Genomic DNA, 57,671 nt, shown 5'->3' on the forward strand with positions numbered 1-57,671 from the left:
CGCGCGAAAAGACAGGCGTGCCGTTGGCTTTCATGACCTATATTAACCCGATCTATAGCTATGGGAGCGAACGGTTCGTGGAGCGGTGCGCGGAGCTTGGCGTGGATGCGCTGATCGTACCAGATCTGCCGTTTGAAGAAAAAGGGGAGCTACAGCCGTATTGCACGGAATATGGAGTGGATCTTGTTTCGCTGATCGCTCCCACTTCAAAGGAACGTATCAGGACCATTGCACGCGAAGCGGAGGGATTTCTGTATTGCGTATCGTCGCTGGGAGTGACGGGAGTGCGCACGGCTATTGCAGCGGACGTGGGGGAAATGATTTCCCTTGTGAGGGAGGTTTCGGACATTCCCTGCGCAATCGGCTTTGGCATCGCTACGCCGCAGCAGGCGGAGGAGATGGCGCGGAAGGCGGACGGGGCGATCGTGGGGAGCGCGATCATGAAGATCGTCGCCCGGTATGGGGCGGACTGCGTTCCGCATGTAACGGCGTATGCGCAGGAGATGGCGCGGGCCGTACACGAGGCAGGGTAAGAAACAAAAAGGCCGCCTTCTGTGCGGCCTTTTTTGGTGCCGGAAGCAATTTTATTGCAGTGGCAGGATTTCGTAGCCCTGCCCGCGCAGGATATCGATCAGGTCGGGAAGGATTGCCGTATTGTCCGTGGAAACTGCATGGAGCAGCACGAGTTCGCCGGGATGGATGTTTTCGGCGACCTTTGCCAGGGCAGCCTCCCGGCCCATCTGGTCGTCCGGTTCGTAATCGTAATAGGCAAAGCTCCAAAACGCGCTCTTATAACCGAGCGCCTGCGTGAGCGCGAGCGTCTGCTGTGAATATTCGCCCATGGGCGGTCGGAAGACCGTCATTTCGACGCCGTAGGTGTCACGCATGAAGGTATGCAGCGTTACGATCTCGCCGCGCGCCTCTTCGAGCGTGAGATCAGGCATGGAAAGATGACGAACACTGTGGTTGCCGATTACATGGCCTTCATCAATCATCCGCTGAACAAGCGCAGGATTATCGCGCACATAGGAATAGGTGACAAAGAAGGTAGCCTTCTGGTCCTTTTCTTTCAGCACGTCGAGGATTGCCGCCGTATTGCCGTTTTCATATCCTTCGTCAAACGTAAGGTAAAATTTCTGTTCCTCGGGCATGATGAACAGGGCGCTGTATTTTCCATAGGTTTCCTGCGCGGACAGAGCGCCGACAGGACGGTTCAGGTCGTCCTTTTCAAGGCCCTGCCCCCAGCCGTCCTTTGTTCCGTCGAGCGCGGAAATCGCTTCATAATCGATGAGAATCTCCTCGATCGGCGTTTTTGTCGGTGCGGGCGTGGGCGTTGTGGACGGAGCCGGCACGGGGGAAGGAGAGGGACTCGGACTCGGCGCGGAAGACGGCGCCGTCGTGGATGCAACGGCCGGGGACGGCGTATTTGCGGAGGTGTTCGCGGTGGAGGCCCTGGAGCAGCCCGTGAAAACAATGCCGCTTATCATAAGAAGGCACGATACTGTAAAAAGAAAACGCTTCATATATGAGCTCCTGTTTGTGTCATTTCTCCAACCAGTATACCACAGGCGGGAACGCGGCCCAAGGGAACGGGAGAATAGTTCACAAAAATGATGCAAAACAGGAATGCGAAAAATGATATATTTTCTCGATGAAAATATATTGCGCATATCGGGGAATACAGCAGATAAAAGGAAAAAACGGGAATTAAACCGGAAAATAAAAATATATTTTCAGGCTAAAAATAATGATTGACAATCCGGGAAAAGCATATTATGATAAATATAAAGTTAAACTAGAGTTTGACAGTTGTAAAAAACCTATACGTTATTAACCACTCATTCTGAGTGGCTTTTTTTATTTCCAGCCACTTTTTTCGTTCCCTATACCGCCTTTTTGGGGCCGGTTAATAACGTATCCTTTTTTAATCAATGGCGATTATAACTAAATAGGGAAACCCCGCAGGGGGAAATGCAGTAAGGATAACAGTTACTGGAATTGAGGACGGACCGTATGCTGAACATTAGTAATCCAGAGCTATCCGAGAAGGATAGGAATCAGCTGCAAATACTAGATGAATTGATTTCCGGGGAAAAGGTTTCGGCCTCCGATATCGTTTCCAAGATAGGGATCAGCGCAGCGACCATAAGCAGGGTTTTTCGGAATCTGAAGGAAAAAGAGCTTATCAAATATCTGGGGAAAGAGAAAAAGGAAAAGGGAAGAAGCCCGGAATTATTCAGTATCAACGATAAATACGGATATATGATCCACTATTATATGACGGCTACCGATATTTACGGCTATCTGATCGACATCACGGGCCATCCGGAAGGAAAAAGCCACACGGGGTACAACCCGCAGGGAACGCTGGAAGAACTGCTGGAGATTATTGACCGGATCAGAAACGAACTGACAAGCGCGAACGGCCAGCGTGCCGGGAGGCTTTTGGCCGCGGGGTTTTCGGTTCCCGGGGTTGTCAACCAGAAGGCCAGAATGGTGCATAAAATACCGGATGTATACTTATTGAGCGACACAAGGTTCTTCGATTATGCGGAAAGAGTCCTGGGGGTCCCGGTCATTGTGAACAACGTATCGTGGCTGGCCACGGTGGGGGAAAAAACGTCGGTCTATCCTTTTGTTGAAGACCTCGCCTATATTACGATCACGGAATCTACCGGTATCGGCATGGGAATCGTGATCGGGAACAAGCTGGTAAAGGGCGGACGAAACTATGCCGGCGAAGTCGGGCAGACCTATTTTGACAGCAGGCGTACTTTTGAGGATTACCTGAACGGGAAAGGGCAGCTTGAATCGGAAGCAAGCCTACAGACACTGTATCACCGCATAGAAGAAAAGCTGCGTGGCGGCGGCTGCGGGATACTCGGAAAAATGATGGAGGAAGAGAACGGCAGACCCCTGTCGCCTGAAATACTGGAAAGAGCCGCCGTGTCAGGAGACGAAGACGTCAAGGAGATTATGGGACAAACGCTCAAAGCATGGGCCGCGATCCTGATTAATATAGACCTGATGATAAATCCGGAGTTGATTGTTGTCGGGGGCAGAATCTCGACGGAAAATCAATATATCCTGACTTCGCTCAACGATATGTTTTCGCGCCTTGGGATGTTCAGACCGGACATCAGGCTGAGCGTCCACGGCGAAAATGCCCAGCTGATCGGCGGGATACAGGCATTGAAGGAATATGTTTTTAATCATATTATCGCAAAGGAAGTAATTGGCTGAGGACGGGAGGCGTTTAAAATTAAAGGCTGGCAAACAGAGGCCCAGGACTAACGGCAGATTTCCGATCGATCCATTTTAAGAGAAGTGGCGGAAAAGAACAGTGAGTCCAAAGCCATTTCACCAGGAAACATTTAAAAACTGAATCTATATTTCATGTTCTCAAAAATCACAGTGATAACAGGAGGTTTATTTCATGATGAATTTTTTCGATCTTAAAGGAGAGGTGGCCTTTGTTACAGGGGCCAGTAAGGGCCTTGGGAAAATGTTCGCGAACACGCTTGCCGGAGCCGGCGCAAAGGTATGCCTGCTTTCGTTTGAAGAGGAGGATCTGCTGCGTACGGAGCGGGAAATGAAGGACGCGGGCTATGACGTGATGAGCTGCTATGCGGACATCACGGATGAGCAGGAGGTTGAAAAAGCGGTCGCGGCATGCGTCGAAAGATATGGCACGATCGATATCCTTGTGAACAACGCGGGAATCGGCCGGCTCAACAAAGCGCCGCAGGACACGACTCTCAGGGAATGGCAAAAGGTAATCGACATCAACGTAAACGGAAGCTTTATCTGCGCGAAGGCGGCCGGCAAGGTGATGCTTGAAAAGCAGAAGGGCAAAATCATTAATATGTCGTCCATATCGGGCAAGGTTATCAACAAGGGCGTTCACGGCGGATCGTACGACGTATCCAAGCAGGCGGTCGACGGGCTGACAAGGGCGCTTGCGACGGAATGGGCAAAATACAACATCAATGTAAACGCCATTGCCCCGGGATATTTCATGACGGACCCGAATAAGGAATTCTTTGCTGCGGACCCCGGGTTTTACGACCTCGCGCTCAGCCTGATCCCGGCGGGGCACATGGCGCAGCCGGAGGACCTGGCGGGAACGCTGCTTTATCTGGCGTCGCACGCATCCGATTACGTACACGGGACGATCATCCAGGTGGACGGCGGTTACATGGCCTGGTAAAAACGGAGCAGGTAACAGAATGTGAAATGAGAGGTGAAGACAGTGGCAAATACGTTGTTGCAGTTAAACGACATCACGAAGGAATTCCCGGGCGTGCTGGCATTAAGCAAGGTGCAGCTTGACATCAGGGAGGGCGAGGTCCTTGCCCTGGTGGGGGAAAACGGCGCGGGAAAATCGACATTAATCAAAATATTGACCGGAGCGCTTGACGGCTGGTCGGGAGAAATTTTGTGGAAGGGAAAACCGCTTGACGTCCATCATCCGTGGGAAGCACAGCAGGCGGGAATCTCCACCATCTATCAGGAGCTTACGCTCTGTCCGGCGCTGTCTGTCGCGGAAAATGTTTTTTTGGGGCGTGAACCGCGCAGGGCGAACGGACTGATCGACTGGGCCAAAATGAACAGGATGACCAGGGAAACGCTTGCGCGGCTGAAGGTAGACGTACCACCGACGGCGCAGGTGGCCTCGCTTACGGTCGCAAACCAACAGCTGATCGAAATTGCGCGGGCCCTTACGATGAACGCCCAGCTGATTATTATGGACGAGCCGACCTCCTCGCTTTCGGAGCATGAGGTAGCGACCTTGATGGGGATCATAAAGGACCTGCGGGCGGAAGGAGTCTCGATCCTGTATATCTCCCACAAATTTGAAGAAATATTTGAGGTATCGGACCGGATCAGCGTTCTGCGGGACGGCGAATATATCGGTACGATGGATACGAAGGACGCGGAGCTTGACGAGGTACTTTCGATGATGGTGGGACGGACCGTCAATATCCGTTTCCAAAAACGGACGAACGAAATCGGCGAAGTTGTGTTCTCGGTCAACAACCTTACGGCTGCGGGGGTGTTTGAAAATATTAGCTTTGACCTGCGGCAGGGCGAAATACTCGGGATATCGGGGCTTGTGGGCGCAGGCCGCACGGAAATGGCGCGGGCGATCTTCGGTATCGACCGTGTCGATTCGGGGGAGATGACGGTCTACGGCAGCCCGTGCAGGATTCCCCGCTCGCCGAAGGAGGCGCTTAAGCTGGGGATCGGTTTCCTGCCGGAGGACCGCAAAGACCAGGGGCTGGTACTGATGATGTCGATCCAGTCCAACGTGACGATGCCTTCCCTTGCAAAAAACAAACAGAATTTTACCATCAAGTTCAAGCAGGAGGAAAAATTGGTGGACGGCTATGTGGAAAAGCTTTCGATTAAGACCCCGTCGATTGAGCAGCTTGCACAGAACCTGTCGGGCGGCAATCAGCAGAAGGTCGTTATTGCCAAGTGGCTGGCCAGCCAGTCCAAAATATTGATCTTTGACGAGCCAACGCGCGGGATCGACGTGGGCGCAAAGGCCGAAATTTACGAGCTGATGAACGAGCTGGTCGCCCAGGGATACAGCATCATCATGATCTCGTCAGAGCTTCCCGAGGTAATGGGAATGAGCGACCGGGTCATGATTATGCACGAAGGCAAGGTTGCGGGGATCTTCAGCAAGGACGAAATAACGCCGGAATCGGTTATGGGCTATGCGACGGGCATGAGCAGCTGAGAACCGCGGAGAGTTAAACAGGAGGTATTGATATTGTGAAAAATGAAATGACAGTTGAAACAAAAAAACGGCATAAGAAATCATTCCTGAGCACTTTGCTGGGCATCCCCGAGGTAACGATCGTTCTGTTCATCGTCATTGTAGCCGTCTTTATCGGTGTCCAGTCGAGCACGTTCTTTACGGGCACCAATATGTTGAACATCACCAAGCAGATCGCGGTGAACGGAATCATGTCGGTGGGAATGATGCTCGCCATTATCGCAAAGGGCGTAGACCTTTCGATCGGCTCGATGCTTGCCCTTGTATGTGCGGTGGCAGGATCGTTTATCGGTATCGGCGCACCGGCGTGGGCCGTCCTGCTGATCTGCCTTGCGCTCGGCGCGGCCTGCGGTTTCCTGAACGGTTTTTTGATCGTAAAGCTGCGGGTAATGCCGATCATCGTCACACTGGGTACGATGAACATTTTCCGGGGGATCGCCTACGTATATTCCGGCGGGAAATGGACGACGAACCTGCCCAAGGACTTCCTTGTGATGGGAAACGATTTCGCGCCGGCGGTCATCCTTGCGGCGGTCATCATCCTCTTCGCGATCATTATGAAGTATACGAGGTTCGGCCGGTATGTCTATGCGATCGGCAGCAATGAGGATTCGGCACGCCTTGCCGGGATCCGCGTCGATAAAACGAAAGAAATGATCTATATGTGTTCGGGACTGCTGACCGGCCTTGCAGCGATGATCTTCATCGGACGCACGGGCGCGATCCAGCCGAGCGCAGGCGTGGGCTATGAAATGGACGCGATTGGCGCGGTTGTGCTTGGCGGCGTCAGCTTCCTCGGCGGGAAGGGTTCCGTATTGGGCACGCTGCTTGGGGCAATCCTTATGGGACTGCTGATGAACGGCATGACGCTGCTTAAAATATCGGCCAATTACCAGGGCCTTATCACCGGGGTGGTTATCATACTGGCCTTGCTGCTCGATACGGCAAGAACATTATATAAGGAAAGGAGAAGACAGTAATGCAGAAGCTGAATTCTCAGAAATCGAACGTTTTCTCGAAATTTGGATATGAAATCGCCCTGCTGATCTTTTTGGCCGCATGGTTCGTTATCATGGGGATCGCAAACCAGAGCTTCCTTACCGCAAACAATATCGTTACGGTAATTACCCGCATCAGTGAAGTGGCGATCGTCGCGGTGGGCATGACGATCGTAATCATCGCCGGCGGATTCGACCTTTCGGTGGGAACCGTAATGGCGATCGTTCCCGCGGTTATGGGGCTTTGCTACGGCATGGGAATGAATTTCGCGCTTGCGATTATTCTGGCAGTCGTTATTGCGGCGGTGATCGGCCTGCTGAACGGCGTATTGATCGCCAAGGCGCGTTTCCAGCCTATCATCGGTACGCTTGCGACTATGACGGCGCTCCGCAGTATTATATATGTCATCACGGACGGCCGCCCAGTCAGCAGCTTCCCGGAGGGATACGAGGGACTTGCGCACGGGAGCCTCGCCGGAATTCCGATCCCGATCATTTTGATGGTTGTGGTGGCGGTAGCGTTCGCGTGGGTCATGACGTCCACAAAGTTCGGGCGTTTCGTGTATGCCACGGGCGGAAATCCAAAAGCAGCAAATATTTCCGGGATCAATACGGACCGGATAACGATTATGGTCTATGTGCTGAGCGCGCTTCTTTCCGCGCTTGCGGGCATCATCTTTTCTTCTCGCCTTATTTCGGCGTCCCCGGATGCGGGCACAAACACAGCGTTTGACGTGGTAACGGCAGCCCTGCTCGGCGGGACAAGCATCGCGGGCGGCAAGGGGAATATTCCCGGGACCATTATCGGGGTCCTGATACTGAATTTTATTATCAATGGGTTCAATCTTCTTGGAATCAATGCCTACTGGCAAATGATATTCATGGGCTGCGTACTGCTTGTTGCAGTCGGTTATGATTCAAGACGCCGCAGCGGAGGATCCAAAACAAAGAAACACAAAGCGGCGGCAAACGTATAAAAAAGGCAGGCCTGGGGGGGAGGTGGTACGCGAAAACGACGGTTTAACTGGAAAGGACCGCATATGCGGCCGAAGAATGAAAGATGTAAAAATATGGTACAAATAAGGAGAAAAAAATGAAAAAATACAAATTATTGGTAGCATTTGTAGTTGTGGCGATCATGGTTATGTCCGTAATCGGATGTTCCGCTGAGGCCCCGGCAGAGAGCCCGGCCCCGGCCGAAAGCACGGCGGCGGAGAGCGCGGCCCCGGCGGAAAGCTCTGGAGCAGAAGCCCCGCAGGCAGCCGACGGAGAGCCTTATAAAATCGGCATCGTTGTAAAGCAGATGGGTGCGCCTTACTTTGACTATGCGGCGGAAGGCGCTAAAAAAGCGGCCGCCGAGATGGGTGCTGAGATCATCTCCTATACCGGACCTTCTTCTGAGGACGTGAACCAGGAAATCACATTTATCGAAGACCTGATTACTCAGGGCGCCGATGCAATCCTTGTTTCCACGGCGGACAGCACGGCGATCATTCCGACGATCAATAAGGCGATGGAAGCGGGCGTCGCGGTATTTACTTTTGATATCGACGCTCCCGACAGCGAAAGGCTGTTCTGCGTAACGGCAGGCAACGCACAGGAAAGCGGCGCGGCGATCGGCGAGAGTCTTGCAAAGCAGATTGACGGCAAAGGGCAGGTTGCGCTCCTGACGGGCGGCCTTGGCTCGGAAACGCTGAACCAGAGGCTGGATGCGATCAAAGAAGTGCTGGCCGGTTACCCGGATATCGAAATCGTGGCAACGGAAGCCTGCGACGATAACTTTGAGAAATGCGTATCCCAGGCGGAGAACCTGATCCAGACCTATCCAGACCTTAAGGCGTTCGCGGGCGTATCGTCCGTAAATCCGCCGGCGGCGGCAATGGCGATCCAGTCCGCAGGAAAAACGGGTGAGATCATCTCGCTTGGAATAGGCCTTCCGTCCCAGTGCGCGGAATATGTGGATGCGGGGATTATCCCGGAGCTGACGCTGTGGGATCCCGGCGTGATGGGCTATGACGCGGTTGCGGCGGCTGTCAATTACCTCAAGGACGGAAGCCTTCCGCAGGACGGACAGGATTACGGTGAATACGGCGGCAAGCTGATCGTGGCCGAAGGTGAAACAGTCGGCTATATCCCGAGCATTATCTTCACCAAGGATAACGTACACGATTACGAATTCTAAACCCGAAGCTATGAGCAACATGCCGGAGCCATGCCGCCGGGGAGGAGCCCGGCGGCATGGGCCGGCGAATGGCACGAATCCAGAATGGAAGGGAAGAAAGATATGAAAGAACTGAGAATGGGCATCGTCGGCGCAGGAATCTGGGGAGAAACGCACGCCAGCATCTATAACGAACACCCCTTTGCGCAAACGGTTGCGATCTGTGACAAAGACAAGGCAAAGGCGGAAGCCTTGGCCGCGAAATTCGGCGTAGGGGAAGTTTATACGGACTACAGGGAAATGGCGGAAAAATCAAGCTGTGACGCAATTGCGATTGTCACCCCTGATTTTCTGCATGCCGATATTGCCATTGCGTGCGCGAACGCGAAAAAGGACTTGCTGATTGAAAAGCCGCTGGCTACCACGCGCGAGGACGTGATGAACATGATGGAAGCGTTTGAGAGAAATCACGTCCGCGCGATGGTAGACCTCCACAATAGGTGGAACCCCACCGTGAATACGGCAAAGCAATCGATCGACGCGGGGAACCTCGGCACGCCATACAGCGCCTACGGCCGTCTCAACGACATCAAGTGGGTTGCAACAGACATGCTGTCGTGGGCCGCGAAGTCCTCGATCCTGTGGTTTCTCGGGAGCCATTGCCTCGATACGCTCCGCTGGCTCATGGGCAGTGAGGTGGAACGCGTTTATGCCGTCTCCCGCGAAGGCGTACTGAAGAAGCTCGGGGTGGACGTACCGGATATGTATCTTACGACAATCGAATTCAAAAACGGTGGGATTGCACAGATGGAAAACGGGTGGATCACACCGAACGCGAACACCTGTATCAATGACATCAAGTTCACGGTGCTGGGTACGGACGGTATGATTAACATCGACTGCTCCAGCCACAACATGATTCAGGAAGTGACGGACAAAAAAGTAACGACGCCTGATATTATCGTAAGAAACCGTGTAGACGGAAAAGTAAAAGGATTTGCCTATGAAAGCATCCGTTCTTTCGTGGACCGCCTGATCGACGGGAAACCGTTCCTCGTGAGCACGGAAGATGCGGCCAATACCTCGCTGGCGCTTCTGGCGGTGCTGGAGTCCGCAGAGAAGAGGGAACCGGTGACAGTGAAATATTAAGACCCATGTCGTTTTCTTCTTTCGGGCGGAGGATACCGGTCGTTTCCTCCGCTCCGGGGAAGCGAAGCCGGGGTATACCGGCACAAGCGGGATGTGAATATTTTTCGGACCCGCGGCGGCAGGACGGAATACGGGAGATATTCCGGCCGGAAGCAGCGGTGAAACGCAAAAGCTGCCGGAAAGGCAGGGCGCTGACGCAGGCCCGGCGCGCCCCGGGTATATGACCGCCGGAGAATGAAAGACACCGGACCCGCGCGTGCGGGCGTTCGGATCAAATATATGCAAACAATAAAAATCAGAGGTGGAAATCATGGATCTATTATCGACAATCAAAAATTCCAACATGGAATATTTTTTTCCCAAGGGCTGGGATCTCAGGAAAATAGACGGGTGCTGCGCGCACAGGCCGGAAGAAATCTTTGAAAAGCAGGAATTCTGGAACGACGGCTTTAAACCTGTGATGTGCGAGAACAATACGACCTTTGGTATGATGATGGGGCATGAAATCGCCCTTACCATCAAGCGGGCAAAGGACGCAGGGGAAAAACTCGCCCTGATCCTGCCGGTGGGACCGATGGGAATGTATGAATGGGCAGTGTATTTCCTGCGGGAATGGAATGTGGACTGCGGACACGTATATGGCTTTAATATGGACGAATGGAGCGACGAAACGGGGACGACGCTCGATAAAAACAACAACGGCTCCTTCCAGCATGCTATGGAACAAAGCTTTTACGGACCGCTCGGGGAATTGACCGTACCGGAAAACCAACGCAATTTCGCGACCCGGGAGAACCTTCCGGCCTATGGGGAAAAGATCGCGGCGCTGAAAAAAGAAGGCGCCAAGCTCGTTACCGTATTTGGGATCGGCAGGGTGTTCCATATTGCTTTCTGGGAACCGCATTTCGCGGGGGAATACGATTCCATCGGGGACTGGAAAAAGCAGACGCACAGGCTGGGGGCGCACCTGCATCCGCTTACTATTGAACAAAATGCGCTGCACAGCTTTAAGAGCAGAACCACGCAGGTTCCGGCTTTTGCCAACACGATTGGTCCCGGCCTATTCCTGCAGTCCGATAAAATTATCGGCGGCTGCGACGGATGCTACGACAGGGGGATGATGTGGCAGGGAATGTCGCTTTGGGTGGCGCTGCGCTACGGACCTGATATGTGGGTGCCTGCAAGCTTCATGCCCACGCTGCCCGGGAAACTGTTCTTTATTAGGGAGCTGGCTGGTCCGCTGGAAGCGGAATGCAACTGAGCAGGGTGAAGAAACAATAAGGAGACAGGCGCCATGAAAAATAAATTTGACCTGAGCGGGAAGACCGCGGTTGTTACCGGAGCCGGGCAGGGGCTGGGGAAAGCGTTCGCGAAATCCCTCGCCGAGGCGGGCGCGGAGGTGTTCCTCATGGCCCGCAACCTCGGCCGCCTGAAAGAAACGGCCCGGGCGATCGGCGAGGGGTGCGGCGGCAGGACCCATGCCTGCGCGCTTGATATTACGGATGAGGAGAGCGTGAAGGCGGCGTGCCGGATGGTGACGGACACGGCGGGAAGGATCGATATCCTGGTCAACAATGCGGCTGTCGGGCGGAGCAGCAAACGGCTGGAAGAGGAAACCCTCGGGGAATGGAACAGTATCCTGGGGACAAACCTGACGGGAACGTTCCTGATGATGAAGCATGTGGGCAGGATCATGATTGCCCAGAAGAGCGGGAAGATCATCAACCTCGGTTCCATGACGGGACATGTTGCCATGCGCAACCCGACGATCGGGGCCTACGATGTATCTAAGGCGGGAATCGAATGCCTGACGCGGTTGATGGCAGGCGTATGGTCGGAATACAATATTACGGTCAACGCAATCTGCCCGGGCTATTATATGACGGACATCAATAAAGACTATGTGCACGAGCATCCGGATTTTTATGAGGATTCCCTGAAGCAGATTCCGCTCAAAAAATGGGGAGAGCCGGATGATATCGGCGATATTGCCGTGTTTATGGCATCTTCCGCATCCGACTATATGACGGGGGCGGTCCTCGTGACGGACGGCGGATATACGGTTTGGTGAAAGGAGAAAGCGCTGTGAAATTATCTGGAAAAATTGCGGCAGTAACAGGAGGAGGCGGCGGAATCGGCCGTGCGGCGGCGGAGACTTTCGCGCGGGAAGGCGCGGCCGTACTGATCCTGGAAAAAGACGAAAAGATGGGCAGGGAAACAGAAGAAAAAATAGCCGCGGACGGCGGCAGGGCGGAGTTTTTTGCACTCGATATTTCGGACTGGCAGAAGGTGCAGGATGTGTTTGGAGAAATTGGAGAAAAGTACGGTGGGATCGACGTTCTGTACAACAACGCCTCCGTATTCTGGGGAACAAAGGACGCCGCGCTCGATGTGCTTGACGTGGCTGTTTTTGAACAGATCATCCGTATCAACCTGTTTGGGATGATGTATTGCTCGAAAGCGGCGATCCCGCTGCTGAAAAAACGCGGCGGCGGAAGCATCATCAATACATCGTCGAGCTGCGGACTGATCGGCATCCCGAACTGCGACGCATACAGCGCGTCCAAAGGGGCGACGATTTCTCTTACGCGGTCTATGGCGGTGGAATTCGGCCCGGAAAAAATACGTACGAACTGTATTGCGCCGGCAGCGATCCACACGCCGATGATTTATGAAAGCGACCTCAACAAGCCGACCTTTGACGAACAAAAGTTCCTGACGCAGGGAACGCCCATTAGGAGGTGGGGAACGGCGCAGGACATTGCCAATATTGCCCTGTTCCTGGCAAGCGATGACGCGAGTTATATGAACGGCGCGGTGCTTGTCGCCGACGGAGGTATCACGGTTTCGTAAACCTCATATAGATATTGGAAGGATATGCGCGGGGCTTTTAGCGGGAGCCCCGCATGCGTATCCAAAGCAGGCGGAGAAGCGATGAAAAAAATAACGATCGAAGACAAACGGAACGGAATCCTGGGGGAGGCGCTCCCGGATTACGGAGGGATGCTCACAAGGCTTCGCTATCATGGAAAAGAGATTATTTTCTTTGATGAAGCCGTACTTCATCAATCCAATATCCTTGCGGGCGGCTGCCCGGTGCTTTTTCCTTTCCCGAGCAGGACCGCGGGAGATAGTTACCGGCTTGGCGAAAAAACCTATTCTATGCCTTTCCACGGGCTTGTCAAATCGGCGCAGTTCGGCGTACAGGAAACGGCGGAAAACAGTGTGACGCTTTATATTACCAATCATGAAGCGTCAATGCGGGAGAATTTTCCTTTCGATTTCCGGCTGGAGCTTACCTATAAGGTTGAAGGGAATACCGCGTACTTTATAACGACGGTACGTAACCGCTCGAATGAACCCATGCCGCATTATTTTGGCTGGCATCATTATTTTACCGCTTCGGACAAGTCGCGGTTCACATTGGAAGCAAACATGAAACGATATATAAATTATATCGACGGGGCGGAATACTTAAACGACGGGGCGCCCGACCTTACGCAGCCGGGAGACTATGTTTTTTACGAAAAAAAACCGGGCGGCACGCAAATAGTAAACAGCGCGGACGGCTACAGGGCCGTTCTGGAAACGGATGATTCCTATGAAGCGCTGGTCGTGTGCACCCTGTTTGAAGGCAGGATCACGGCGGAGCCGTGGCTTGGCGTGCCGGACTCTATCAACAGGCAAAAATATGTGAAATGGGTCCCTCCGCACGAAAGCAGGCAATACTGCCTTGCGGTCAGGCTGTATGATATCGAAGGATAGAAAAAGGAATGGCGAAAGCCATTCCTTTTTCGTAAGGCGTTTTGCTTTTAGTCACATTCGTCCTGCAGGGCATCGTAGCCTTCCTCGCCCGTACGCACCTTGACGACGTTCTCCACATCATAGACAAAGATTTTGCCGTCGCCGATGTGCCCGGTGTAGAGCGCTTCCTTGACCGCGTCAATCGCCGCCCGGACGGGGATCTTGCAGACAACGATTTCGACTTTTACCTTGGGCAGGAGGTTGATATCCACGGGTATGCCGCGGTAATATTCTGTGTGGCCCTTCTGCATACCCGCGCCCATGACCTGGGATACCGTGATCCCTGTGATGCCGATGCTTTCCAGCGCAGACTTAAGAGCGCCGAATTTATCCTGGTTGGCGATCACGACGATCTTCGTCATTTTTACATCGCCGGAGGGAACGCCGGCCGCTTCCTTGGGCATCCGTTCTACCGGCACCGCTTTTTCAAGGGACGCCGGCTCGTCAGTCTTCATGCCTTCCGTCGTCAGGAAGCCGGTTGCTGTGGCGGGCATGAAGTCGGCGTAGCCGTTCGCAAGACCGTGTTCCTCGATGTCGAGGCCCGCAAGCTCTTCCGCTTTGGAAACGCGCAGGCCGACCGTATGTTTCAGGACCTGGAATACGATCGTCATGGTGGCGGCCACCCAGGCGACAACGGAGACGACGCCAAGCGCCTGAATGCCGAGGAAGGAGGCGTCCCCCGTATATACGAGGCCGCCGTCCACCGCGAAGACGCCGACGAGAAGCGTTCCTACCGCACCGCAGAAGCCGTGGACCGGGACCGCGCCGACGGGATCGTCGATCTTGAGCTTTTTATCGAGCAGCTCCACACCGAACACTACGACAAACGCCGCCGCAAGGCCGATGACGAACGCCGCCCACGGATCGACCATATCACAGCCTGCGGTGATTGCCACGAGTCCGGCGAGCGCGCCGTTAAGCGTCATGGAAACATCGGGCTTTTTATAGCGGATCCATGTAATGAACATCGCGCCGATCGCGCCGGCAGAAGCGGAAAGGCTTGTTGTCGTAAAGATTTTACCCGCCCAGTTGGCGCTGTCTCCCTGTACGCTGAGGGTGGAGCAGCCATTGAAGCCAAACCATGCAAACCATAGAATAAATACGCCGAGCGCCGCAAGCGGGATGCTGTGCCCAAGGATCGCTTTGGGTTTTCCGTCCCGGCCGTACTTGCCGATCCGGGGGCCGAGAATCTTCGCACCGACGAGCGCCGCTACGCCGCCCACCATATGGACCGCCGTGGAACCCGCAAAATCGTGGAAGCCGAGGGCCGAAAGCCAGCCGCCGCCCCAGATCCAATGGCCGGAGATCGGGTAGATGACGAGGCTTATGATAACGCTATAAATGCAGTATGCAGAAAATTTGGTACGCTCCGCCATTGCTCCCGAGACGATTGTTGCCGCCGTAGCGCAGAACATAGTCTGGAAAATAAAGAATACGTATGGAGGAATATCGCCCATCAGGTATTCGTTCTGCACAAAGAAATCCGGCGTGCCGATGAAACCGCCCGCCGATACGCCGAACATCAGGCCAAATCCGACCGCCCAATAGACGACGGAACCGAGTGAAAAATCCATTAAATTTTTCATAATGATGTTGCCGGCGTTTTTCGCCCGCGTGAGGCCTGTCTCGACCATCGCGAAACCCGCCTGCATGAAAAAGACCAGCGCTGCGCCTAAGAGCACCCATACTGTGTCAACTGAAGAAAACATAATGAAACCTCCTAAAAATATTTAAGGCGCGCCTCCCGGAATAATGGGGAGACACGCCTTTGTGTCAAGCGATATTTAGCTGAGACGCCCGCCGCACGCTTATACGCTGAACAGCAAGTCGCCATAGGTTGGCCATGGCCAGATTTTTTTGCTGACAAAGGTTTCCATGGTATCGGAAATCCCGCGGAGCTCCTGCATGGCCGCAAACACATACTCGCGGTAATATTTCGCACATTCGCCGATCTCGCCGAATTGTTTTACGCCGAGAAGCGCCTGGTCGAGGGCGTCGACCGCCTTCACAAAGCAGGTGAGCTGCGAGGAAAGCTCGCAGGCGAGCCGCTCTTCCGCCGCTACCTCCGCGCCGATCTGCTTTTTCGCGAGAACGGCGTCGGTTAGTTCCTTTGTGTATGCGCTTACCGCAGGAATGATGCTCTTCTTGGACATTTGCAGCATGGTCAGCGCTTCAATATTCAGCGTTTTGCAGTAATTTTCCAGGATAATCTCGTAGCGCGAATGCATCTCCGCCTCGGTAAAGATGTGATGCGCGGTAAAGAGCTTCACATTCTTTTCGTGAATGAAGTAGGGCATGCAGTCCGCCGTGGACTTCAGGTTCAAAAGTCCGCGTTTTTCCGCCTCCGCCACCCATTCGTCGGAATAGTTGTTGCCGTTGAAGATGATCCGCTTATGCTCCTTCATCGTCCTTTTGATCAACTTCAGTACGTCTTGAGCAAAACAGCCGCCCTTTTCGAGTTCATCCGCAAATTGCCTGAGTTCTTCCGCAACGACGGTATTGAGGATGATGTTAGGGCCGGCGATCGAGAGGCTTGAACCGAGCATCCGGAACTCAAACTTGTTTCCCGTGAACGCAAATGGCGAAGTCCTGTTGCGGTCCGTCGTGTCTTTCTGGAAATTGGGGAGGACGTGTACGCCCATTTCCATATTGCATTTCACCTGGTCGGTGTAATCGCTGTCTGTTTCGATTGATTCCAGCACGTTTGTAAGCTCGTCCCCGAGAAACATAGAGATGATCGCCGGGGGAGCTTCGTTTGCACCGAGGCGGTGGTCATTGCCCGCGCCGGCGACGGAAACGCGCATCAGGTCCTGGTATTCGTCCACACCTTTGATAACGGCGCACAGGAAAAGCAGGAATTGCAGATTGCCGTGCGGATCGTCGGTTGGGTTCAAAAGGTTTTCGCCCGTATCCGTGCAGATCGACCAGTTGTTGTGTTTGCCGCTGCCGTTTACGCCCGCGAAGGGCTTTTCGTGCAGCAGGCAGGCAAGGCCGTGCCGGTAAGCGACGCGCCGCATCACCTCCATCGTAAGCTGGTTATGGTCGGTCGCGATATTTGTTGTCGTGAAGATCGGCGCCAGCTCGTGCTGGGCGGGAGCCACCTCATTGTGCTTTGTTTTGGCGAGCACGCCGAGCTTCCACAGCTCCTCGTCAAGCTCTTTCATGAATGCGGATACCCGCGGGCGGATCGAACCGAAATAATGGTCGTCCATCTCCTGGCCTTTGGGTGGTTTCGCGCCGAAAAGGGTACGGTTGCAGTACTTAAGGTCCCGCCGTTTTTCGTACATTTCGCGGTCGATGAGGAAATATTCCTGCTCAGGCCCCACAGTCGTGAGGACCCGTTTGACCTGGGTATTCCCAAACAGCCGCAGGATACGCAGTGCCTGGTCGTTAAGCGTTTCCATTGAACGCAGGAGAGGCGTCTTTTTGTCGAGCGCTTCGCCGCCATACGAACAGAAGGCTGTAGGGATGCACAGGATACCGTCCTTGATGAACGCGTAAGAGGTCGGGTCCCAAGCTGTATATCCACGCGCCTCGAAGGTCGCGCGCAGGCCGCCTGAAGGGAAGCTCGATGCGTCCGGTTCGCCCTTGATAAGCTCTTTGCCCGAGAATTCCATAATTACCCTGCCGTCCGGTGTGGGAGAGATGAAGCTGTCGTGCTTTTCAGCCGTCGTCCCCGTCATTGGTTGGAACCAATGGGTGAAATGGGTGACTCCGTGCTCGATCGCCCAATTTTTCATCGCATTCGCAACGACATTCGCAACGCCGATATCAAGGTCCTTCCCGTCCTCAATCGTCTTTTTCAGGGCTTTGTACGTCTCCTTGGGCAGGCGCTCCTTCATTGCCGCATCGCCGAACACCATACTGCCAAACAATTCCGGTACCTTTGTCATTTTTCATTGATCCTTCCTATTCTTATAGATTTTCCTTCAAAATTTGAAAAGCGCTGCGGGAAAAGTTTTTTCGGGTTTTTCCGCAGCGCCTTTGCTGTCCACGTTTTGAATTATAAGGCGGCAAAAATGAAAAGTCAAGGGATTTCAATGAAAAAATGAAATATTTTTTAGATAAATTGCAATATAAAGAAAATATACAACGGATTAATCCATAAAACGAAACATAAAATGCAAGAAATAATAAAAATATTTCATTTTTCTATTGACAGGAGTTTTTTTGGAGCGTATCATAACGGATGTAAAAAATGTATCGGAAAAAAGGTGGAAAAAGTGATGCAACCAAGAGAAGGCCAAGTAAGAATCCCGTCGGGATGCGCAATTTCCGGAATGTTTTCCAAAGAAGGAAAACGGATGGACGGAAGCTCTATTATAAAATCGATTGCCACGATGCATGACCGTTCCAACGGGCTGGGCGGCGGATTTGCAGGATATGGTATCTATCCGGAATATAAGGATTATTATGCATTTCATATCTTTTACGACCATAAGGCGGCAAAGCTTGCCTGCGAGGAGTTCCTGGAGGAGCATTTCGATATCATCAATCTCTCCAAGATACCAACCCAAAAGCATCCGCGCATCACGGATGAACCGCTTATCTGGCGGTATTTTGTAACGCCGCTGCATACGAAGCTTAAGGAAAGCCAGCTTGACGAAAAGGAATTCGTCGTGCGCAGCGTGATTAAGGTCAATACGAAAATCGACGGTGCTTACGTATTTTCCAGCGGGAAGGATATGGGCGTTTTTAAAGCGGTGGGGTATCCGGAGGATGTCGGCGAGTTTTACCGGCTTGACGAATACAGCGGATATTGCTGGACGGCGCATGGGCGCTATCCGACCAATACGCCCGGCTGGTGGGGCGGGGCGCACCCGTTTGCCATGCTGGATACGTCGATCGTGCACAACGGCGAGATATCCTCTTACGACGCCAACCGCCGTTATATCGAAATGTTCGGATATAAATGTACGCTTCTTACGGACACGGAAGTCATCACCTATATGATCGACTACCTGGGAAGACGGCAGGGACTCAGCTATGAAGAGACCGCAAACGTGATCGCGGCTCCCTTCTGGAGTACGATCGAGGGCATGCCGCCTGAAAAAGGCGCAAAATTTACCTATTTGCGCAATGCTTTTTCCAGTATGCTCATTACCGGGCCTTTTTCCATCCTGCTGGGATTTGAAGGCGGGATGATGGCGCTGAACGACCGGCTGAAACTGCGCTCCATGGTCGTGGCTGAGAAGGGCGGCATGGTCTATGTGGCAAGCGAAGAGTGCGCGGTCCGCACGGTCTGCCCCGAGCCGGACAAGATATGGGCGCCGCGGGGAGGCGAGCCGGTGATTGTAACGCTTAACAACAGACACGGACAAAACGAATGCTCAAAGGAGAGTGCGTAAGATGGCAGTCGATTATTTATATCCTGATTATGAAGTGGTGCGCAATCCTGAGCGGTGTATCGCGTGCCGCGTATGCGAGCGGCAGTGCGCCAACGAGGCGCATACGTTTGACGCGGAACTGAACACAATGAAAAGCGACGACGCAAAATGCGTGAATTGCCACCGGTGCGTATCGCTTTGCCCGACGCGCGCGCTTAAAATAGTCAAGACAGACCATACCTTTAAGGAAAATGCGAACTGGACGGGAGAGACGATCAAAGAACTCTACCGGCAGGCAGGAACAGGCGGCGTACTGCTTTCCTCGATGGGGAATCCGAAACCCTATCCGGTCTATTGGGACAGGCTGCTCATCAATGCGTCGCAGGTGACGAATCCTTCCATCGATCCGCTGCGTGAGCCGATGGAGACCCGCGCCTACCTTGGGAAAAAGCCGGAGCATATCCTCCGGGACCAAAACGGGGAGATCATATGCAATCTGGCGCCGCAGCTTCGGCTTAACGTACCGATTATGTTTTCGGCGATGTCGTACGGGTCGATCAGCTATAACGCGCATGAAAGCCTTGCGCGTGCGGCGCGGGAACTGGGTACCTTCTATAATACGGGGGAAGGCGGCCTGCATGAGGACTTTTACGAATACAGCGCCAACACGATCGTACAGGTGGCGTCCGGCCGTTTCGGCGTGCACAAGGATTATCTCAATGCAGGGGCGGCCATAGAGATTAAGATGGGGCAGGGTGCGAAGCCCGGGATCGGAGGACACTTACCCGGACAAAAGATTGTGGATGACGTTTCGCGTACGCGCATGATCCCGGAAGGAAGCGACGCGATCTCGCCCGCGCCGCACCACGACATTTATTCGATCGAGGACCTGCGGCAGCTTGTCTATTCCTTAAAGGAGGCGACGGACTACAAGAAACCGGTGATCGTGAAGATCGCGGCGGTGCATAATGTGGCGGCCATTGCTTCCGGGATCGCGCGCAGCGGGGCGGATATCATTGCGATTGACGGTTTCCGGGGCGGAACGGGCGCGGCGCCCACGCGTATCCGTGATAATGTGGGGATCCCGGTCGAGCTTGCGCTTGCGAGCGTGGACGCACGCCTGCGCGAAGAGGGGATACGCAACCATGTATCGATCGTCGTTGGGGGCAGCATCCGCAGCAGCGCAGATGTGGTGAAGGCGATCGCGCTTGGCGCGGACGCAGTGTATATCGCGACGGGTGCGCTCCTTGCACTTGGCTGCCACCTGTGCCGCAGCTGCCAGGCGGGAAAATGCAACTGGGGCATTGCCACACAGGAACCGGAGCTGGTGAAGCGCCTGAACCCGGATGTGGGCAGCGAGCGGCTTGTGAACCTCGTTCGTGCATGGGAGCATGAGATTAAGGAAATGATGGGCGGTATGGGGATCAATTCCATCGAAGCCCTGAAGGGGAACAGGCTGATGCTGCGCGGGATTGGACTCAATGAGAAGGAACTCAGCATCCTTGGCGTAAAGTATGCGGGTGAGTGAAGATGAAGCGAATTTATGTAAATGAAAAATGGTGCCTTGGGTGCCACCTCTGCGAATATAACTGCGCATTCGCGGGTTCAGCGGAAACAGACATGGTAAAAGCGCTGAAGGATGTGCATATCAATCCGCGTATCCGCATCGAAGAGGAAGGAAATATCCACTTTGCGGTTTCCTGCCGCCATTGCGAGGAGCCGCTCTGCGCCCGCGGATGTATCATGGGAGCGCTTTCCGTAGAGGACGGCATTATCATGATCGACCAGGATAAGTGCGTCGGCTGCTGTACCTGCATTTTGATGTGCCCGTATGGAGCAATCATGCCGTCTGGTACGGGAGTGATGCAAAAATGCGAATTGTGCGTCGAGACAGCAGGCGGGACGCCGGCCTGCGTGGAAGGCTGCCCGAACCGGGCGATCGTGTTTGAGGAGAGATAAGCATGAAATATGTACTCATTGGAAATTCCGCGGCAGCGGTCGGATGTATCGAGGGAATCAGGCAGCAGGACAAGAACGGTGAGATCGTAGTGGTCGCCGACGAGCCCTACCACACCTATTCGCGTCCGGCGATTTCCTACCTGTTGTGCGGAAAGACGACGGAAGAGCGGATGAAATACCGCCCCGGTGATTTTTACCAAAAAATGAACTGTACGGTTATGCTCGGCAGAAAGGCAACAAGGATAGAACCGCGGGAAAAATGGCTGCTCCTTGAGGATGGAACGGTTGTTGAATACGATAAATTACTGGCCGCGGCAGGCTCGCGGCCGTTTATTCCGGAGATCGAAGGACTTGCCGGGGTGAGCGAACGGCATACGTTTATGTCGCTTGACGACGCAAAGGCGCTCGATGCGGCGCTCAAGGCGGACAGCCGCGTGCTCATCCTGGGAGCAGGACTCATTGGACTTAAGTGTGCGGAAGGAATCGCACATAAGGTGGGGAAGATTGACGTTATCGACCTGGCACCGGCGATACTTTCGAGCATTTTGGATGCGGAAGCGGCACGCCCCGTTCAGGAACACATGGAATCGCAGGGAATCCATTTCCACCTGTCGGACGGCGTGCAGGAGTTCAAGGGAAACACGGCCGTGCTGTCAAGCGGGAAGGAGATCGGTTTTGACGTACTGGTTGCCGCTGTAGGAGTGCGGCCCAATGTGGAGCTTGCACAAAAAGCGGGGATCGAAGCGCGCAGGGGAATTGTGACGGACGAGCGGTGCAGGACGTCGCTGCCGGACATCTATGCCGCCGGGGACTGCACGGAAAGCTATGATATCACAACGGGTGAATCCCGGCCGCTTGCGCTCCTCCCGAACGCGTATATGCAGGGAGAGTGCGCGGGGATTAATATGGCGGGGGGAAGCAAGGAATATGATAAGGCGATTCCTATGAATGCCATTGGTTTTTTCGGCCTGCATATGATTACCGCCGGAAGCTATGACGGGGAACGGTTTATCCGTAAAAGCGGCCGGGATTACAAAATGCTCGTTTCTGAAAACGGCGTTTTGAAAGGATTTATCCTGATCGGCGATGTTGCACGCGCAGGCATTTATACCGCGCTGGTCAGGGAGCGGACGCCGCTTGAAACGATCGATTACGAGCTGATTAGGGAAAAACCACAGCTGATGGCGTTTTCAAGAAAGGAACGGGATAAAAAGCTGGGAGGTGCAGCGGGATGAATATCAATGCGGCGGGTATGTATTTCAAGGAGTTAAACGAGCAGATCAAGGCATCGGGAAAAGAAGTCGTGATCGATCATTGCATGGGCCAGAGGTATATTGGCAGCGGGCTTGCAGGGAAAAAGATCGTAATTAACGGTACGCCGGGGAATGCGCTCGGCGCTTATCTTGACGGCAGCATCATCACTGTGCATGGCAACGCACAGGATCAGGCGGGCGACACCATGAACGACGGGACGATCTATATTGCGGGTTCTTCGGGAGACGCGACGGGATATGCGATGCGTGGTGGTAAAATATTTGTCAACGGCGACGTCGGTTACCGTGCGGGAATCCATATGAAGGAATATAAGGAAAAAAGCCCGGTGCTGGTGATTGGCGGCTCGGCGGGGAGCTTTCTCGGAGAATACCAGGCAGGTGGAACGATCATTGTGCTCGGCATGGGATGCAAACGCCCTGTGGGGAATTTCTGCGGGATGGGGATGCACGGCGGAAGAATCTATCTGCGGTGCCAGACGCCGCCGGCCGACCTTCCCCGCCAAATCATCGTAAAAAAAGCGGAAAAGCAAGATATGAAGGCAATCGAAGCGTATATCAAGGAATTTTGCAGGGTTTTCGGACACAGCGAGAAAGCGGTGGCGGACAGTGATTTTTATGTCCTACGCCCGGATTCTAAAAATCCTTACCGCCAGCTTTATACGCAGAATTAGGGGGCTGCTTATGAGCCGGATATTGCTTACGTCCGGGTCTTTAAAGGGACGCGATTTTTTTGTGAGCCTGGTAAAAGAATACGGCGATCATGAGATGGTCTTTGCCGGCAGCGGCAGGGACGCGCGGGGGGCGCTTAGCAGGATGGACGTCGATCTTCTCGTGATCCATGCGCCTCTCCCGGATGAATTTGGCGAGGAGCTTGCCGAATATGCCTCGCGCAACAGCTATTGCGGAATCATCGTAGTGGCGAAGAGCGATACGGACGCCAGGAGCATCCTGCGGGTAGAAACGGCGGGCGGCCTCGTTGCGCTGACGCCGCTTTCCAAATCGTTATTCCGCCAGACATTCCGGCTTGCCTGTGCAACGCGCAACCGGATGCTTGGGATACACAACGAGAATAAAAAGCTTTCGCGCAGGCTGGAAGACATGGGACTCATCGACCGGGCCAAATGCGTATTGATCCAGGTGCTGGGTATGACGGAGCCGCAGGCACACCGGTACATTGAAAAGCAGGCGATGGACATGCGCGTATCGAAGCGCCAGGTCGCCGAAGAATTGCTTAAAACATATGAGGCATAGGGAGGGTAAGATGACAAAGTATATTTTTGTAACGGGCGGCGTTGTCTCGGGACTTGGAAAAGGGATCACGGCGGCGTCACTCGGACGGCTTTTGAAAGCGCGCGGCCTTAAGATTGCAGCCCAGAAGCTCGATCCATATATCAATGTGGATCCGGGCACTATGAGCCCCTTCCAGCATGGGGAAGTTTTCGTGACGGAAGACGGCGCAGAGACGGACCTTGACCTCGGGCACTATGAGCGGTTTATCGACGAGGATCTCAATAAATTCTCCAACCTTACGACAGGCAAGGTCTATTGGAACGTGCTGACCAAGGAGCGGAAGGGGGAATACCTTGGGGAAACGGTGCAGGTGATCCCGCATGTGACAAACGAGATCAAAACGTTTATTTATTCCGTGGGCAAAAAGACAAGCGCGGACGTGGTGATTACCGAGATCGGAGGAACGACGGGCGATATCGAAAGCCAGCCGTTTTTGGAGGCGATCCGCCAGGTAAGCTGCGAGGCAGGAAGGGATAACTGCCTGTTTATCCATGTAACGCTGGTGCCGTACATCAAAAGCTCGGGCGAGCACAAATCGAAGCCTACACAGCATTCGGTCAAGGAATTGCAGTCCTTTGGTATCATGCCCGATATCATTGTGATGCGCAGCGATGAGGCGGTGGGGGAAAGCATCAAGCAAAAAATCGCGCTTTTCTGCAACGTCAAACCGGATTGTGTCATTGAAAACCGTACACTTCCGATCCTTTACCAGGCGCCCCTGATGCTCGAACAAAATGGACTTGCGGATCTCGTATGCCGGGAGCTGCATATCGAATGCGGAAAGCCTGACCTCAGAGAGTGGAAACAAATGATCGCCCGTATCAAGAAGGCAAAAAAGCCTGTGAAGATCGCGCTCGTCGGAAAATACGTACAGCTCCGCGACGCATATCTTTCCGTAGCGGAAGCGCTCGCACATGCCGGATATGAAAACGGAGCACATGTGGAGATCGAATGGGTGGATGCAGAAGAGACCGGCGAGGACAATGCGGAGGAAAAGCTTGGCGGTGCAGACGGGGTATTGATTCCCGGAGGATTTGGCAACCGGGGGATCGAAGGGAAAATTGCGGCGGTAAAATATGCGAGGGAGCACAATGTACCGTTCCTCGGTATATGCCTGGGAATGCAGGCAGCGGTTATTGAATTTGCGCGCAATATCCTCGGATATCAAACGGCAAATTCACGCGAATTTAGCGGCAACAACGTTTATTCCGTTATCGATCTGATGCCCGAACAGGTGGATGTGGAGAAAAAGGGAGGCACGATGCGGCTGGGCGCGTATCCATGCCGCATTGCCCCGGATTCCATCATGCGGCGGGCCTATGGCACAGAAGAGATTGCCGAACGGCACAGGCACCGGTATGAATTCAATAATGATTTCAGGCGGCAAATGCAGGAGGCGGGTATGCGGCTGACGGGGCTGTCTCCGGACGGAAGGCTTGTGGAAGCGGTAGAACTCCCGGAAAACGACTTTTTTATCGGAGTCCAGTTTCATCCGGAATTCAAGAGCCGTCCCAACAAGGCGCATCCGTTGTTCCGCGAATTTGTTGCGGCGGCGCTTGCACGCCGCAAAGAAGGGGAATGATCTCACTTGCGATATTGAAAGAGGCAACAGGCCGGGCTGGCGGCCCGGATTTTAGTGCAAAAACAAAAGATACGGCGGGGACCGCCGGAACATATCAATAGTGAATGGAGAGCCGTTCATATACCGGCTGCAGGGCATCGTGCGCCTGGCAAAACGCATGGTACAGATCTTCATAGAGCTGTTTATTGCATGGATTAGGCTCGAAGATATCCTTGATGGAAAAAGCGGCATCCACTGCTTCGGCAGGCGAGGAAAACAGCCCGACGGCAACCCCACCAAGCAGGGCCGCACCAAGGACGCTGTCTTCGTTTCCCTGCAGCGTATAGACTGGCTTTTGGTAAATATCCGCTTTGATTTGACTCCAGACCGGGCTTTTGGCCGCACCGGAGACATGATGGACGACCTCTGCACGCACATTGTCTGCCTCGAGCACGTCGATCGTACGCTTCAAATCGAAAGCCACCCCCTCGAGAAGGGCGCGCGTCATAATGGGAAGCTCTGTACCGAGGTGCAGGCCGATGAACGCGCCGCGCGAATGCATACTGCCCATTGTTCTTTCACCGAGAAAATGGGGAAGGAACAACAGGCCATTTGCCCCGGCGGGCGTTTTTTCCGCGAGAGAGGATAGGTAATCATACGGATCTGCCCTCGCTTTTTCAGCTTCGTAAACTTCCCGGGCGGCAAGTGTGTCCCGGAGCCAGCGGTAATCCGCTCCGGAACCGTCCAGAGACCGGTATACGATCCAGCCGGAGACAGGACTGTGGATATTCAGCAGCCGTCTGTCGAGAATGGGGTGCCTTGAGTGGCAGGCAATGACGCCGGTTGTGGCGGAAAGATCGACAATGACATTTTTCCGGTGAATTCCGGAAATATACATGGAGGTTGGCATATCGCCGCTGCCTGCCGCAACCTTTGTGCCCGGATACAGCCCGGTTTCCGCCGCTGCCTGCCGGGAGACCTCCCCGACAACGGCGGTGGCAGGAACAATTGCGGGAAGCTTTTCCCGGTCTATTCCGATTTTGCGGATCAACAGGTCTGACCACTGGCCGGTGGCCACATCAAGCAGCAGGGAACCGGATGCCTCCGTAGGGTCGATACAGGCCATCCCCGTCAGCTTAAAGTTGATATAATCCTTGGGGGTCAGGACTTTATGGATCGCATCGTAAAGCTTTGGCTGATTTTCCCTGATCCAACGGATTTTGAGTCCGAACCAACTGGTAGCGGGAATATTCCCGGCTGTTTCATATAATTCCTCGGCCGTTCCGTCTTGGTAAAGACGGCCGACCAGTTCATAGGTACGTTTATCGCAGTATAACTGTATGTTTTCATCCAGCAGCTCTCCCTGTTTATCGAGCGGCACTGCGCCATGCATATGCGCGCAGCAGCCTACAGACAGGATGTCCTTCGGGTCGACGCCCGTTTCCCCGAGGATAGACCGGATACTGCCACAAATGGCCGGCCACCAAAGATTTGCGTTCTGCGTGGCCCACAGGGGACGTTCTACTTCGATGTATTGCGCCGTACTGCGGTGGGAGACAGCTTCGAGTTTTTCATCAAATAGAAAGACGCGAAGCGATTGGGAACCGATATCTATGCCCAGCATGTATTTCATTGATCTATCTCCTCCTTAAAAGGCCGACAAAAAAAGCCCAATATAGTCGGCAAGGCAGCTGTAAAGCCGCAAAAGCATATAGGATAGAAGAAACACAAATATTATCTGTATCTGGCGTTGGGACGTTTGCTGTTACTTATATACGTTGATATTTTCGGATGCATAGAAATCCGTATATTCCTTTGGCAGCCTTTCGGAACAAATAATATTGTTGATCTCTTCAAGCGGGCAGACGCACAGGAACGTACGCTTGTTGATCTTCCCGCCGTCCAGAAAAACATAAGTCTGATCCGAATTGTTCAGCAGATAGGAATATAAAGGGAGCTGGAAACGCTTGATAATAGAGTAGCCATATTCTAGATCGATACCGTCAACCGTGAAAAACGCTTTATCAAAATAAAGCTTGGGAAGCAGGCCGGTCGAAAATTCACTGAGGGTCTCTATGTGAGTGCGCCCGACAAAAATATCGCCGCCGATCAGCATCACGGAGACCGCCGGAGAGGTGGCCAGTTCCACAACTGCATTTACATTGGTCGTAACAACGGTAATGTTTTCGATTTCTTTAATATATCGGCTCATCAGCGTACAGGTAAGCCCACCGCCCAGAAACAGCACATCGCCCGGTTCGATGAGCGACGCGGCTATACGCGCGTTGCTGTCCTTGGTTTTGAAAAATGGGTCGTCCTGACGGATTTTTGCATAATCAAAAAACGTATTGACGGTTTCCTGCTTGATTTTTTGTACTCCGCCATGCATTTTCCTCAGTTTGTTTTTGGATACCAGAAGATTGATGTCTCTGCGAATAGTAGCGATAGAAGCGTCGGTCAGTTCACACAATTCGCCGGTCAGCGCGGTATTTTTTTTGTTGACATAATCAATGATTTTTTGCCTTCGTTCCAGTGGAAGCACGATCATTGCCCCTTATCATTTATTGCCGCAGCAAACGGCCAAACCCCATCTTTTTCCATTCTAATCCCTATTGAGTGCGTTGTCAATGATTTGCAGGAAAAAGCGCCTGAAATAAATCACAGAAGATCGTTTTATTGATCTTTTGTGATTTATAAGCTTGAAAAAGGGAAAAGCACAGCCGCTGACAGGGATGAGAAAACAGCGTTTTAATAGGACAAATGTGGAAAAAACAATGTTTATCGAAAAGAAAGATTGACGGAAACAAAAATAAATTTATAAAAATTAAACGAGAAATACCGATATAAAAGCTGTCCTTGGAGGTTTCCATGGGGATGGATGACTATATATAGATCGATATTAGCGAATAATATGAAAATATTTGATAAATTATGAATTTAATTATTGACATAAATGATTTATTATGATAATCTTCTGGATGAAGAAGCACAAATGTTAAACAATCTGAACTTTTTTACATGTTACAACCCAAAACTAAATGAACCACAAAGGAGAGGAAAAGATGAAAAAACTTTTAGTAGTTGTACTTTGCGTACTTTTTGTGATCGCCTTTGCAGGATGCGCGGCGGGCGTATCGCAGCCATCTGCTTCGACAGCGCCGGAAGCATCGGAAGCAGCGCCGGAAGCATCAAAGGCGTCGGAATCTGCTTCCGCAGAAACGGCGGACGGACAGTTCAAGGTAGGTTTTGCGATCAGGACGATGGACGGAGCCTATTATAAGACGCTTGCCGATGATGTTGAGAAAATGGCGAAGGAAGCCGGATGGGAATGCGTGGTCCTCAATGCGGAAGACGATATCGCGAAAGAGACCGAAAATATGCAGACACTCGTTTCGATGGGTGTCGACCTGATTTTCCTTGATTGCGTAGACCCGACGGCGGCGGTGGCGAGCATCCAGCTTGCGACAGACGCGGACATCGGCGTTATTAACCTCGACAGTGGCGTGGACGACGGAACCGCGCAGATCACGACGGTATACTCCGACAATGAACAGAACGGCCTTAAAGTCGGACAGGAATTCGTGAAAACGTTCAATGAGAAAAACGGAGCCGATACGGCGATCAAAGGAATCCTGCTTTCGGGAAACAAGGGAAGCATCGCAGGCGAGCAGCGCAGGCAGGGTCTGATGGCAGGCATTATCATGGAGCGGACCGGCTGCACGGAAGAAGAGGCATGGACGGCGGCCAAGGAGCTGGATCAGCAGGTCATCAGCGGCGGGAAAGGCGAAAATGCGGACGCAAACTTCACAATTGTAGGCCAAGGCTGGGGCAACTGGACAGAGAATGGCGGCCTCGAGGCGGCGGAAGACATCCTGACGGCGAACCCGGATACGAATCTGATTATGGGCGAAAACGACTCGATGGTGCTGGGCGCGATGTCGGCGATCGACAATGCGGGCAAGAAGGCAGGCGAAGACATTATGCTGATTGCGGCAGCAGACGGTTCGTTCAGCGGATATGATGCGATCAAGGCAGGCACATTCCTTGCAATCGGCCAGAACAGCCCCGGTAAAATTGCCGAATTGGGCATGCAGATCGCCAAAGAGATCCTGGTTGACGGACAAGATGCGGCAAGCTACGATCCGATCACGATGACCGAAGCGATCGCGGTTACGAGCGAAAATGTCGAGCAGGAATACGATTACGGATTCTGATTGCAGACTGTAACGAATCACATGGACGAAACTGGAAGTTGTAGCAAGTAAAAAGCCGTGCGTCCCACCTCCTGCGGTGGGCGCACGGTAAAAGATTGCCATAGAGGATTAAGAATGGCTTGGAAAGGGAGGTAAAGACGACAGTGGACGAATTGAGGCTGGATATGCGTAATATCAAAAAGCATTTCGGCGGTGTAAAAGCTTTGGACGGCGTGTCGTTCAGCGTGAGGCCCGGCGAGGTCCACGCGTTGGTGGGAGAAAACGGAGCAGGTAAATCAACGCTGATGAAGGTACTGTCAGGCGCGTATCAAAAAGACGAAGGTGAAATCTACATCGACGGGAAACCGGCGCAGATTACTTCGCCGAAGGAAGCAAAGGAATTGGGCGTAGCAGTCGTATATCAGGAATTTATGCTGGCTCCTGACCTGACAGTAGCGGAAAATATTTTTATTGACCGGCTTTCAAAGGGGCGCAGCATCATCAACTGGAAGGAGCTGAGGAAAAGCGCCCAGGAAGAACTGAGCAAACTTGGTTTTTCCGATATCTCGCCGGCGGTAAAGGTGGGAACGCTCAGCGTGGCGCACCAGCAGGTTGTGGAGATTTGCAAATGCCTTACGCGCAATGCGAAGGTGTTGGTCCTTGACGAACCGACGGCAGTTTTGACGTTTTCGGAGATCGAAAAATTATTTGGCATCATTGAACGGCTGAAAGCGGAAAACGTAAGTGTCATTTATATTTCGCACCGTCTTGAGGAAATATTCAGGATTAGCGACAATATAACGATTCTCAAGGACGGCGGATATGTCGGCACGATGGCGACAAAGGATGTGGACAAACAGAGGGTCATTAATAAGATGGTCGGCAGGCCGCTTTCGACAATGTTTCCGCCGCGCAGCGCCAGGATCGGCGAGGTGGTGCTTTCGGTATCGGGCCTCAGCACGGCAGGATTTGTAAGGGATATTTCCTTCGAGGCGCACGCTGGTGAAGTGCTAGGTTTCAGCGGACTGGTTGGGTCCGGACGGACGGAAATCATGAAGGCATTGTTTGGGATTGCCAAGAAGCAGGCGGATAAAATTGTATATCTCGGCAAGGAAGTCGATTTCAGGCATCCGCAGGAAGCGAAGGACGGCGGGCTTGGATATCTGCCAGAGGATCGGAAAAAAGAAGGATTGCTTTTGAATCAGTCGATCAAGATCAACACGACGATGCCCATCATAAAGCGGATCACGACGAAAACGGGCATATTGAAAAAGAAAAAGGAAGAGGAGTACGTTAAAAATATCCTGGCTGACCTGGCAACCAAATACGGCGGGATCGAAGATAACGTAAGCAGTCTTTCAGGCGGCAACCAACAAAAAGTCGCGCTGGCAAAGTGGGTCGGCGTAGGCTGTAAATGTATTATTCTGGACGAACCGACGCGCGGCGTGGACGTTGGCGCAAAAATCGAAATTTATAATATCATCAATAAACTGGCGGAAGAGGGCGTGGCGATTATTATGATCTCGTCCGAAATGCCGGAAATTATAGGGATGTGCGACCGGGTGATCGTTATGCGCCAGGGCATGATTACCGGAGAAGTGGATAAAGAGTCGCTTTCGGAACAAGAACTGATCAATTATTCAATGGGGGGCTGAATATGAAAAATCCAAATGGAAGCAGTATTAAAAAAATACTGATCGAAAATAATACTTATCTGATCTTTGCGGGACTGTTTGTCGTTTGCTGCTTTATGTCTCCCAGCTTTTTTACGCCAATGAACCTGACGAACATTATGCTGCAGCAGATTGCGCCGATTCTGGTGGCGATCGGCATGCTGTTCGTTATCCTGACCGGCGGGATCGATCTTTCGGTCGGCTCGATTATGGCGCTGGGCGCGTCGCTCTGCGCGATACTGATTACGGAAGCAGGCATGGCGTGGTGGGGGCTGGCGATCATTGTGTCGGTTGCAGTTTGTGCCCTGCTGGGCATTGCAACGGGCATTCTGGTGGCTTATCTTAAGTTCCAGGGGTTTGTGGCGTCCCTTGCCATGATGACCATTGCACGGGGAATCGCGTTTATGCTCACGAACGGTTCGCCGATCAAGATGGAAGACGGGACGCTGAATACCCTGGTAAAAAGTGAAAGCGGCTATCCAATCCTGATTATCGGACTGGTTATCATACTGGCGTTTATTTTCATCCAGCATTTCACCTCCTATGGACGCATCGTAATTGCGACAGGAAGCAATATAACGGCGGTGGAGCTTGCGGGCATCCGCGTGAAAAAATATGTTTCGTCTGTCTACATCGTGTCTGCTGTCCTGTCAGCGTTTGCGGGCATACTTGTGGCGGCGAGGTCTTCAACGGGTACGGCTACCATTGGGGACGGACAGGAGCTGGATGCGATTGCGGCCTGCGTAATTGGCGGAGCAAGCCTTGCGGGAGGCAGCGGCGACGTATTGAAGGCTGTATTTGGCGCGCTTGTGCTGGCGCTCATCACAAACATCATGAACCTGTGTGCAGTCCCGGCTTATCCGCAGGATGTCATCAAGGGACTCATCATTGTGGGCGCCGTATTGCTTCAGGTCACGACAAACAAAAAGGATGAAACGGTCTGAAAAATATATGAGGTGTGAGATGAAAGCAGCTGTTTTTACAGGAAAACATCAATTGGAAATCAGGGAAATGCCCTGTGTCGAGCCAAAAGAGGATGAAGTGCTGATCCGGGTGCGGTTTTGCGGCGTATGCGGTACGGACGTTCATATTTACGAAGGAGACAAAGGCTCCGCAGAGGTAGATGGGGAAACCATACTCGGGCACGAGCTTTCGGGCGAGGTTGTGAGGACGGGTAAAAGCGTCACACGCATCCGCACTGGCGACAGGGTGGCGGCCGACCCGAACGACTATTGCGGGACCTGCTATTACTGCACCAATGGCATGAAGCATTTATGTAATCGTATGGTGGGCCTCGGGACAGCCGCGGACGGCGGTTTCGCACAGTATCTGACAGTTCCTGAACGCTTGGTCTATAAAATACCGGATTCGGTGTCCTACGAACAGGCGGCGATGATTGAGCCGATCTCCTGCTGTCTGCACGGAATCGACCTCACGGACATCCGTCCCGGAAATACGGTGATGGTCGTAGGCGCCGGGAATATCGGAATGATTATGATACAGCTTGCGAAAAGCGCAGGCGCGGCGAGGGTCATTGCGGTCGACCCGGTAGAGGTACGGCTTGCACGGGCGAAAGAATATGGCGCTGAAATTGTAATCAATCCCACTAAGGACGATACGGAGGAGGTCCTCGGAAAGAACAATGTGGAATGCGTCGACCGGGTGATCGATTGCGCCGGGCGCGTCAGCACGGCTGAATACGCAGTCAGGTATGCGGGAAAGGGCGCCGTGGTAATGCTGTTCGGCCTTACAGGGCCGGACGATGTGGCGGGAATAAAACCGTTTGAGCTGTTCAAAAAAGAGCTTACGGTGAAGGCCTCCTTTGTTAATCCGGATACGTTTGCACGGTCGATTTTTTTACTCGAAAAGGGCATTGTGGATGTAGACAAAATCATTACAGACATCGTGCCGCTCGAAGATATCGGGATGGTGTTTGATACCAAACTTTACAGTAAAAACGGCAAAGTATTAATCAACTGTGAATAAACGGGCGGGGGACGAAAGAGAAGCGCACCTGTTTTTCCCGGCAGGGAAAAACAGGTGGAAGAATAAGATGGAATGGAAAACAGAAAGATGAATGAAACAAAGCGACAGGAGATGAAGGCATTTTCCAGGCAGATCCGTATAGAGCTTCTGAAAATGCTGAAATGGAGGAGATACGGGCACCTGGGCGGCGCGATGTCCATCGTGGAGCTGCTCTCGGCACTGTATAAGGACCAGCTGAAGCATGACAGCGGAGACCCGAAGAACGATGGCCGCGACTATTTGGTGCTGTCCAAGGGACATTCGGCGGCATCGCTTTATTGCGCGCTGATGTTGGAGGGATATTTTGAGCGGGACATGCTGTATACGATGAATGAAGGCGGGACAAGCCTGCCTTCCCATCCGGATCGGCTGAAAACGCCGGGGATCGATGTGACGACGGGTTCGCTCGGACAGGGGACCTCTATCGCCGCCGGGATCGGTATGGCGCTAAAAATGCAGGGAAGGCGACAGCAATATGTTTACCTGGTAGCGGGCGACGGCGAGCTAAATGAAGGGCAATGCTGGGAAGCGTTCCAGTTTATAGCGCACTATCGGCTGGATAACGTGATCGTGATTATCGATGAAAATAAAAAACAACTGGACGGATATACCGAAGAAATTATTGCTCCGCAGGATATTGTGAAGAAGATGCAGGCGTTTGGCTTTACGGCCGATCGTGTTTGCGGAAACGACGAAGAGAAAATATCGCTGGCGATCAGCGCATGCAAAAAACGCAAGGGGCAGGCGTCCTGTATTGTACTGGATACGGTGAAAGGACAGGGCGTGGACTTTTTTGCAAAAATGCAGGATAACCATTCCGTGAAATTTAACGAGACGGTGGATAGCGAGGCGGACAAAGCAATTTCAGAGCTGGAACGGCAGCTTGCGGAAGGGAGATAAGCAAATAATGTGGAAAATGATATCGGGCCAGTCCCCGGCGGAAGGAGAAATGGGCGCGGCCTTTGCAAATGCGCTGGTAAAAATAATGAATACGAACCGCCGCATAGTGGCGATGGACGCGGACCTTGCGGATGCTTCCAGGTTTTCGATCATCAAAAAGAAAGTGCCGGGACAATTCATTGAGATGGGAATCGCGGAGGCCAATATGATCGGGGTCGCGGCGGGCATGTCGATACGAGGCTTTATTCCCTTTGTACATTCCTTCGCGCCCTTTGTGACAAGGCGCGTCATGGATCAGGTGTTTATGGCGGGAGCGTATTCCCACAACACGGTCAATATTTATGGATCCGACCCGGGTGTGTGCGCAGCGGCGAACGGGGGCACGCATTCCTCCTACGAAGACGTAGCACTTTTTCGCTCGATCCCTGAGGCGATGATCTTTGATCCGGCCGATACCGTACAGCTTGAGTGGCTGGTGGACCGGTTGGCGGAAATGAAAGGAGTTCATTACATCAGGGCGAACCGTAAGGGAGTACCGCAGATTTATGAGACGGGCTCTACCTTTGAGATTGGAAAAGGCAATATACTCGTCAATGGCACGGAAGCGGTTATTTTCACAGCCGGGATTTTATTGCGGGATGCGCTCGACGCGGCAAAGATGCTTGGAGAGAAAGGAATTTCTGTGGCTGTAGTTGACCTATTTACAATAAAGCCTCTGGACGTTCCGCTGGTACGGAACTGCGTCGAGGGCAAAAAACTGGCCGTGACTTTTGAAAACCACAGTATTTACGGCGGACTCGGAAGCGCTGTAGCCGAGGTGATGGCGGAATGCGCACAAGCGGTCCCGCTAAGGCGCATCGGTGTACAGGATCGCTTTGGGCAGGTTGGCCCGGTGGAATACTTGAAGGAAACATTCGGCCTGACGGCAAAACATTTGGAACGGGAAATAGAACAGGCGCTCCGGCAGAGGTGAACCGGGGAGAGCCGAGGAAAGGAGAGGCCGGAGAATACCGGCGGATGCATATGGGAAGAGTAGAAAGTACGACAAGAGGTTGGTGCTCGGCGGGAAGATATATCCAGGGACCGGGAGAGTTTGATAATATTTTTTGCTATACGGGGAAATTCGGCCACCGTGTTTTGGCGGTTGTGGACCAGTTTTTTTATGTGGAAATGTCCAGGAAACTGAAAGAACTGGCAGGCAGGGGCGGCAGCAGTGTGGAAACGCTGATTTTTGACAGTGAAGTAACGGAGGAATTGATCGGGGAGTATGCGGAAAAGGCCCGAAGGTTGGAGCCGGATGTAATCGTGGCGGTCGGCGGAGGAAAAACGATCGACGTTGCCAAAGGAGTGGCATATAAAACGAAAAAACCCGTTATTATCGTTCCTACGATCGCTTCGACGGATGCCCCGGCAAGCGCGCTCTCGGTTATTTACGAGGCAAACGGGAAACATAAAGGGGAATGGTTTTATGATGTCAGCCCGGCGGTCCTGATCGTAGACAGCAAAATCATTGTGGATGCGCCGGTGAGGTTCCTGGTCTCCGGGATGGGGGATGCGCTAGCAACCCTGTTTGAGGCGGAAGCAAATTGGAATTCCGACAGTCCGAATCTTGTCTATCATAATGAAGGCGGTTTCCGAGCTACCTGCGCAGGCAAAGCGATCGCCCGGGAATGCCTTGCGGTCATCATGGAATATGGAATAAGCGCGAAAATCGCAGTGGAAAACCACGTGGTGAATGAGGCGCTGGAAAATGTGATCGAGGCAAATGTACTGCTGAGCGGAATCGGATTTGAAAACAACGCGACAGCGGGCGCGCATTCCGTTGCGGACGGACTTACTGCACTGCCGGAAGGCGCAAAGACGATGCATGGGGAAAAGGTAGCGTTCGGCACTCTGTGCCAGCTTGTTATGGAAAACCGCGATCCAGAGATGATTGATGGGATTTATCGCTTTTGTGCATCGGTGGGCCTGCCCATAACCTTAAAAGATCTGGCCGTGGAAGCAAATAGGCAGAACATAACAGCGATTGCGGAAAATTCTATGCATTCCTGCTGGCAGAACGAGCCGTTCAAGGTGACAGAAGAGATGGTAGAAACCGCGATTATTATGGCCGATGCACTGGGAAAACGCTTCTATGAAAAAGGGAGCATTTGCTGATTTGCACGTTTTATAGTAGAAAGGAAGAAGAAGATGGAGAGAAACGAAATGGAACTGAACCCGCGGGCAATTGCAGCATATATCGATCACACGGTTTTAAAACCGCAGGCTTCGCTTGCGGAAGTGAAAAAGATATGCGAGGAGGCGAAAGAATTCCGTTTTGCAAGCGTATGCGTAAATCCGTGCTATATCCGCTATGCGGCGGAGCAACTGGAAGGAAGCGGCGTCACGCCCTGCTGCGTGATCGGTTTTCCTCTGGGGGCGTGCACGCCTGAGGCCAAGGCGTTTGAGGCGGCCGATGCCGTAAAAAACGGCGCTAGGGAAGTGGATATGGTGATTAACGTAGGAGCAATCAAATCGGACGACTGGAATCTGGTGGAGCGCGATATAGCCGGAGTTGTCGACGCCGTGCGAGGAAAAGCAATCGTAAAGGTCATTTTGGAGACATGCCTGCTGACGGATGAGGAAAAGAAGCGTGCGTGCGATGCGAGCAAAACGGCGGGTGCGCATTTTGTAAAAACGTCCACCGGGTTTTCAACGGGAGGAGCGACGGAGGAAGACGTTCGCCTGATGAGGGAGGCCGTAGGCCCGGACATAGGGGTAAAGGCTTCCGGAGGCATAAAGACTTACGGGGATGCGGTCCGTATGATCCGTGCCGGCGCAAATAGGCTGGGCACGAGCTCGGGCGCGGCGATCGCCAAAGGGAAATAAACGGGCACGGCCTGAAAATGTCTGTAAATAAAGAGGTGCGAATATGGCGGTGATATTGGGGATCGATCTTGGGACCCAAAGTGCAAAAGCGATTCTTTTGGATTCTGAAAAGGGGACGGTTGCAGTTGCGGGGAAGGATTACGACGTGATGGTGCCTGCGGCAAATTTTGCCGAGGAAGATACAGGCCAGTGGTGGGAAGCGGTAAAATGTATTCTGGCGGTATTGAAGGAAAAAGCCCCGGCGGAATTCGCGGCGGTCGCATGTATAGGGATCACGGGACAGATGCATGGCGTTGTGGCGCTCGATAAACAATGTGAGGCGGTTATGCCGCCAATTATTTGGGTAGACCAGCGGTCTAAAAAGCAGGTGGAAGAAATTTACCGGAAAGTGGACAGGGAAGACATTGTTTCCCATATCCATAACCGTATTTTTACCGGTTTTGCATTTCCGTCCCTGCTGTGGATAAAGCAAGAGCGCCCAAAGCTCTATGCAAAAATAGATAAGATATGCAGCCCCAAGGATTATATTCGGCTGAAGCTTACCGGAGAACTGGCCTGTGAGGTGACGGATGCCTCTGCGACGACCCTGTTTGATCTGCCGTCGCGCAATTGGTATTACGAAATGACAGACCTGTTTGATATAGATAGGCATATCTTTCCGGAATGTTATGAATCCATCGAAATAGCGGGAAGCGTGACGCAGTCTGCCGCCCGTGAAACAGGGCTTAAAAAGGGAATCCCGGTGATCTATGGATCGGGGGACCAAAGCGCGCTGATTATAGGAAACGGTGTTTATAAGGAAGGACTGATGGTCGCCAATATTGGTACGGGCGCCACCATGGCGACCTGTTCGGCAAGCGACATCTATGACCGGGAACTCCGCATCCATACGTTTTGCAATGCCATTGAAAAATCTTATGCCGTATTCGGGGCGATTCTCGGCGGCGGGATCTCAATGCACTGGTTGCGGGACAATGTTTTGAAGGCCAAGGATTATCCCGAAATGACAGGGCTGGCCGAAGAAACGGAAGCGGGAAGCGAGGGACTGTTTTTCCTGCCCTATCTCGGCGGGGAACGTACACCGCATATGAACCCGGATGCGGAAGGAATGTTTTTTGGGCTGAAGCTGAAGCACGATACGCGTCATCTGGTGCGTTCCGTGATGGAAGGCGTTGTGTATGCGATGAAAGATTGCCTTACGGTCCTGGAGGAAGTGGGGGTCAGGACAGACCGGATCATTGCTTCGGGCGGTGGGGCAAAGAGCGCGCTTTGGCTGCAAATGCAGGCGGATATTTTTGAAAAGGAAATCTCCGTGACCAGCGCGCAGGAACAGGCGGCGCTCGGGATTGGGCTTCTGGCGGGGATTGGTACGGGAATCTATAAAGATGCGGAAGAGGCCTGCCGGACAGCGATAAAGTTTGAAGACAGGAAGTATGTGCCGAACAAAAACAATCTTGAAATATATCGCGGTGGATATCAGACTTTCCGTGCTCTATACCGGGCCAATGAAGGGATTATGAACCATGTGGCGGAAGTATGGAGCGGCAGGGACTGAATAAAAAAGCGGAGAAAGGAAATAAAATGAAGCTTTTAATACAGGATTGGAAAGATGGATTGATCGACGGTGTGGAAGTGCAGATGATAAACGAGGTCCGGCCGACGGGAGATTATTTTGACTGGCGGCCGTCGGATATCGTGACGAAATTCGCGACGAACGAAATATCAGGCGGGCTTGTCGAAGGAAGGTTCAAGCCGATTGAATACGATGAAGTGGAATACCACATCGACGCGGAGGTATTCTACTTCGTATCGGGCGAGGGAGTGATGCTGTTCTGCGACCTGCGGGAGGGGGAGGCCGTGCCGGAAAGTTACGTGATGCTGCGCGTGAAGGCGGGGATGCAAATCAGCGTTTCACCGGGAAAGGCACACTTTGTGCCAATTTCTACCAACAGGAGCGAGCCGGTAAAAGCGGCGGTAGTCTCTCCGAAAATGGAAGCGCTGATGGTGCCCTTGAAAGAACGGGCGGAAGCGTAATAAAAGGCAATGGCTCATAGGAAACAATAACCCCCCGGAACGTTCCGGGGGGGTTGTCTGGCAAATTATTCCTTAATCATACCTAAGATACCAATAGATTCTTTGATCGTGGTTTCCTTGGCTTCGTTTCCGTAAGCATCCACCTGCTTCTTGTCCTTCGGACCGTGCGTGATGCAGGCCGCACCGCCGATGCAGCCGTCCTGGCATGCCATTCCCTCGATAAAGTTTTCCTGCAGGATACCACGGGAAGCCTTAAGGAGAGCTACTTTGCATTCCTCGATGCCGTTGCATACGGCGGGATTGCAGGTAAAATCGTCGTAGCCATGCTCCTTCAGCGCCTGCGCTACCGCGGCAGAGACGCCGCCGCTGCGCGCAAAAATACGGCCATAATAGGAAGCGTTATCGAGCGGTTCCTCCGGCATCTCATTGAGGTCAATCCAGCGGCTGTCCAAAAGCGCGAGCAACTCCTCGAAGGTGATGACGCAGTCGATGATGCCGTCCACCTCGGGAAGCTTGTATTCCATCTTCTTCGCGATGCAGGGTCCGATAAAGACGATCTTTGCGTGCGGATCCATCTTTTTTAAATAAGTGGAAATTTCTTCCATCGGCGAGACGTTATGTGAAATATGCTGCGCAAGGCCGGGGAAGGCGGTTTTGATATAGCGCACAAAAGCGGGGCAGCAGGAACTGGTAAGGAATTTCTTTTCGTACAGTTCCTCGGCTTCTTTATAAGCGGTCATGTCTGCACCGAGCGCCGCTTCGACCACATTGAAAAAGCCCAGCCGCTTGATTCCGGCGACCATTTGCTCTACCTTGATCCCGCTGAACTGGCTGGAAATGGCGGGAGCGACCACCGCGTATACTTTATATTTCGTGTTGTTCTCCGATTCTTTCAGCAGATTGATCGCTTCCAGAATAAAGGAGCGGTCAGAAATCGCGCCAAACGGGCACTGGTAGACGCATGCGCCGCACGAGATGCACTTTTCATCATGGATATCCGCCTTTTTATCCTCCGTCATAGTGATGGCGCCAACCTTACAGGCGTTTTCACACGGACGGACCATTTTTGTAATGGCATTATAGGGACAGGCGGAGACACAACGCCCGCATTCAATGCATTTATCGGGATTGATATGTGCCTTGAGGTCAATGATCTCGATCGCGTCCTTGGGACATACGTTTTTGCACCGGTGCGCAATACACCCGCGGCAGGCTTCCGATACGCGGATACCGTCGACAGGGCATTCGTCGCATGCGATATTCAGCACCTCGACGACATTTGGATTATCCGGATCGCCGCCCATAGCGAGCTTGACGCGTTCGTTGATAATAGCACGTTCCTTATAAATGCAGCACCGCATGGTAGGTTTGGGGCCGGGCATGATTTTTTCGGCGATCTGTAGAAGCCCGCTGTCCAGATTCCCATCCCAGGCGAGCGTCGCGACCTCCTTTAGAACCTTATATTTGATTTCCTGTACGCTTGTATCAAAAGCTCTGTAATCCAAGTGATCCTCTCCTCGTTCTTCATTGTTTACCTTCTTACTATAAAGGTTTCAAAATCCGCTGTCAATGCGTGCGGGAGCAAGTTAATCCAGTATTTTTGCGGGCGCGGAAAAAACGGTTTTCGCGACAAACTAAAACCATATGAATTATTGCCTCGCGCGCGTGAAACAGACGGGCGCGGAAGTAAAAAGCCGCATGTTTTCATGCAGCTTTTATTACCTGGCCAGCCCCGGCGCATCAGTAGCCCATATCTTTCAGGAGACGGGACAGTACGGAGAGGCGTTCGCCTAGAAGCTCGCTGTCGTCCGAAAGCGCCTGCGAGAAGAGCAGGATATCCTCATCGATCTTCTCGTTGTCTGTGCAGACTTCCATAGTCATCGCATCGCCCTGGATACCCACGCGGTCGAACTGCGGTTTTTCGGGATTGTAAAGCTTTGGGTAGCGGTAGGCGTCCCGGAAGTATTTCAGGGTATCGCATACGAAGATCGCAAGGTCCAGCACACGGTGGAGAGGGAGCTCTTCCGACTGGCGGGACCATTTCTGTCCGGTATACCGCCAAATTTTGGCTGAAATATCCACCTTCCCGCGGTCGTTCCATTGGGCAAGCCCGGCGGAAAGCCCTTGCACGTCCGTCGCGTAGGCGTATTTGCCATCGATCCTAGAATAATCTTTTGCCACGATGACAGGTTTATGTTTCAAATTCGTCGGTATTTTCATAACAATGCTCCTAAAATATTATTAGTAAATTACTAAACTAGTAAATTAATAATATCAGCATACCAAAACGGGATACTTTTGTCAAGGCAAGACGGTTTTTTCTGTTTTTTGGAACTTTTATGGGAATAAAGTGGTACAATAAAGCCAATACTGTTTATTAAAAAACCATCATGCAAATCAGGGAGAAAAATTGATGATCGCAGAAGTCTTTAACTTATATGCAACGCGATGGGATTTTTTTGCACAACTTATCCTGCAGCATCTCCAGCTTTCATTTATTGCGATCGGTTTGGCGGCACTGATCGGTATTTTTTTTGGGATCGTAATTTCGGAGCATGGCAAGCTTGCGTTTCCGGTGCTTGGGGTAACGAACCTTATCTATACGATCCCGTCGATCGCGATGCTCGGTTTCCTCGTCCCGGCCACGGGAATCGGAGACACGACAGCCGTGATTGCCCTTACGGTATATGGTCTTTTGCCGATGGTGCGCAATACACACACCGGCATCAAAGGAATTTCTCCGGCTATTATCGAAGCCGGGAAGGGGATGGGGTCCACAGAGTCCCAGCTGCTGTTTAAAATCAAGCTGCCGCTGGCAATGCCCGTTATTCTTGCAGGGGCGCGCAATATGATCGTCATGACGATTGCGCTGTGCGGTATTGCATCCTTTGTAGGCGCGGGCGGACTCGGCGTTGCGATCTACCGCGGGATTACCACGAACAATATGGCGATGACGGTGGCGGGCAGCCTGCTGATTGCGGCGCTTGCCCTGATTGCGGATTCGGTCGCAGGCATCTTTGAAAGAAAAATTTATCGCAAGATCAATGGGAAAGGGTCGAAAAAATGAAAAAGAAGAAATGGACGGCGCTGCTGATGGCGGCGGTTTTGTGCGGAACGTTTTTACTGGGGGGGTGCTCGGGAAAGGCCAGCGATACGGTACGGATCGCAACCAAGCCGATGGCGGAGCAGTTTATCCTCAGCGAGATGCTCGCGGCGCTGATTGAGAAGGACACGGACCTTAATGTGGAAATCACCAAGGGGATCGCCGGCGGAACGGGTAACATTCACCCGGCTATGGTAAAGGGGGACTTCGATCTTTATCCCGAATATACCGGAACTGCATGGTCGGACATATTGAAGCACACGGAGCAGTCATCGCCGGATGAAATGTACAAAAAGCTGCAAGAGGAATATAAGGATCAGTTCAAGATGGAGTGGGTGGGGCTTTACGGCTTTAACAACACCTATACGCTGGCGGTGAAAAAGGAGTTTGCGGAGGAAAACAACGTCGTGACCTTTTCAGACCTCGCCGCCCTTACCCCAAACCTGAAATTCGGGGCCGAATATGATTTTTACGAACGTGAAGACGGTTACGATCCGCTTTGCGAAACGTATGGATATCATTTCAAGGACACTTCGGATCTTGATATCGGCCTTAAATACCAGGCGATCGGCGCGGACGAGGTGGACGTGATAAACGCCTTTACGACCGATGGACTGCTTGGCGCATACGAACTGAAAACATTGGAGGACGACAAGGATTTCTTTCCCTCCTATTATTGCGGGACGATTGTACGCGGAGAGGTGCTCGAAGCCCATCCGGAGCTGCGCGGCGTGCTGATGAAGATGGACGGCATCCTGACGGACGAGGAAATGTCGCAGCTCAATTACCGCGTGGAAAACGACAATGAGGATGAAAAGACGGTGGCGGTCGATTTTCTGACGCAAAAGGGATTATTATGAACCAGCAAACCATCATTGCTTTTGACAAGGTACAAAAGGTCTACGAGGACAAATATGCCTTGAAGGATTTCAGCTTCGAGATACGGAAGGGAGCCTTTCTTACAGTGGTCGGCGGATCGGGCGGCGGCAAGACGACGATGCTGAAAATGATTAACGGCCTTCTGATGCCGGACGGCGGCAGGGTGCTGGTGGACGGCAGGGATACGGCCCATACCGATCTGATCGCGCTCCGGCGGGGGATCGGCTATGTGATACAGGGAGGCGCGTTGTTTCCGCACCTCAATGTGCGGGAAAATATCGAATATGTACCGCGGCTGGAAAAAAATAGACTGCCTGAGGAGCGGATCCGCGAACTGATGGATATGGCGGCGCTGCCTATGGAGATGCTTTCGCGAAACGTCAGCGAGCTTTCCGGAGGACAGCAGCAGCGCGTCGGCATAGCCCGCGCCCTTGCCGCACAGCCGGAGATAATCCTGATGGATGAGCCGTTCGGAGCGCTTGACGGTATTACGCGCAAGCAGCTGCAGGATGAAATCATCGAAATCCACAGGCGGACGGGCGTGACGATTGTGTTCGTGACGCACGACCTGCGCGAAGCGGTGCGCCTGGGTACATGGATTCTGATTATGAACGAGGGAACAATCGTGCAGCAGGGAACTCCGCAGGATGTACGGGACAACCCGAACGGCGATTATGCGCAGCGGCTTTTGGAGCAGCTTGACTGCGGTTGATTTTTTACTTGCATCCCGGCTGTAAAAGCGCTATCCTTGAATTAAGAATTCTATTCAGGGGAGGGTTTTGTTATGGCAAAAATGGAAGGGCTCGCGCACATTGGCGTATTCATTACGGATATTGAGCGCAGCAAAAAATTTTACGAGGACGTTCTTGACTTCGAGACGATCTGGGAATGCGGGGTAGAGGAAAAAGACGGCACCGTTACAAACGTGGCGTTTGTAAAAAATGGCAGCCTGGTGCTGGAGTTGGTGCGCACGGCGAATCCGCAAAAGCGGCAGGACGGCTGGGTAGACCATATTGCCCTCGCGGTGGAAGATATTGAAGGTATTCAGAAAATATTGGAAGAGCGCGGGATTGAATTTGAGATGGACGCTCCGGTCTTGGGCGCGAATGTATTCCCGAATGGAGCCAAGTGGCTGACGTTCCGCGGCCCGGATGGGGAGCATCTTGAGATCAATGAGGTATTTCCATATTAAATGCTGAAAATAAGCCGCGGCTCCGTTCGGGAGCTGCGGTTTTTTATTGTAAACGCGGATTGCGCTCTGCCAGCGTATTGTAAGCCATCTGTTAATTAAAAGTTTACAAATAAACTTCATGAAATATGATTAGACACCGGGGAATAGGATTATTAATAACATGTAACATGGGTGGTATGGTATGCGTAAACAGCCACGCGCACACGCGAAGCGTGTATGGGCGGCTGGGTGCCAGCAATTAAGAGAAGAAAGGATGGAACATTTATGCGTATCATGGTTGACAACCTGGCGGTGGATATCGATAATCGGACGGTTCGGCGTGGAGATGAGGATATCAGGCTTACCGCAAAAGAGTACGAGGTCTTAAAATATCTCGCGCTGCATAAAGACAAAATTGTATCCCGTGCGGAGCTTTTGGAACATGTTTGGGACTGCGATTATGATTGCTTCTCCAACGTTGTGGATGTATATATCAGATTTTTAAGGGCGAAAATCGACGACGGGCATCAGAAAAAGCTGATTAAAACGTTCCGCAAGCAGGGATACTCGCTCACCGCCTAACAAGGGGAAACGGCGTACCGCAGAGGGTATGCCGTTTTTTGTTGCCCGGGTATCCCTTGCGGAAATAAATCCTTGACATACAAAACTGTGAGTTATATAATTACAGAAAACTGATATAGAAAAAATTACAGAACAGGAGGGCGCGGAGGTGAACCATAAGTGGATTGCCGTGATCGCCGGAATTACCGCGGCGGTTATTTCCTTTGCGGGATGTGCGGCGGCAGGCAATATGGAAGGGAAAGACGCGGCAGAGGGGGCCGGAAGCACCGCCGCGCGGGAATCGGCTTATCATAAAATCGATGCGGAGCAGGCGAAGGAGATGCTGGACGGGGAAAGCGGCATCCTGCTTGTAGATGTACGCACGCCGGAGGAATATGCGGAAAAGCATATTGGAGGGGCGGTCAATATTCCGAATGAAACGATTTCGGATACCCCGCCCGCAGAGCTGCCGGATAAAGATGCGCGGCTGGTCGTCTACTGCCGTACAGGCGTGCGGAGCAGGCAGGCGGCGGATAAGCTTGTGGAAATGGGCTACACAAACGTTTACGACATGGGAGGCATCAATGATTGGCCGTATGAAACGGTGAGCGGCAGCGAGGTGGAGAAGGCTATGGAATGAAGGAACGGAAGAGGCGTGTTTTTATTACATTACTGCCGGCAGGAAAATTCTTTTTAACGGTCTGCGTCCAGACAGCGGCAGTGGAAACCGGAGCGGCAGGACAGGCGGAGCAAACTTCCGGGATACAGCGGGCCTGCGCCGGACGGTGAGCGAGGCGCTGAAGGAGCTGTTCATGCGGGAGGGATAAGAAAAACTTGCATTTTTACCCTCCATCATTTATGATGGCAATGTCGGAAGAATTATGGAAGGACGACGGCCATGACGGGTGAATTTACCATAGCGGTCCACGCTTTGGTCTATCTTAATCACAAGAAAAAAATGGTGAGCAGCGACGAGCTTGCAAAAAATGTATGTACGCACCCGGCGCGCATCCGCAAGGTGATGGCGAAGCTCAAAAAGGCGGGGCTGCTGACGACCAAGGAAGGCGCGGAAGGCGGTTATTCCTTCACACTTGACGCGGATAAGGTCACGTTGCGCATGGTGAATGAAGCGATCGGGGAACCGATGGTCGCTGCATCGTGGCATTCGGGACGCTCCGATATGGAATGCCTGATCGCCTCAGGGATGGCTTCCGTGATGGACGGGATTTATGCGGACCTTGACGATGTCTGCCGGCAGCAGCTGGAGAAAACTACGATTGCCGGCATTGACCGCATGATTTTCAGGGAAAAAGAAAAGGCCGGAGCATAGTGGAAATGAAAAAAAGCCCTTCCGAATCCGGAAGGGCTTTTTTGGTGCCGTTATTTTTTGGAATCGTTCGTATTTTGCGGGGGCGCCTGCGGAGAATACGGCGGATACAGGGGCTGCTGTATGGGCTGCGGCCGACGGACCTTTTCCGGATGCTTGACGTAATATTTTTTACGCAGCCACAGGATCAGCCGGATCACCGCATAAATGACCGCCGCAAAAATCGCGAGCAGAATAATCACGGGCAGGGCAGCCGCCCAAAAGATAGCAAAGTTTTCCATGAATTCCCCCACGCCGGTCATAGACATGGAGAATGCGTCGGACGCCCGGTCTCCGAGCGGCTGACCGTCCGCGCCGATGGTTTCAGGTGTGATGAGCTCCGTCAGGGTAACGTCCACCGTTGCATAATCGATCAGCTGGTCCATCTGGCGCTTACTGCCCTGGAGCTGGTCGAGCTCGTAAAGTACATCGGAAAGCTCTTGCTCGAACGCGACGATATCTTCCGCCTTCGTAGCGCTTGCAAGATAGCCCATCAAGCGGTCCCTGCGCATATTGAGCATTTCGATGCGTGCGTCCGTATCATAATACTGCGAGGTAAGGTCGTCCGTGGATTTATGCCTGCTGACCACCTCGCCGATCCCCGAAAGGCTGTCCATAAAGGCGTTCAGGCTATCGACGGGGACGCGCAGGGAGAGATAAGAATTGCGGCCGTAATTTTTGCCTGTTTCTGAGGAATAGGCCGAGCTTTCCTCGTTCGCGACATAGCCGCCGACCGCTGAGAGCTCTGCGTTGATTTTTGCATAATCCGCGTCATATTGCTTGGTATTGATGTCGAACGACGCACTGTAAGTGAGCTTGCGGTCCGTTTCGGGCAAGTCGGGGTTGGAAAGCCCGCCCAGGCCGCCGGCTTCTTCGGTTTCCGCCGTTACGCCTTCATCCCTGACGGCACCGGCAGATTCATATCCCATTTCGGGGCCGGCTGTGGCTGCGCTGCTGTTTGTTTCGGACGGGGCTGCGGAACAGGCGGTCAGAAACAAGACGGCACATATCATAACGACGATGATCTTTTTCATAACGTTTTCCTCCAGTTATTTCATTCGTTTGCCATTCTGGTTTTATTAGAAATGCCCTTTTGAATTGGTTTCATTATACAGGAAAAAAAGATACTGTGCCCATAAATTCACACAGTGTTCACAAAGAAATAGTGCTGTTATACGAACTTAACGGGACGGTAATAAAACCGATGGAATTGTCATAAAGTTTTAAGAAAGTTTAAGGTTTGTTCTTAATATTTTTAGCCTATCCTAAGATTAGGGAAAAAAGAAAAGGCATGTTATAATGGTATGGATCAAGATGCCATTATAACGGAGGTAAGGAACACATGAGGATACTGGTGTGTGACGACGACAAGGAAATCGTTGACGCGATCGAGATCTATCTGGTGAACGAAGGCTATGAGGTTTTGAAGGCATACGATGGGGCTCAGGCCGTAAAGTATGCGGAAGAGCAGGAGATACACTTAATCATCATGGATATCATGATGCCCGGAATGGACGGCATCCGCGCCACAATGAAGCTGCGGGAAAGCGCAAATATCCCCGTTATCATGCTGAGTGCAAAGTCGGAAGACAACGACAAGATTCTGGGTCTCAATTCCGGTGCGGACGATTACCTGACAAAGCCGTTTAATCCGCTCGAGCTGATCGCACGGGTGAAGTCCCAGCTGCGGCGCTACACATCGCTCGGAAGCATGACCCAGGAGAAGGGTGTGCTCCAAACGGGCGGACTCGTGCTCGACGACATGAAAAAGACCGTTACGGTTGACGGCGAGCCGGTGAAGCTCACCCCCATGGAATACAAAATATTGCGGTACCTGATGCAGAACATGGAGCGGGTTCTCTCCACTACGCAGATCTATGAAAGCGTATGGGACGAGAAAGCGGTGGGTGCGGAAAACACCATTGCGGTACACATCCGCCGGATCCGTGAGAAGATCGAGATCAACCCAAAGGAACCGAAATATTTGAAGGTGGTGTGGGGGATTGGATACAAAATTGATAAGCTCAAAGTATGATTTAAAGCTGAAAATCATTGCCTGGATCATTTGTATCGCTACCGGATGCCTGATTTCTTTTTCCATAGTACGTCTTGAGAAATATGATCCCGCAAATACGATGACGAGCGACAAATACGTTGAAAGCGCGGAGTATCTTTCCACGATGCAGGAATATACGAATTCCGTGGAATATGCGTTTTACGGTTATGACGACTCATCCAAACAGAACGAATTGCGGAATTATATCTCGGGACTGAAGAATTCTTATTCCGGTGAAATCAGCGAGGTGCTGAGCACGACGGATCTGGAGGGTGATTATGATGCGTATCTTGAAAAATTTCAGGAAGAATTTGCAGCTTTGGTTGCAGGAAACGAAACAGCGCCGGGAGACACGGCGGGAACAGAAATGGCAGGCGAGGATCAGGGCCAGCCTGATTCTTTAAGCACGGAAATTGCGGCGGCTGCAAGCGCACAAGAAGCGGGGCTTCCGGCGCTTGATGAGTATACGCAGAAGCAGATCGATTCCATCAACAAGAAATATGCGGAGCTTCTGGTGAATGCGGAAAGCTATGTGGACGAAAAATACGCCTTCATGGAAAAGCAGGCGCGGGAAAACCTGGGAAGCAATGAAAACTATTACTTTGCGGTCGTCGCGGACGGCAGGGTGATCCATACGAACGTTCCCAAAGGCGAGAGCGACCCCGTAGAATGGATCAGGCAGTTGGAAGGAAACGGGGCCTATGCGTGGAACGGGGCGGAGCCGGGGCTTTACGGCAACCTGACGGCAGATACAGCGGTGTCCTATCCCTATATGGAGGAAACGGAGCGGCAGATAGCTGCGGGCGTTTCCATATTCACAGGGATGTCCGATACCTTTTATGAGCAGAGCAGCAGGGAATACGGTATTGCCTACAGGGGGTACCTGACGACGATCGTCCTGACGATTGTATGGTTCGTGCTTTTCGCGCTGGCGTTCATCTGGCTTATGTATACTGCGGGCCGGTCCCCCAAAAACGATGAGGTGAAGGTCACCTTCATGGATTCCATATGGCTCGACATAGGCGGGATCGCACTGGTCCTGATCGAGTTTGTGATGCTGGCCCTGTTCCACAACGAACGTATCGATTTGCCGGGCGCCGTGGGAGCGGTGCAGGTTATCCGCATCTCCGTCTATACGGCGGTCGGGATCGCGCTCCTGCTGATGTGGAGTATGAGCGTTTCGCGCCGGGTAAAACGGAAGGAGAATTATACGTTGGTCGGGCGGGTATTCGCAGGCTTTGGAAAAATCTGGCGGGAAAGCGGTACCAAGGCAAAAGGAATCGGTATTGTGATCTGGTATCTGATTGGCGGGATGCTGCTGTGCCTGATTACCGTACTTTTTGGTTTTTTGATGGGAGGAACGGGCGTGTTCATCGGCCTTGTATTCATCTCTATCTATCTTGCGGCCGTGCTGAAATACATACTGCAAAAGGCCGCGGCCGTAAGCAATATTTCAGTTGGGGTGCGCCGTATTAAGGAGGGAGACCTCGAATACCGGATCGTGAAAGGCGGCGGGCAGGACTTCGATGAGATCGCGACGGGAATCGAGCATATCGCGGAAGGACTCGACGCGGCGGTGACGCAGGAGGTAAAGTCCGAGCGCATGAAGACGGAGCTTATTACCAACGTATCGCACGACATCAAAACACCCCTGACTTCGATCCTTACCTACGTGGATTTGCTGAAAAAAGAGGGGCTTGCGAGCGAAAATGCGCCGCGCTACCTGGAAGTGCTGGATATGAAATCGCGGCGGCTGAAATACCTCACGGACGACCTGTTTGAAGCAGCCAAGGCAAGCAGCGGGGATATGACGGTTTCAGTTTCCAGAATCGAATTGGTCCAGTTTATGGAACAGGCGCTGGGGGAGATGTCGGATAAGATAGAAGCCTCGGGCCTTACATTCGTGACGGCGGAACAAAAGGCCAAGATGTACGTATATGCGGACGGGAAGCTTTTGTTCCGGGTGATCGGCAATGTGATCGATAACGCCGTCAAATATGCGGCAGGCGGTTCGCGGGTGTATATCGATTTTTCACGCAGCGAAGGCCAGGCTTGCATTGTCGTAAAGAACGTATCGCGCGATCCGCTTAATATGACGGAGGAAGAACTGATGGAGCGCTTTAAGCGTGGCGACGAATCCCGTCATACGGAGGGTTCTGGCCTGGGACTTTCCATCGCGCGGAACTTCATGGAGCTTATGAAGGGCGCGTTCAAGATCGAAATCGACGGCGACCTCTTCAAAGTCATGATTTGTTTCCCGGCAGAAACGGAGGAAACGCCGGGGCCGGAACAGATCGAAGAATAAAACCGGCAAAAAAGGGCCGGAATATTGAACCATTATCCGTGAAAGAGACACGAAAAAAGGGAACAACTAAAGATTATGCAAACTGACGCCGTTTGAAAAACGGCGTCAGTTTTGACTTTAGCTGGATGCGTTCATAATTGTAGAAAGATATCTACGCATCAATCATCTGCCTTGCCTGATCGATGCCCTGAAGTTTCTGCCTGTAAACGCACTTCGTTTTGAGTATTCTAAAAAAGTTTTCAGCAGGTGCATTATCCGAAGGCGTCCCGGCTCTTGACGCAGACGGCAATATGGAATACTGTTTCAGTAGAGTTGATCCATGCAGGGTATATTGAAAGCCTTGGCCGCTGTGGAAAATAAGTCCGTCAGAGACCGCTTTCCTGGCTTTTTGAACAGTGCGGCGTACCAAATTCCGGCCTTTTCGTCTCTTTTTATTTTTTACCGATAAATTTACGCAACCCCTTCATCTTCTTCCCGGTTGGCGGGAGGTAGCGGATAGGGAGGTCGATGCGGCTTGACTTGTGTACGATGCTCTTATAATGCGAGAACGTATCGAAGCTTGCCTTTCCGTGATAGCTGCCCATTCCGGAATTACCCACCCCGCCAAAGGGCATGCGCGAGGTTGCAAGCTGCACGATCGTGTCGTTCACACAACCGCCGCCGAAGGATACCGTCCCGAGAATGCTTTTGGCTGTCTTCCGGTTACCCGTGAAAAGGTAAAGCGCGAGCGGCTTGGGATGCTTCCTGATCTCCGTGACCGCATCGTAAAGATTGCGGAATTCGAGGATGGGAAGCAGCGGCCCAAAAATTTCTTCCTGCATGACCGGATGGTTGTATGCGGCGTTATCGATGATCGTAGGTTCGATCAGCAGGGATTGCGGATCGCTCCTGCCGCCGAAGATGATTTCCTCGTTTGCCATCAGGCCGTGCAGACGGTCGTAATGCTTTTGATTGATAATTTTCGGCAGCCAGCCGCAGGTAAGGGGATCCTCCGTATAAAATTCCGTGATCGCTTGTTTTAATTTGGGCAGGAATTTATGCTTTATGGATTCCTGGACGTATAGGTGGTCGGGCGCCACGCACGTTTGGCCGGCGTTCAGGAATTTGCCCCAGGCGATCCGCTTTGCCGCCACGTCGAGATCGGCCGTTTCATCCACGATACATGGGCTTTTCCCACCGAGCTCAAGCGTAACGGGAGTGACGAACTGCGCAGCGGATTCCATGACCAGCTTGCCGACCGTTACGCCGCCCGTAAAGAAAATATAATCAAACTGCTGCTGCAGAAGGTCTTGGTTAGATTCGCGGCCGCCGAGCACCACGTCCACATAGTCCGGCGGAAAGGTTGCGTGCACGATATCCGCGATCACCTTCGAGGTAGCACGCGAGTAATCCGACGGCTTCAATATGGCAGTATTTCCCGCCGCAATGGCTCCCGCCAGCGGCTCAATGGTCAGTTGGAAGGGGTAGTTCCACGGCGACATAATGAGCGCTGCTCCATAAGGCTCCGCAAGCACGAAGCTTCTGGACGGAAACTGCGCGAGAGGGGTGCGTACGCGGCTGGGCTTCATCCAGCGCCGCAGATGCTTCATTAAAAAAGTAATCTCATCGATCGCGATGCCGACTTCCGTTTCAAACGCCTCGAAAGGACTTTTCAGAAGGTCTTCATGGAGCGCGTCGAAAATAGCGGATTCATTCCTGATAATTGCCTTTCGCAGGCTGGAGAGGGCGTCCATGCGGAATTCGTAAGGCTTGGTACGCCCGGTATAAAAGTATTCGTTTTGCATCATTACGGTTTCTGCCGCATGACTCATGGTAGTCACCCCGATCGTTCGTATTTTTTGGCAGGCCGGCTTCCGCCGGCGCAGGCAAACCAGCGTATGCCGTTTGTTAGCCGTCCATGCAAGCAATGTTCTATACGGCCGTTTATGCAGGTTATTATATATTAATACCACCAAACGGCTCCCTTCAATCAGGAGGTTAAAAAGTAAAAAAATTTTGTTTAAGTATATTCGAGACTGTGTATAATTAGAAAGATGGACGCGTGGGCGTCTAATCGTAAAAGATTGGGAGGTATTTTGAAATGGTAAAGTATGTATGTCAGGTATGTGGTTACACGGTAGAGGGCGAGCGGCCGGCGAAATGCCCGCAGTGCGGAGCGGACGGTTCCAAGTTCGATGAAGTACAGAGCGGCGCGCGCGTATGGGCGGACGAGCATAAAATCGGCGTTGCACAGGGGCTTGACGAAGAAGTAGTGAACGGTTTGAGGGAAAACTTCATGGGTGAATGCACGGAAGTCGGTATGTATCTCGCGATGGCGAGACAGGCCGACCGGGAAGGTTATCCGGAAGTTGCGGAGACCTACAAGCGTGCGGCGTTTGAAGAAGCGGAACACGCTTCCAAATTTGCAGAGCTTCTCGGCGAAGTTGTTTACGCAGACACAAAGAAGAACCTGCAGCTCCGCGCGGATGCGGAATGCGGCGCGACGGCCAGCAAACTGGCGCTTGCAAAGAGAGCAAAAGAGCTTGGCTACGACGCGATCCACGATACGGTTCATGAAATGGCGAAGGACGAAGCACGGCATGGCTGCGCTTTCCAGGGCCTGCTCGAAAGAGTTGTAAAATAAAAAAACAAAAAGCACGGAGCGATGGAGTTTCGTGCTTTTTTTATGTTTTTATTTATGCGGCCGCAAGGCCCTCCTGTTTTCCCTCCGCGTCCTCCTTACGAATCCATGCATTGAGCTTCTTCATCTCGCGTATCACGAAAACCGCCACGATGACGGCAGAGCCGACATCGGCCACGGGCCCCGCGTAAAGGATGCCGTCCAGCCCGAAATACATCGGCAGGATCAGTACAAGCGGAATCAACAGCAAAAGCTGCCGCAGCATGGAGAGAATGGTCGCCTTAAACGGCTGGCCCGTCGCCTGGAAATAGCTTGTCGAGACGATCTGGAAGCCCGCGCAGAAGATGCCGCCAAGAAAAAGACGCATACATTTTACGGCAAACATGGTAAAGTTGGGTTCCGCGTCACCGAACAGGCTGAGGATCGCTTCGGGAAACAACTGGCACACAAGCCATGCGGCAATAACGACCACGGTGGAAATCCATGCCGCCATCACAAAGGTTTTTTTGATCCGCTTCGGCTGGCCGGCGCCGCGGTTAAAGCCCAAAATAGGCTGCGCGCCAATGCCGATTCCGATGCAGGCGGCCGCGAGGATCATGGCGATTTTCATTACGATTCCCATGGCCGAAAGCGCGATATCGCCGCCCACACCCGCCTGGTTGCCATAAAATACGAGGGAATTGTTCATCACGATCTGTGTAACGCAGGCCACGATCTGCGTGATGAAAGATGAGATACCGAGGGTCAGGATCATTTTGCAGGTACGTCCGTGCAGTTTCATATATTTTTTTTCAAAGCGCATACTCTTTCCGCTTTTAGCAAAATAAATGGAAAGGATAACCGTTGAGATTGCCTGTGAGGTGATGGTGGCGATCGCTGCGCCCGTTACGCCCCAATGAAACACAAAAATATAGAGGGGATCAAGTATTGTATTAAGGACCGCGCCGATCAAAATACTATACATGGAGAGGTTGGGGTTGCCGTCCGTACGCGCCATGTTGGAAAGGACGATGCTCACGACGTTAAAAGGCGTGCCCAAAAGGATGATCGTCGAATATTCTTTTGCATAAGCCATGCTGTCTGCCGTCGCACCGAAGGCTTTCAGCATCGGATCAAGAAACAGGAAGCAAGCCGCCATCATCACGCCGCTGATAATGATGGAGAGGATAAATCCGTTGTTGAGGGCGCGCTGCGCTTCCTCTTCCTTTTTTTCGCCGAGCTTGAGAGCGGCATAAGCGCTGCCGCCGGTTCCCACAAGGGCGGCAAAGGAAATCAGGATCGTCATAATCGGGAACGAAATCGTCGTTGCCGCGTTGCCAAGGTAACCGACGCCCTGGCCAATAAAAATCTGATCCACAATGTTGTAAACCGAATTAATTAAAAATGAAATAATGGCCGGCCAGGCAAAGGTCTTAAGCAGTTTGCCGATCGGTTCATAGCCTAATGGGTTTCTTGTTTCCGTAAGTACCGTTTCACTCATACCGTCTTTCCTCCTTGGTTGTCTATTGTAAATTCATAAGCGTTTTTTGCCATCAATTCCATCAGCCGCTCCGCAAGAATGATTTCTTCATCCGACATGCCCCGGGTAAGGATATCATTCCATTTCAAGACCGCCGCATAGACGGAATCGACAATGGGCTGCGCCTTTTCGGTGGTATACAGGCGGCAAACCCGCCCGTCCGCCGGGTCGGATTCGCGGCGGATATAGCCGTATTCCTCCATTTTGTGGATCGCCCGGGTCGCGGTGGCTTTGTCGTAGTGGCCGCATTTTGCAAGATCATAGACGTTGATCCCCTGGTTCTCGAAAATACGGACGAGGAAAAAGTGCTGTCCCGCACCGATGCCGAGGGAATTTAGTTCCTGGTCGTAATAACGCATACCATATCTGTTGATGATAGAAGCATATTTATTTAACGTAAAATGCCGTTTCGGCAAAAGGATCACCCCAATCCATAAAAATAGTTGCGTCTGCAACCTAAAATACTATAGCACATGATAGTTGCGAGCGCAACTATTTTTGGATAAAAAAGTAAAATATATTCAGAGAGGAAGCGGGAGCGGCGCAAGAGGTTCTTTTGATTGCCAGAAGCTATGCCTGTATGATATCTTAAAGGTATCAACAACTGGGGGGATCATTTATGAAAGACGAAATGTCGAAGTACAGGAGACGGCTTTTTGGGGGCCTGATCTTCTATGGGATATTTTCACTTGGAATCATTCCGTTTTTTACGCTTATTATGGGCACAAAAGACAATATTCTCACGACGTCCATGTCGGCGATGGGTAATACGAGCGGAAACATGCACTTTTGGTTCATTATCTGGACAATCGTATTTTGCGCATACTTTGCCAGCTTTATGGGCTATCTGCTGATGCTCACTAAAAATACGCACTCTAAGATACGCGGTTTCGTCTATTTTGCCATTGTAGTGCTGATCGTAGGGAATTTCTTTCCGTTTCTGCCCGAGACATTTCCCGGATTTTCGTCCCTGCATAATTTCTGCGCGCAAATATCTTCCATATCGCTTGCAGTGAGCCTGATGCTGTTCGCACTGACGCTGCGCAATTCTTATTCACTGATGTTTAAAAAAGCGCTGGTGTTTGTATTGGTCATCTGGATCGTTCTGGTTGCCCTGATGGGGCTTTTGGGGACCACCAGCCTGACAGAGATGACAGGGATTATTCTTGCCGGAATATTCCTATTTACAGTGCTCGTATGGCTGTACCGCGAGGATACGTTCGACCCGGTACAGTCCTTAAAGGACAGCGACGCGGAGGAAGCGGTGGAAGCGGCGCAGAAGCTTTCCAGAAAAGCGGAGGCCGCAAAGAAAGAATACCTGAAGCTCGAAGCGGCGGCGCGCCGCGCTAAGATCGAGGCGGAAGAGGCCTGCCGGGTTGCCAAACACAAAAAGGACTGAATATGGCGCCGGGAGGCAGTGTATCAATAAAAGAACAGACCAGATGGCAGAATTGGATAGAAGGTGACAAAATGAAATTGATTTCGTGGAATGTAAACGGCCTGCGGGCTGCGGCGGGAAAGGGCTTCCTTGAATATCTTTATGAGAGCGGAGCCGATGTTTTTTGTGTCCAGGAGACGAAAATGCAGCGCGGACAGGCGGAATTTGATTTTAAGGAATATGATGAATATTGGAACAGCGCAGAGAAAAAAGGATATTCGGGCACGGCAGTATTTTCAAAGGTGGAACCGCTCAGCGTATCCTATGATTTTGGCGTGGAAGAGCACAGCCGTGAAGGCCGTGTTATTACGCTTGAATTCGGGGATTTCTACCTTGTAAACGTGTATACCCCAAATTCCGGCGAGGGTTTGAAGCGCCTTGATTACCGCCTTAAGTGGGAAGACGATTTCCGCGCCTACCTGCATACGCTGAATAAAAAGAAAGGCGTAGTCGTGTGCGGGGACCTCAATGTGGCGCACACGGAGATCGACCTTAAGAACCCCAAGACGAATGTGAAAAACGCTGGGTTTACGCCGCAGGAACGGGAAAAAATGACAGAGCTTCTGGATTCCGGTTTTATCGATTCTTTCCGTTACCTGCATCCAGATGAAACGGGACGGTATTCATGGTGGTCCTACCGTTTCAACGCGCGGGCGAATAACGCGGGGTGGCGTATCGATTATTTTCTGGTGTCGGAGGATATGAAGGACAGGATCGAGGATGCGGATATTTGCCCGGACATTCTGGGCAGCGATCATTGCCCGGTTTTTTTGGTTCTGAAAGACTAATAGAGCGGCGGCCTGAGGCCGCCTTTTTTCATACAATTTTAAGAAAGTGTTCAATGGGCCGTAAAACACTTCGCTCCGTTCCCCTCTATAATAAAAGCAGGGAAACCGGAACGGAGGCAGGAAAAATGAACAACAAAAAAAGCAAGGTCATAAAAACGGCCGCCGCAGCTGCGGCGGGATTGTTTGTGGCGGGCGTTTTATGCAGCTGCGCGCCGCTTTATGGAAAAGTAGGGGAAATGATGGAATCGGCCGCCGGTCTTGGCCGTGAGAAGGTTGCGGAAACAAGGGAGGAACGTAATGTGGGGCAGTGGCCGTTCGGAGAAACCCGGGAGACCGCTGTGGCCTATTCTGGCCCGGAGGACGGCGAATGGGACGATGAACAGGATGATATGAAGCCGTATGAGCCTTTTGGCGTAACCCTGAACGAAAGCGACGGAAACTACTGGTTTAATGGAAAGCCCCTTGCAGGGCTCCGTGACGAAGGATACAATACCATGACGTGCGGCATCTTTGCAGAAGTCGGCGCGTTTGTTTTCGTGGAACGGAATGGGAACGGAAATATTACGCGCGTTTATGAAACGGATTTAAAGAGCTTTGAGGACGCATGCGGGATGACCGGCCTTGAGACCTCGACGGAACAGCGGGCGGAGGAAATGGGGTATGCGTTCCACCGGGAAAACGGAACTGTAAAGGACATGGACCGTAAAGAATTCTCCGTTTTTGAAACAAAGCTCCACGCAAAATACAGGAATGAGAACGCGGTCGTACAGGTGGATGATTATGTATTCTGGTTTGATAAAAACGACCAGATGGAACTAAGCTCTTTCTGCGCAAGCAGTGCAAGCCGCTATGGAGCCAAGG

The 57,671-nt window shown here is 52.3% G+C and carries 54 protein-coding genes (2 of these 54 cut by a window edge); 43 read left to right on the forward strand and 11 right to left on the reverse strand.

Translation table 11 applies throughout. The features are described 5' to 3' along the window. A protein-coding gene (gene trpA / locus B1H56_RS01945) for a tryptophan synthase subunit alpha (RefSeq protein ID WP_066520501.1) crosses the window boundary here: on the forward strand, positions 1-533 show its 3' portion. 247 nt of this gene lie to the left of the window's left edge; the window shows 533 of its 780 coding nt (coding positions 248-780); its start codon lies off the left edge, out of view; its stop codon occupies positions 531-533. A gap of 51 nt (positions 534-584) precedes the next feature. On the opposite strand, the gene B1H56_RS01950 is transcribed toward trpA, so the two are convergent. Next, complete coding sequence (locus B1H56_RS01950) at positions 585-1,523, reverse strand: polysaccharide deacetylase family protein (protein WP_066520503.1); 939 nt, start codon at positions 1,521-1,523, stop codon at positions 585-587. A 490-nt stretch (positions 1,524-2,013) separates the two neighbouring features. Here B1H56_RS01950 and B1H56_RS01955 point away from each other — a divergent pair, with 490 nt between their 5' ends. From B1H56_RS01955 to B1H56_RS02010, 11 genes are all read left to right on the forward strand, one after another. Continuing rightward, entirely contained in the window at positions 2,014-3,243 is a 1,230-nt protein-coding gene (locus B1H56_RS01955; RefSeq protein ID WP_082771058.1) for an ROK family transcriptional regulator, read from the forward strand. A gap of 193 nt (positions 3,244-3,436) precedes the next feature. Then, the gene (locus tag B1H56_RS01960) at positions 3,437-4,210 is read left to right on the forward strand and encodes an SDR family NAD(P)-dependent oxidoreductase (RefSeq protein WP_066739732.1); all 774 of its coding nucleotides are present in this window, start codon (positions 3,437-3,439) and stop codon (positions 4,208-4,210) included. Positions 4,211-4,252: 42 nt separating this feature from the next. Further along, positions 4,253-5,749 (forward strand): sugar ABC transporter ATP-binding protein, encoded by a 1,497-nt coding sequence (locus B1H56_RS01965; RefSeq protein ID WP_066520511.1) that lies wholly within the window; start codon positions 4,253-4,255, stop codon positions 5,747-5,749. A 35-nt stretch (positions 5,750-5,784) separates the two neighbouring features. Continuing rightward, positions 5,785-6,768, forward strand: a complete 984-nt coding sequence (locus tag B1H56_RS01970; RefSeq protein ID WP_066739735.1) for an ABC transporter permease — start codon at positions 5,785-5,787, stop codon at positions 6,766-6,768. Beyond that, positions 6,768-7,763 (forward strand): ABC transporter permease, encoded by a 996-nt coding sequence (locus tag B1H56_RS01975; RefSeq protein ID WP_066520513.1) that lies wholly within the window; start codon positions 6,768-6,770, stop codon positions 7,761-7,763. The genes B1H56_RS01970 and B1H56_RS01975 overlap by 1 nt, the downstream gene beginning before the upstream one ends. A gap of 116 nt (positions 7,764-7,879) precedes the next feature. Then, positions 7,880-8,968: an autoinducer 2 ABC transporter substrate-binding protein gene (locus B1H56_RS01980; protein ID WP_066520521.1), complete on the forward strand. Its 1,089-nt coding sequence runs from the start codon at positions 7,880-7,882 to the stop codon at positions 8,966-8,968. Positions 8,969-9,070: 102 nt separating this feature from the next. Continuing rightward, complete coding sequence (locus B1H56_RS01985; RefSeq protein ID WP_082771065.1) at positions 9,071-10,096, forward strand: Gfo/Idh/MocA family protein; 1,026 nt, start codon at positions 9,071-9,073, stop codon at positions 10,094-10,096. A gap of 310 nt (positions 10,097-10,406) precedes the next feature. Beyond that, entirely contained in the window at positions 10,407-11,357 is a 951-nt protein-coding gene (locus B1H56_RS01995; RefSeq protein WP_066520527.1) for a 6-phosphogluconolactonase, read from the forward strand. 33 nt (positions 11,358-11,390) lie between these two features. Further along, the gene (locus B1H56_RS02000) at positions 11,391-12,167 is read left to right on the forward strand and encodes an SDR family NAD(P)-dependent oxidoreductase (protein WP_066520529.1); all 777 of its coding nucleotides are present in this window, start codon (positions 11,391-11,393) and stop codon (positions 12,165-12,167) included. A gap of 14 nt (positions 12,168-12,181) precedes the next feature. After that, positions 12,182-12,949, forward strand: a complete 768-nt coding sequence (locus B1H56_RS02005; RefSeq protein WP_162938951.1) for an SDR family NAD(P)-dependent oxidoreductase — start codon at positions 12,182-12,184, stop codon at positions 12,947-12,949. Between the two features lie 81 nt (positions 12,950-13,030). Continuing rightward, entirely contained in the window at positions 13,031-13,861 is an 831-nt protein-coding gene (locus B1H56_RS02010) for an aldose epimerase family protein (protein ID WP_066651150.1), read from the forward strand. A gap of 47 nt (positions 13,862-13,908) precedes the next feature. On the opposite strand, the gene B1H56_RS02015 is transcribed toward B1H56_RS02010, so the two are convergent. Continuing rightward, on the reverse strand, positions 13,909-15,609 hold the full coding sequence (locus tag B1H56_RS02015; RefSeq protein ID WP_066520537.1) for an ammonium transporter: 1,701 nt from the start codon (positions 15,607-15,609) through the stop codon (positions 13,909-13,911). Positions 15,610-15,708: 99 nt separating this feature from the next. Further along, positions 15,709-17,793 carry a glutamine synthetase III family protein gene (locus B1H56_RS02020; RefSeq protein WP_066520550.1) on the reverse strand — a complete coding sequence of 695 codons (2,085 nt, stop codon included), beginning with the start codon at positions 17,791-17,793 and terminating at the stop codon, positions 15,709-15,711. Positions 17,794-18,126: 333 nt separating this feature from the next. Between B1H56_RS02020 and B1H56_RS02025 the strand changes: the two genes are divergently transcribed. From B1H56_RS02025 to B1H56_RS02055, 7 genes are read left to right on the forward strand one after another with little or no spacing between them, the layout of a single operon-like run. Then, positions 18,127-19,248 carry a class II glutamine amidotransferase gene (locus B1H56_RS02025; protein ID WP_066520696.1) on the forward strand — a complete coding sequence of 374 codons (1,122 nt, stop codon included), beginning with the start codon at positions 18,127-18,129 and terminating at the stop codon, positions 19,246-19,248. Position 19,249: 1 nt separating this feature from the next. Next, positions 19,250-20,755 (forward strand): glutamate synthase-related protein, encoded by a 1,506-nt coding sequence (locus tag B1H56_RS02030; protein ID WP_066520551.1) that lies wholly within the window; start codon positions 19,250-19,252, stop codon positions 20,753-20,755. 2 nt (positions 20,756-20,757) lie between these two features. Continuing rightward, positions 20,758-21,186 carry a 4Fe-4S dicluster domain-containing protein gene (locus B1H56_RS02035; RefSeq protein WP_066520552.1) on the forward strand — a complete coding sequence of 143 codons (429 nt, stop codon included), beginning with the start codon at positions 20,758-20,760 and terminating at the stop codon, positions 21,184-21,186. Between the two features lie 2 nt (positions 21,187-21,188). Next, on the forward strand, positions 21,189-22,421 hold the full coding sequence (locus tag B1H56_RS02040; protein WP_066520553.1) for an NAD(P)/FAD-dependent oxidoreductase: 1,233 nt from the start codon (positions 21,189-21,191) through the stop codon (positions 22,419-22,421). Then, a complete protein-coding gene (locus B1H56_RS02045) occupies positions 22,418-23,131 on the forward strand; it encodes a GltB/FmdC/FwdC-like GXGXG domain-containing protein (RefSeq protein WP_066520556.1) in 714 nt (237 codons plus the stop codon). Before B1H56_RS02040 ends, B1H56_RS02045 begins: the two co-directional genes overlap by 4 nt. A gap of 10 nt (positions 23,132-23,141) precedes the next feature. Then, complete coding sequence (locus B1H56_RS02050; protein WP_066520559.1) at positions 23,142-23,711, forward strand: ANTAR domain-containing response regulator; 570 nt, start codon at positions 23,142-23,144, stop codon at positions 23,709-23,711. Between the two features lie 10 nt (positions 23,712-23,721). Beyond that, a complete protein-coding gene (locus B1H56_RS02055) occupies positions 23,722-25,332 on the forward strand; it encodes a CTP synthase (protein ID WP_121418958.1) in 1,611 nt (536 codons plus the stop codon). 94 nt (positions 25,333-25,426) lie between these two features. On the opposite strand, the gene B1H56_RS02060 is transcribed toward B1H56_RS02055, so the two are convergent. After that, on the reverse strand, positions 25,427-26,944 hold the full coding sequence (locus B1H56_RS02060; RefSeq protein ID WP_066520570.1) for a xylulokinase: 1,518 nt from the start codon (positions 26,942-26,944) through the stop codon (positions 25,427-25,429). A gap of 132 nt (positions 26,945-27,076) precedes the next feature. Beyond that, entirely contained in the window at positions 27,077-27,859 is a 783-nt protein-coding gene (locus tag B1H56_RS02065) for a DeoR/GlpR family DNA-binding transcription regulator (RefSeq protein WP_066520578.1), read from the reverse strand. Between the two features lie 514 nt (positions 27,860-28,373). Here B1H56_RS02065 and B1H56_RS02070 point away from each other — a divergent pair. From B1H56_RS02070 to B1H56_RS02115, 10 genes are all read left to right on the forward strand, one after another. Further along, positions 28,374-29,525 carry a substrate-binding domain-containing protein gene (locus B1H56_RS02070; protein WP_082771061.1) on the forward strand — a complete coding sequence of 384 codons (1,152 nt, stop codon included), beginning with the start codon at positions 28,374-28,376 and terminating at the stop codon, positions 29,523-29,525. Positions 29,526-29,668: 143 nt separating this feature from the next. Further along, positions 29,669-31,159 carry a sugar ABC transporter ATP-binding protein gene (locus B1H56_RS02075; protein ID WP_242861996.1) on the forward strand — a complete coding sequence of 497 codons (1,491 nt, stop codon included), beginning with the start codon at positions 29,669-29,671 and terminating at the stop codon, positions 31,157-31,159. Between the two features lie 2 nt (positions 31,160-31,161). Then, positions 31,162-32,121 (forward strand): ABC transporter permease, encoded by a 960-nt coding sequence (locus tag B1H56_RS02080; RefSeq protein WP_066520581.1) that lies wholly within the window; start codon positions 31,162-31,164, stop codon positions 32,119-32,121. 52 nt (positions 32,122-32,173) lie between these two features. Beyond that, positions 32,174-33,163 carry a zinc-dependent alcohol dehydrogenase family protein gene (locus B1H56_RS02085; RefSeq protein WP_242861997.1) on the forward strand — a complete coding sequence of 330 codons (990 nt, stop codon included), beginning with the start codon at positions 32,174-32,176 and terminating at the stop codon, positions 33,161-33,163. 72 nt (positions 33,164-33,235) lie between these two features. After that, positions 33,236-34,102 (forward strand): transketolase, encoded by an 867-nt coding sequence (locus tag B1H56_RS02090; protein WP_242861998.1) that lies wholly within the window; start codon positions 33,236-33,238, stop codon positions 34,100-34,102. A gap of 7 nt (positions 34,103-34,109) precedes the next feature. Next, a complete protein-coding gene (locus tag B1H56_RS02095; RefSeq protein ID WP_066520583.1) occupies positions 34,110-35,075 on the forward strand; it encodes a transketolase family protein in 966 nt (321 codons plus the stop codon). Positions 35,076-35,125: 50 nt separating this feature from the next. Then, a complete protein-coding gene (locus B1H56_RS02100) occupies positions 35,126-36,259 on the forward strand; it encodes a glycerol dehydrogenase (RefSeq protein ID WP_162938952.1) in 1,134 nt (377 codons plus the stop codon). 48 nt (positions 36,260-36,307) lie between these two features. Next, positions 36,308-36,970: a deoxyribose-phosphate aldolase gene (deoC, locus tag B1H56_RS02105; RefSeq protein WP_066520715.1), complete on the forward strand. Its 663-nt coding sequence runs from the start codon at positions 36,308-36,310 to the stop codon at positions 36,968-36,970. A 43-nt stretch (positions 36,971-37,013) separates the two neighbouring features. Further along, positions 37,014-38,525, forward strand: coding sequence for a xylulokinase (gene xylB / locus B1H56_RS02110; protein ID WP_066520584.1), 1,512 nt, complete (start codon positions 37,014-37,016; stop codon positions 38,523-38,525). Between the two features lie 26 nt (positions 38,526-38,551). Then, positions 38,552-39,004 (forward strand): hypothetical protein, encoded by a 453-nt coding sequence (locus tag B1H56_RS02115; protein ID WP_147554695.1) that lies wholly within the window; start codon positions 38,552-38,554, stop codon positions 39,002-39,004. A gap of 65 nt (positions 39,005-39,069) precedes the next feature. Here the strand turns inward: B1H56_RS02115 and B1H56_RS02120 are convergent, their stop codons facing one another. Both B1H56_RS02120 and B1H56_RS02125 read right to left on the reverse strand, forming a co-directional pair. Then, positions 39,070-40,509: a 4Fe-4S dicluster domain-containing protein gene (locus B1H56_RS02120; RefSeq protein ID WP_066520587.1), complete on the reverse strand. Its 1,440-nt coding sequence runs from the start codon at positions 40,507-40,509 to the stop codon at positions 39,070-39,072. 235 nt (positions 40,510-40,744) lie between these two features. Continuing rightward, on the reverse strand, positions 40,745-41,224 hold the full coding sequence (locus B1H56_RS02125; RefSeq protein ID WP_066520588.1) for a DUF6530 family protein: 480 nt from the start codon (positions 41,222-41,224) through the stop codon (positions 40,745-40,747). A gap of 193 nt (positions 41,225-41,417) precedes the next feature. On the opposite strand from B1H56_RS02125, the gene B1H56_RS02130 reads away from it, so the two are divergent. From B1H56_RS02130 to B1H56_RS02160, 8 genes are all read left to right on the forward strand, one after another. Next, positions 41,418-42,071, forward strand: coding sequence for an ABC transporter permease (locus B1H56_RS02130; RefSeq protein ID WP_066520589.1), 654 nt, complete (start codon positions 41,418-41,420; stop codon positions 42,069-42,071). Beyond that, a complete protein-coding gene (locus B1H56_RS02135) occupies positions 42,068-42,967 on the forward strand; it encodes a glycine betaine ABC transporter substrate-binding protein (RefSeq protein ID WP_066520593.1) in 900 nt (299 codons plus the stop codon). The genes B1H56_RS02130 and B1H56_RS02135 overlap by 4 nt, the downstream gene beginning before the upstream one ends. Continuing rightward, entirely contained in the window at positions 42,964-43,698 is a 735-nt protein-coding gene (locus tag B1H56_RS02140) for an ATP-binding cassette domain-containing protein (protein ID WP_066520594.1), read from the forward strand. Before B1H56_RS02135 ends, B1H56_RS02140 begins: the two co-directional genes overlap by 4 nt. 72 nt (positions 43,699-43,770) lie before the next feature. Beyond that, positions 43,771-44,178, forward strand: coding sequence for a VOC family protein (locus tag B1H56_RS02145; protein WP_066520595.1), 408 nt, complete (start codon positions 43,771-43,773; stop codon positions 44,176-44,178). Between the two features lie 264 nt (positions 44,179-44,442). Beyond that, complete coding sequence (locus B1H56_RS02150) at positions 44,443-44,739, forward strand: winged helix-turn-helix domain-containing protein (protein ID WP_066520596.1); 297 nt, start codon at positions 44,443-44,445, stop codon at positions 44,737-44,739. 229 nt (positions 44,740-44,968) lie between these two features. After that, the gene (locus B1H56_RS02155; protein ID WP_082771066.1) at positions 44,969-45,358 is read left to right on the forward strand and encodes a rhodanese-like domain-containing protein; all 390 of its coding nucleotides are present in this window, start codon (positions 44,969-44,971) and stop codon (positions 45,356-45,358) included. Further along, positions 45,355-45,507: a hypothetical protein gene (locus B1H56_RS14470; RefSeq protein ID WP_156468697.1), complete on the forward strand. Its 153-nt coding sequence runs from the start codon at positions 45,355-45,357 to the stop codon at positions 45,505-45,507. Before B1H56_RS02155 ends, B1H56_RS14470 begins: the two co-directional genes overlap by 4 nt. A 109-nt stretch (positions 45,508-45,616) precedes the next feature. After that, positions 45,617-46,048: an RrF2 family transcriptional regulator gene (locus B1H56_RS02160; protein WP_066520601.1), complete on the forward strand. Its 432-nt coding sequence runs from the start codon at positions 45,617-45,619 to the stop codon at positions 46,046-46,048. Positions 46,049-46,098: 50 nt separating this feature from the next. Here the strand turns inward: B1H56_RS02160 and B1H56_RS02165 are convergent, their stop codons facing one another. Continuing rightward, a complete protein-coding gene (locus tag B1H56_RS02165; protein WP_066520607.1) occupies positions 46,099-47,118 on the reverse strand; it encodes a DUF4349 domain-containing protein in 1,020 nt (339 codons plus the stop codon). A gap of 308 nt (positions 47,119-47,426) precedes the next feature. Here B1H56_RS02165 and B1H56_RS02170 point away from each other — a divergent pair, with 308 nt between their 5' ends. Further along, on the forward strand, positions 47,427-48,119 hold the full coding sequence (locus B1H56_RS02170; protein ID WP_066651146.1) for a response regulator transcription factor: 693 nt from the start codon (positions 47,427-47,429) through the stop codon (positions 48,117-48,119). After that, the gene (locus B1H56_RS02175) at positions 48,088-50,445 is read left to right on the forward strand and encodes a sensor histidine kinase (RefSeq protein ID WP_066520612.1); all 2,358 of its coding nucleotides are present in this window, start codon (positions 48,088-48,090) and stop codon (positions 50,443-50,445) included. The genes B1H56_RS02170 and B1H56_RS02175 overlap by 32 nt, the downstream gene beginning before the upstream one ends. Before the next feature lie 431 nt (positions 50,446-50,876). Here B1H56_RS02175 and B1H56_RS02185 read toward each other — a convergent pair whose 3' ends face one another. After that, entirely contained in the window at positions 50,877-52,397 is a 1,521-nt protein-coding gene (locus B1H56_RS02185) for an aldehyde dehydrogenase (protein WP_278287597.1), read from the reverse strand. 128 nt (positions 52,398-52,525) lie between these two features. Between B1H56_RS02185 and B1H56_RS02190 the strand changes: the two genes are divergently transcribed. Further along, positions 52,526-53,068, forward strand: a complete 543-nt coding sequence (locus tag B1H56_RS02190; protein ID WP_066520615.1) for a ferritin family protein — start codon at positions 52,526-52,528, stop codon at positions 53,066-53,068. A 52-nt stretch (positions 53,069-53,120) separates the two neighbouring features. Here the strand turns inward: B1H56_RS02190 and B1H56_RS02195 are convergent, their stop codons facing one another. Together B1H56_RS02195 and B1H56_RS02200 are read right to left on the reverse strand one after the other, a co-directional pair. After that, positions 53,121-54,545, reverse strand: a complete 1,425-nt coding sequence (locus tag B1H56_RS02195) for an MATE family efflux transporter (protein WP_066520616.1) — start codon at positions 54,543-54,545, stop codon at positions 53,121-53,123. Beyond that, positions 54,542-55,000 (reverse strand): MarR family winged helix-turn-helix transcriptional regulator, encoded by a 459-nt coding sequence (locus B1H56_RS02200; RefSeq protein WP_066520619.1) that lies wholly within the window; start codon positions 54,998-55,000, stop codon positions 54,542-54,544. Before B1H56_RS02200 ends, B1H56_RS02195 begins: the two co-directional genes overlap by 4 nt. A gap of 203 nt (positions 55,001-55,203) precedes the next feature. Between B1H56_RS02200 and B1H56_RS02205 the strand changes: the two genes are divergently transcribed. From B1H56_RS02205 to B1H56_RS02215, 3 genes are all read left to right on the forward strand, one after another. After that, entirely contained in the window at positions 55,204-55,983 is a 780-nt protein-coding gene (locus B1H56_RS02205) for a cell envelope integrity TolA family protein (protein WP_066520621.1), read from the forward strand. 71 nt (positions 55,984-56,054) lie between these two features. Continuing rightward, entirely contained in the window at positions 56,055-56,810 is a 756-nt protein-coding gene (locus B1H56_RS02210; RefSeq protein WP_066520717.1) for an exodeoxyribonuclease III, read from the forward strand. Between the two features lie 125 nt (positions 56,811-56,935). Beyond that, positions 56,936-57,671: the 5' portion of a hypothetical protein gene (locus B1H56_RS02215; RefSeq protein ID WP_147554696.1), read on the forward strand. The gene runs 203 nt beyond the window's last position; only the first 736 of its 939 coding nucleotides appear in the window; its start codon is at positions 56,936-56,938; its stop codon lies beyond the right edge, outside the window.

Origin of the sequence: Christensenella minuta (genome assembly GCF_003628755.1) — a bacterium.
Lineage (GTDB): Bacteria > Bacillota > Clostridia > Christensenellales > Christensenellaceae > Christensenella > Christensenella minuta.

Bases quoted from the DNA above. Each gene is read 5' to 3' on its own strand.
- B1H56_RS02125 (WP_066520588.1), bottom strand. From the start codon at position 41,224: ATGAAAATACCGACGAATTTGAAACATAAACCTGTCATCGTGGCAAAA.
- B1H56_RS01960 (WP_066739732.1), top strand. From the start codon at position 3,437: ATGATGAATTTTTTCGATCTTAAAGGAGAGGTGGCCTTTGTTACAGGG.
- xylB (WP_066520584.1), top strand. From the start codon at position 37,014: ATGGCGGTGATATTGGGGATCGATCTTGGGACCCAAAGTGCAAAAGCG.
- B1H56_RS02025 (WP_066520696.1), top strand. From the start codon at position 18,127: ATGCAACCAAGAGAAGGCCAAGTAAGAATCCCGTCGGGATGCGCAATT.
- B1H56_RS02020 (WP_066520550.1), bottom strand. From the start codon at position 17,793: ATGACAAAGGTACCGGAATTGTTTGGCAGTATGGTGTTCGGCGATGCG.
- B1H56_RS02080 (WP_066520581.1), top strand. From the start codon at position 31,162: ATGAAAAATCCAAATGGAAGCAGTATTAAAAAAATACTGATCGAAAAT.
- B1H56_RS14470 (WP_156468697.1), top strand. From the start codon at position 45,355: ATGAAGGAACGGAAGAGGCGTGTTTTTATTACATTACTGCCGGCAGGA.
- B1H56_RS02150 (WP_066520596.1), top strand. From the start codon at position 44,443: ATGCGTATCATGGTTGACAACCTGGCGGTGGATATCGATAATCGGACG.
- B1H56_RS02160 (WP_066520601.1), top strand. From the start codon at position 45,617: ATGACGGGTGAATTTACCATAGCGGTCCACGCTTTGGTCTATCTTAAT.
- B1H56_RS02165 (WP_066520607.1), bottom strand. From the start codon at position 47,118: ATGAAAAAGATCATCGTCGTTATGATATGTGCCGTCTTGTTTCTGACC.
- B1H56_RS02170 (WP_066651146.1), top strand. From the start codon at position 47,427: ATGAGGATACTGGTGTGTGACGACGACAAGGAAATCGTTGACGCGATC.
- B1H56_RS02000 (WP_066520529.1), top strand. From the start codon at position 11,391: ATGAAAAATAAATTTGACCTGAGCGGGAAGACCGCGGTTGTTACCGGA.
- B1H56_RS02065 (WP_066520578.1), bottom strand. From the start codon at position 27,859: ATGATCGTGCTTCCACTGGAACGAAGGCAAAAAATCATTGATTATGTC.
- B1H56_RS02035 (WP_066520552.1), top strand. From the start codon at position 20,758: ATGAAGCGAATTTATGTAAATGAAAAATGGTGCCTTGGGTGCCACCTC.
- B1H56_RS01985 (WP_082771065.1), top strand. From the start codon at position 9,071: ATGAAAGAACTGAGAATGGGCATCGTCGGCGCAGGAATCTGGGGAGAA.
- B1H56_RS02205 (WP_066520621.1), top strand. From the start codon at position 55,204: ATGAAAGACGAAATGTCGAAGTACAGGAGACGGCTTTTTGGGGGCCTG.
- B1H56_RS02190 (WP_066520615.1), top strand. From the start codon at position 52,526: ATGGTAAAGTATGTATGTCAGGTATGTGGTTACACGGTAGAGGGCGAG.
- B1H56_RS02195 (WP_066520616.1), bottom strand. From the start codon at position 54,545: ATGAGTGAAACGGTACTTACGGAAACAAGAAACCCATTAGGCTATGAA.
- B1H56_RS02045 (WP_066520556.1), top strand. From the start codon at position 22,418: ATGAATATCAATGCGGCGGGTATGTATTTCAAGGAGTTAAACGAGCAG.
- B1H56_RS02095 (WP_066520583.1), top strand. From the start codon at position 34,110: ATGTGGAAAATGATATCGGGCCAGTCCCCGGCGGAAGGAGAAATGGGC.
- B1H56_RS02050 (WP_066520559.1), top strand. From the start codon at position 23,142: ATGAGCCGGATATTGCTTACGTCCGGGTCTTTAAAGGGACGCGATTTT.
- B1H56_RS02155 (WP_082771066.1), top strand. From the start codon at position 44,969: ATGGAAGGGAAAGACGCGGCAGAGGGGGCCGGAAGCACCGCCGCGCGG.
- B1H56_RS02115 (WP_147554695.1), top strand. From the start codon at position 38,552: ATGAAGCTTTTAATACAGGATTGGAAAGATGGATTGATCGACGGTGTG.
- B1H56_RS02135 (WP_066520593.1), top strand. From the start codon at position 42,068: ATGAAAAAGAAGAAATGGACGGCGCTGCTGATGGCGGCGGTTTTGTGC.
- B1H56_RS02015 (WP_066520537.1), bottom strand. From the start codon at position 15,609: ATGTTTTCTTCAGTTGACACAGTATGGGTGCTCTTAGGCGCAGCGCTG.
- B1H56_RS01950 (WP_066520503.1), bottom strand. From the start codon at position 1,523: ATGAAGCGTTTTCTTTTTACAGTATCGTGCCTTCTTATGATAAGCGGC.
- B1H56_RS02030 (WP_066520551.1), top strand. From the start codon at position 19,250: ATGGCAGTCGATTATTTATATCCTGATTATGAAGTGGTGCGCAATCCT.
- B1H56_RS02210 (WP_066520717.1), top strand. From the start codon at position 56,055: ATGAAATTGATTTCGTGGAATGTAAACGGCCTGCGGGCTGCGGCGGGA.
- B1H56_RS01975 (WP_066520513.1), top strand. From the start codon at position 6,768: ATGCAGAAGCTGAATTCTCAGAAATCGAACGTTTTCTCGAAATTTGGA.
- B1H56_RS02100 (WP_162938952.1), top strand. From the start codon at position 35,126: ATGGGAAGAGTAGAAAGTACGACAAGAGGTTGGTGCTCGGCGGGAAGA.
- deoC (WP_066520715.1), top strand. From the start codon at position 36,308: ATGGAACTGAACCCGCGGGCAATTGCAGCATATATCGATCACACGGTT.
- B1H56_RS02070 (WP_082771061.1), top strand. From the start codon at position 28,374: ATGAAAAAACTTTTAGTAGTTGTACTTTGCGTACTTTTTGTGATCGCC.
- B1H56_RS02010 (WP_066651150.1), top strand. From the start codon at position 13,031: ATGAAAAAAATAACGATCGAAGACAAACGGAACGGAATCCTGGGGGAG.
- B1H56_RS02055 (WP_121418958.1), top strand. From the start codon at position 23,722: ATGACAAAGTATATTTTTGTAACGGGCGGCGTTGTCTCGGGACTTGGA.
- B1H56_RS02130 (WP_066520589.1), top strand. From the start codon at position 41,418: ATGATCGCAGAAGTCTTTAACTTATATGCAACGCGATGGGATTTTTTT.
- B1H56_RS02060 (WP_066520570.1), bottom strand. From the start codon at position 26,944: ATGAAATACATGCTGGGCATAGATATCGGTTCCCAATCGCTTCGCGTC.
- B1H56_RS01955 (WP_082771058.1), top strand. From the start codon at position 2,014: ATGCTGAACATTAGTAATCCAGAGCTATCCGAGAAGGATAGGAATCAG.
- B1H56_RS02090 (WP_242861998.1), top strand. From the start codon at position 33,236: ATGGAAAACAGAAAGATGAATGAAACAAAGCGACAGGAGATGAAGGCA.
- B1H56_RS01995 (WP_066520527.1), top strand. From the start codon at position 10,407: ATGGATCTATTATCGACAATCAAAAATTCCAACATGGAATATTTTTTT.
- B1H56_RS02040 (WP_066520553.1), top strand. From the start codon at position 21,189: ATGAAATATGTACTCATTGGAAATTCCGCGGCAGCGGTCGGATGTATC.
- B1H56_RS01980 (WP_066520521.1), top strand. From the start codon at position 7,880: ATGAAAAAATACAAATTATTGGTAGCATTTGTAGTTGTGGCGATCATG.
- B1H56_RS02145 (WP_066520595.1), top strand. From the start codon at position 43,771: ATGGCAAAAATGGAAGGGCTCGCGCACATTGGCGTATTCATTACGGAT.
- B1H56_RS02140 (WP_066520594.1), top strand. From the start codon at position 42,964: ATGAACCAGCAAACCATCATTGCTTTTGACAAGGTACAAAAGGTCTAC.